Annotated in this window: 40 protein-coding genes, 3 tRNA genes, 3 rRNA genes and 4 pseudogenes (2 of these 50 running past the window's edge); 20 read left to right on the top strand and 30 right to left on the bottom strand. The window is 41.8% G+C overall.

The features are described 5' to 3' along the window. A protein-coding gene (locus AC0L6H_RS10155; RefSeq protein ID WP_473394161.1) for an EAL domain-containing protein crosses the window boundary here: on the bottom strand, positions 1 to 1,304 show its 5' portion. The gene continues 274 nt to the left of window position 1, outside the view; the window shows 1,304 of its 1,578 coding nt (coding positions 1-1,304); it begins with the start codon at positions 1,302 to 1,304; its stop codon lies beyond the left edge, outside the window. A 151-nt stretch (positions 1,305 to 1,455) separates the two neighbouring features. Beyond that, positions 1,456 to 3,558 carry a tetratricopeptide repeat protein gene (locus AC0L6H_RS10160; protein WP_473394163.1) on the bottom strand — a complete coding sequence of 701 codons (2,103 nt, stop codon included), beginning with the start codon at positions 3,556 to 3,558 and terminating at the stop codon, positions 1,456 to 1,458. A gap of 745 nt (positions 3,559 to 4,303) precedes the next feature. Here AC0L6H_RS10160 and AC0L6H_RS10165 point away from each other — a divergent pair. Then, the gene (locus tag AC0L6H_RS10165; protein WP_473394164.1) at positions 4,304 to 4,972 is read left to right on the top strand and encodes a glycosyltransferase family 2 protein; all 669 of its coding nucleotides are present in this window, start codon (positions 4,304 to 4,306) and stop codon (positions 4,970 to 4,972) included. Here the strand turns inward: AC0L6H_RS10165 and AC0L6H_RS10170 are convergent. The 3 genes and pseudogenes from AC0L6H_RS10170 to AC0L6H_RS10180 all read right to left on the bottom strand — a co-directional run bounded on the left by AC0L6H_RS10170 (position 4,965) and on the right by AC0L6H_RS10180 (position 10,217). Beyond that, the gene (locus tag AC0L6H_RS10170; protein ID WP_473394165.1) at positions 4,965 to 5,723 is read right to left on the bottom strand and encodes a glycosyltransferase family 25 protein; all 759 of its coding nucleotides are present in this window, start codon (positions 5,721 to 5,723) and stop codon (positions 4,965 to 4,967) included. The two genes, AC0L6H_RS10165 and AC0L6H_RS10170, sit on opposite strands and share 8 nt — an antisense overlap. 60 nt (positions 5,724 to 5,783) lie before the next feature. After that, entirely contained in the window at positions 5,784 to 8,897 is a 3,114-nt protein-coding gene (locus AC0L6H_RS10175; RefSeq protein WP_473394167.1) for an ATP-binding protein, read from the bottom strand. Positions 8,898 to 9,084: 187 nt separating this feature from the next. After that, positions 9,085 to 10,217 (bottom strand): annotated as a pseudogene (locus AC0L6H_RS10180) (acyl-CoA desaturase). A 112-nt stretch (positions 10,218 to 10,329) separates the two neighbouring features. On the opposite strand from AC0L6H_RS10180, the gene fabR reads away from it, so the two are divergent. Further along, entirely contained in the window at positions 10,330 to 10,935 is a 606-nt protein-coding gene (gene fabR, locus AC0L6H_RS10185; RefSeq protein ID WP_473394168.1) for an HTH-type transcriptional repressor FabR, read from the top strand. A gap of 14 nt (positions 10,936 to 10,949) precedes the next feature. Here the strand turns inward: fabR and trmA are convergent, their stop codons facing one another. Then, positions 10,950 to 12,065, bottom strand: coding sequence for a tRNA (uridine(54)-C5)-methyltransferase TrmA (gene trmA / locus AC0L6H_RS10190; RefSeq protein ID WP_473394169.1), 1,116 nt, complete (start codon positions 12,063 to 12,065; stop codon positions 10,950 to 10,952). Between the two features lie 122 nt (positions 12,066 to 12,187). Between trmA and AC0L6H_RS10195 the strand changes: the two genes are divergently transcribed. Beyond that, complete coding sequence (locus tag AC0L6H_RS10195) at positions 12,188 to 13,360, top strand: DUF5610 domain-containing protein (RefSeq protein WP_473394171.1); 1,173 nt, start codon at positions 12,188 to 12,190, stop codon at positions 13,358 to 13,360. Between the two features lie 69 nt (positions 13,361 to 13,429). Here AC0L6H_RS10195 and AC0L6H_RS10200 read toward each other — a convergent pair whose 3' ends face one another. Then, positions 13,430 to 13,915: an RNA recognition motif domain-containing protein gene (locus AC0L6H_RS10200; RefSeq protein ID WP_473394172.1), complete on the bottom strand. Its 486-nt coding sequence runs from the start codon at positions 13,913 to 13,915 to the stop codon at positions 13,430 to 13,432. A 539-nt stretch (positions 13,916 to 14,454) separates the two neighbouring features. On the opposite strand from AC0L6H_RS10200, the gene AC0L6H_RS10205 reads away from it, so the two are divergent. The 5 genes from AC0L6H_RS10205 (at position 14,455) to rrf (ending at position 20,167) form a co-directional block, all read left to right on the top strand. After that, positions 14,455 to 15,987, top strand: a 16S ribosomal RNA gene (locus AC0L6H_RS10205). Positions 15,988 to 16,099: 112 nt separating this feature from the next. Beyond that, positions 16,100 to 16,175, top strand: a tRNA-Ala gene (locus tag AC0L6H_RS10210). A 19-nt stretch (positions 16,176 to 16,194) separates the two neighbouring features. Continuing rightward, positions 16,195 to 16,271: transfer RNA gene (locus AC0L6H_RS10215), tRNA-Ile, on the top strand. Between the two features lie 445 nt (positions 16,272 to 16,716). Then, positions 16,717 to 19,604: ribosomal RNA gene (locus AC0L6H_RS10220) — 23S ribosomal RNA — on the top strand. 447 nt (positions 19,605 to 20,051) lie between these two features. Next, a 5S ribosomal RNA gene (gene rrf, locus AC0L6H_RS10225) occupies positions 20,052 to 20,167 on the top strand. The 16S, 23S and 5S rRNA genes sit together here with 2 tRNA genes alongside, the layout of an rRNA operon. Before the next feature lie 354 nt (positions 20,168 to 20,521). Here the strand turns inward: rrf and AC0L6H_RS10230 are convergent. The 5 genes from AC0L6H_RS10230 to AC0L6H_RS10250 all read right to left on the bottom strand — a co-directional run bounded on the left by AC0L6H_RS10230 (position 20,522) and on the right by AC0L6H_RS10250 (position 24,460). Beyond that, positions 20,522 to 20,887: a hypothetical protein gene (locus tag AC0L6H_RS10230; protein WP_473394173.1), complete on the bottom strand. Its 366-nt coding sequence runs from the start codon at positions 20,885 to 20,887 to the stop codon at positions 20,522 to 20,524. A 222-nt stretch (positions 20,888 to 21,109) separates the two neighbouring features. After that, on the bottom strand, positions 21,110 to 21,625 hold the full coding sequence (locus AC0L6H_RS10235) for a hypothetical protein (RefSeq protein WP_473394174.1): 516 nt from the start codon (positions 21,623 to 21,625) through the stop codon (positions 21,110 to 21,112). A gap of 120 nt (positions 21,626 to 21,745) precedes the next feature. Further along, positions 21,746 to 22,192, bottom strand: a complete 447-nt coding sequence (locus tag AC0L6H_RS10240) for a DUF3010 family protein (protein ID WP_473394175.1) — start codon at positions 22,190 to 22,192, stop codon at positions 21,746 to 21,748. Positions 22,193 to 22,272: 80 nt separating this feature from the next. Next, positions 22,273 to 24,150, bottom strand: coding sequence for a tetratricopeptide repeat-containing diguanylate cyclase (locus AC0L6H_RS10245; RefSeq protein WP_473394176.1), 1,878 nt, complete (start codon positions 24,148 to 24,150; stop codon positions 22,273 to 22,275). Positions 24,151 to 24,256: 106 nt separating this feature from the next. Further along, positions 24,257 to 24,460: a hypothetical protein gene (locus AC0L6H_RS10250; RefSeq protein WP_473394177.1), complete on the bottom strand. Its 204-nt coding sequence runs from the start codon at positions 24,458 to 24,460 to the stop codon at positions 24,257 to 24,259. Between the two features lie 214 nt (positions 24,461 to 24,674). On the opposite strand from AC0L6H_RS10250, the pseudogene AC0L6H_RS10255 reads away from it, so the two are divergent. Continuing rightward, a pseudogene (locus AC0L6H_RS10255) lies at positions 24,675 to 25,513 on the top strand (DUF2797 domain-containing protein). A 12-nt stretch (positions 25,514 to 25,525) separates the two neighbouring features. Further along, positions 25,526 to 26,754: pseudogene (locus tag AC0L6H_RS10260) on the top strand (NADH:flavin oxidoreductase/NADH oxidase family protein). Here the strand turns inward: AC0L6H_RS10260 and AC0L6H_RS10265 are convergent. Further along, positions 26,755 to 27,828, bottom strand: coding sequence for a mechanosensitive ion channel family protein (locus tag AC0L6H_RS10265; protein WP_473394178.1), 1,074 nt, complete (start codon positions 27,826 to 27,828; stop codon positions 26,755 to 26,757). A gap of 306 nt (positions 27,829 to 28,134) precedes the next feature. Between AC0L6H_RS10265 and AC0L6H_RS10270 the strand changes: the two genes are divergently transcribed. Then, positions 28,135 to 28,383 carry a DUF3297 family protein gene (locus tag AC0L6H_RS10270; protein WP_473394179.1) on the top strand — a complete coding sequence of 83 codons (249 nt, stop codon included), beginning with the start codon at positions 28,135 to 28,137 and terminating at the stop codon, positions 28,381 to 28,383. A gap of 111 nt (positions 28,384 to 28,494) precedes the next feature. Here the strand turns inward: AC0L6H_RS10270 and yfbR are convergent, their stop codons facing one another. Then, on the bottom strand, positions 28,495 to 29,103 hold the full coding sequence (yfbR, locus tag AC0L6H_RS10275; RefSeq protein WP_473394181.1) for a 5'-deoxynucleotidase: 609 nt from the start codon (positions 29,101 to 29,103) through the stop codon (positions 28,495 to 28,497). 388 nt (positions 29,104 to 29,491) lie between these two features. Here yfbR and AC0L6H_RS10280 point away from each other — a divergent pair, with 388 nt between their 5' ends. The 3 genes from AC0L6H_RS10280 to AC0L6H_RS10290 all read left to right on the top strand — a co-directional run bounded on the left by AC0L6H_RS10280 (position 29,492) and on the right by AC0L6H_RS10290 (position 37,482). After that, the gene (locus tag AC0L6H_RS10280; RefSeq protein WP_473394182.1) at positions 29,492 to 32,473 is read left to right on the top strand and encodes a TonB-dependent receptor; all 2,982 of its coding nucleotides are present in this window, start codon (positions 29,492 to 29,494) and stop codon (positions 32,471 to 32,473) included. A gap of 381 nt (positions 32,474 to 32,854) precedes the next feature. Further along, on the top strand, positions 32,855 to 35,308 hold the full coding sequence (locus AC0L6H_RS10285; RefSeq protein ID WP_473394183.1) for a LamG domain-containing protein: 2,454 nt from the start codon (positions 32,855 to 32,857) through the stop codon (positions 35,306 to 35,308). Positions 35,309 to 35,313: 5 nt separating this feature from the next. Continuing rightward, a complete protein-coding gene (locus AC0L6H_RS10290; RefSeq protein WP_473394184.1) occupies positions 35,314 to 37,482 on the top strand; it encodes a DUF6701 domain-containing protein in 2,169 nt (722 codons plus the stop codon). 35 nt (positions 37,483 to 37,517) lie between these two features. On the opposite strand, the gene AC0L6H_RS10295 is transcribed toward AC0L6H_RS10290, so the two are convergent. Then, positions 37,518 to 37,604, bottom strand: a tRNA-Leu gene (locus AC0L6H_RS10295). Positions 37,605 to 37,801: 197 nt separating this feature from the next. Between AC0L6H_RS10295 and AC0L6H_RS10300 the strand changes: the two genes are divergently transcribed. Further along, positions 37,802 to 38,299, top strand: coding sequence for an RDD family protein (locus AC0L6H_RS10300; RefSeq protein WP_473394185.1), 498 nt, complete (start codon positions 37,802 to 37,804; stop codon positions 38,297 to 38,299). A 10-nt stretch (positions 38,300 to 38,309) separates the two neighbouring features. On the opposite strand, the gene lptG is transcribed toward AC0L6H_RS10300, so the two are convergent. Together lptG and lptF are read right to left on the bottom strand one after the other, a co-directional pair. Continuing rightward, positions 38,310 to 39,371, bottom strand: coding sequence for an LPS export ABC transporter permease LptG (gene lptG / locus AC0L6H_RS10305; RefSeq protein ID WP_473394186.1), 1,062 nt, complete (start codon positions 39,369 to 39,371; stop codon positions 38,310 to 38,312). Position 39,372: 1 nt separating this feature from the next. Continuing rightward, positions 39,373 to 40,485, bottom strand: coding sequence for an LPS export ABC transporter permease LptF (gene lptF / locus AC0L6H_RS10310; protein WP_473394187.1), 1,113 nt, complete (start codon positions 40,483 to 40,485; stop codon positions 39,373 to 39,375). Positions 40,486 to 40,756: 271 nt separating this feature from the next. On the opposite strand from lptF, the gene pepA reads away from it, so the two are divergent. From pepA to AC0L6H_RS10325, 3 genes are read left to right on the top strand one after another with little or no spacing between them, the layout of a single operon-like run. After that, a complete protein-coding gene (pepA, locus tag AC0L6H_RS10315) occupies positions 40,757 to 42,262 on the top strand; it encodes a leucyl aminopeptidase (RefSeq protein WP_473394189.1) in 1,506 nt (501 codons plus the stop codon). 54 nt (positions 42,263 to 42,316) lie between these two features. After that, positions 42,317 to 42,778 (top strand): DNA polymerase III subunit chi, encoded by a 462-nt coding sequence (locus AC0L6H_RS10320; RefSeq protein WP_473394190.1) that lies wholly within the window; start codon positions 42,317 to 42,319, stop codon positions 42,776 to 42,778. A gap of 48 nt (positions 42,779 to 42,826) precedes the next feature. Continuing rightward, positions 42,827 to 45,598 carry a valine--tRNA ligase gene (locus AC0L6H_RS10325; protein ID WP_473394191.1) on the top strand — a complete coding sequence of 924 codons (2,772 nt, stop codon included), beginning with the start codon at positions 42,827 to 42,829 and terminating at the stop codon, positions 45,596 to 45,598. A gap of 35 nt (positions 45,599 to 45,633) precedes the next feature. On the opposite strand, the gene AC0L6H_RS10330 is transcribed toward AC0L6H_RS10325, so the two are convergent. From AC0L6H_RS10330 to AC0L6H_RS10340, 3 genes are read right to left on the bottom strand one after another with little or no spacing between them, the layout of a single operon-like run. Then, positions 45,634 to 46,428, bottom strand: a complete 795-nt coding sequence (locus AC0L6H_RS10330) for a hypothetical protein (RefSeq protein WP_473394192.1) — start codon at positions 46,426 to 46,428, stop codon at positions 45,634 to 45,636. A gap of 38 nt (positions 46,429 to 46,466) precedes the next feature. Next, positions 46,467 to 46,874, bottom strand: coding sequence for a ribonuclease E inhibitor RraB (gene rraB, locus AC0L6H_RS10335; RefSeq protein ID WP_473394193.1), 408 nt, complete (start codon positions 46,872 to 46,874; stop codon positions 46,467 to 46,469). Positions 46,875 to 46,931: 57 nt separating this feature from the next. Further along, positions 46,932 to 47,663 carry a 1-acylglycerol-3-phosphate O-acyltransferase gene (locus AC0L6H_RS10340; protein ID WP_473394194.1) on the bottom strand — a complete coding sequence of 244 codons (732 nt, stop codon included), beginning with the start codon at positions 47,661 to 47,663 and terminating at the stop codon, positions 46,932 to 46,934. 75 nt (positions 47,664 to 47,738) lie between these two features. On the opposite strand from AC0L6H_RS10340, the pseudogene AC0L6H_RS10345 reads away from it, so the two are divergent. Then, positions 47,739 to 47,903 (top strand): annotated as a pseudogene (locus AC0L6H_RS10345) (metal-dependent phosphohydrolase); the annotation flags it as partial. 26 nt (positions 47,904 to 47,929) lie between these two features. Here AC0L6H_RS10345 and AC0L6H_RS10350 read toward each other — a convergent pair. Next, a complete protein-coding gene (locus AC0L6H_RS10350; RefSeq protein WP_473394196.1) occupies positions 47,930 to 48,868 on the bottom strand; it encodes a D-2-hydroxyacid dehydrogenase in 939 nt (312 codons plus the stop codon). 133 nt (positions 48,869 to 49,001) lie between these two features. Between AC0L6H_RS10350 and AC0L6H_RS10355 the strand changes: the two genes are divergently transcribed. Beyond that, positions 49,002 to 49,454 carry an SRPBCC family protein gene (locus AC0L6H_RS10355; RefSeq protein WP_473394197.1) on the top strand — a complete coding sequence of 151 codons (453 nt, stop codon included), beginning with the start codon at positions 49,002 to 49,004 and terminating at the stop codon, positions 49,452 to 49,454. Positions 49,455 to 49,511: 57 nt separating this feature from the next. On the opposite strand, the gene AC0L6H_RS10360 is transcribed toward AC0L6H_RS10355, so the two are convergent. The 9 genes from AC0L6H_RS10360 to gltB form a co-directional block, all read right to left on the bottom strand. Then, positions 49,512 to 50,807 (bottom strand): OapA family protein, encoded by a 1,296-nt coding sequence (locus AC0L6H_RS10360; protein ID WP_473394198.1) that lies wholly within the window; start codon positions 50,805 to 50,807, stop codon positions 49,512 to 49,514. 118 nt (positions 50,808 to 50,925) lie between these two features. Beyond that, complete coding sequence (locus AC0L6H_RS10365; RefSeq protein ID WP_473394200.1) at positions 50,926 to 51,759, bottom strand: helical backbone metal receptor; 834 nt, start codon at positions 51,757 to 51,759, stop codon at positions 50,926 to 50,928. Then, positions 51,756 to 52,757: a cobalamin biosynthesis protein gene (locus tag AC0L6H_RS10370; protein ID WP_473394201.1), complete on the bottom strand. Its 1,002-nt coding sequence runs from the start codon at positions 52,755 to 52,757 to the stop codon at positions 51,756 to 51,758. The genes AC0L6H_RS10365 and AC0L6H_RS10370 overlap by 4 nt, the downstream gene beginning before the upstream one ends. Positions 52,758 to 52,774: 17 nt before the next feature. Then, positions 52,775 to 53,470, bottom strand: a complete 696-nt coding sequence (locus AC0L6H_RS10375) for a 5'-methylthioadenosine/adenosylhomocysteine nucleosidase (RefSeq protein WP_473394202.1) — start codon at positions 53,468 to 53,470, stop codon at positions 52,775 to 52,777. 83 nt (positions 53,471 to 53,553) lie between these two features. Further along, on the bottom strand, positions 53,554 to 54,150 hold the full coding sequence (locus AC0L6H_RS10380) for a DUF2726 domain-containing protein (protein WP_473394203.1): 597 nt from the start codon (positions 54,148 to 54,150) through the stop codon (positions 53,554 to 53,556). A gap of 120 nt (positions 54,151 to 54,270) precedes the next feature. After that, a complete protein-coding gene (locus AC0L6H_RS10385) occupies positions 54,271 to 54,816 on the bottom strand; it encodes a hypothetical protein (RefSeq protein ID WP_473394205.1) in 546 nt (181 codons plus the stop codon). Between the two features lie 208 nt (positions 54,817 to 55,024). After that, complete coding sequence (locus AC0L6H_RS10390; protein WP_473394206.1) at positions 55,025 to 55,921, bottom strand: hypothetical protein; 897 nt, start codon at positions 55,919 to 55,921, stop codon at positions 55,025 to 55,027. A 37-nt stretch (positions 55,922 to 55,958) separates the two neighbouring features. Continuing rightward, a complete protein-coding gene (locus tag AC0L6H_RS10395) occupies positions 55,959 to 57,374 on the bottom strand; it encodes an FAD-dependent oxidoreductase (RefSeq protein WP_473394207.1) in 1,416 nt (471 codons plus the stop codon). Between the two features lie 31 nt (positions 57,375 to 57,405). After that, positions 57,406 to 57,671 carry the 3' portion of a glutamate synthase large subunit gene (gene gltB / locus AC0L6H_RS10400; protein WP_473394209.1) on the bottom strand. The gene runs 4,201 nt beyond the window's last position, so the window shows 266 of its 4,467 coding nt (coding positions 4,202-4,467); the start codon falls outside the window, past its right edge; its stop codon occupies positions 57,406 to 57,408.

A 57,671-nucleotide genomic window follows, 5' to 3' on the forward strand; every position in this document is an offset into this window, starting at 1 on the left:
TTACCTATTTCAACAATACTTGAAATAAGAGACGACTTTACACTAACTTTATCGATGGCCATGACAAATTGTCGATCAATTTTCAAATAGTCAAATTCAAAATTGTTTAATTGTCCAAGATTCGCATAACCCGTGCCAAAGTCATCGATGGCAATGGTGAAACCAGCTTTTTTCAAGCGTTTTACATTAGCAACGGCTTGGGGAGAGTCGAAGGTTTCATCTTCGGTAATCTCAAAACAAATTTCAAATGCAGTGGTATCTTCAAATAACGCGATTAATTCACTAACATTTTCATCATTTAAATCCCGCGGGCACAAATTAAAGTTAAGCTTTTTAATATCGCAATTGCTTTGGCGCTTTATTTGCGCCAAAGCATCTTTAATGATTATTTTGGTGAACCAAAAAGTTAGGTCAAGCGATGTTAATATCTGGATAAATTGATCGGGATAGACTGCACCATGCCTGTCTTTAAATCTAGCGAGTACTTCGCAGCCAATAACATGACCACTTTTTAAACATATTATTGGTTGGAACAGGGGATAAAAAGCACTTTGCTTTAAACCCGTTTTTAGGCGTTTTTCGGTCGATGAAAAATGTGCCAACATGCGACTGACTAATAGGAAGTTTAGCCCCACAATAGCAATGGTTATTATCACGAAAAGCGCAAAGATTTGCGTTGTGATAAATTTATTGAAGTTAACTTCAGATACAACGCAAAAGGATATTGCCGGCAAACATGTTTTTGAATGACCAAGAAGTGTGGTAAGTAATGTAAAGTCTGTATTAGGGACTCTATTAACAAGCTCTGGGTCGCCTAATAAATAGATAGATTCGTCGTTTTTGGCAAAACCTATTTCCCAAGTGAAATCGTCGCCTGTATCGATGATGATTTCTTTTAATTCGTTCACCACAGAGAAACGCTCGTTACGAATGCGTAAAGCAGAGTAGTCATAGTCAAATAACTCTAAGGGGCTTGAAATGATAATGTCTTTGCCTGATGTCAATTGAATATCGGCTTTGGGTAGAGCATAGCTTTGATTCAAAGTGCCTTTGCTAATACTACACACAACTTGGTCCTGTTTAATCACTCCTATATCTTTAATATATTTGCTTTGAAACATCATTTGCTTGAGAAATAATACATAGTCAGCATCACACTTGATGTCTGGGGTGCGATCGAGTAAATCAAGCGTCATTTCTGACTCAACAATTAGTACTTCTATTTGCTTTAAAATTCGCAAGGCATGTTGTTGCTGCTGTGACAACACAAACTGTTGCCAGGCAAGCAATACTAGACCACACATTATAAGAGTCAGAAAAAGAGTTGAGCTGACTAAGAGTAGACGATTTTTAGGATGCGCAATATTCATTACCTAAGTATCGGAATCACGCAATATAGCTTTAGAACTAAACTAACGGTTTTTTTCAAGAAGTAGACCACGTTAATCTATGATACTAGTAGCCTTTTTTCGTAAACCATTCAAAATCAGCTCTATTGTTCATTTTACGGGCCATGTACTGACCAAGTTCAACCAGTGACGAATTGTTAGGATAGTCATCGATAAATCGCTTAAGTTCTTTGATCGCGAATTGAGTTTGTTGATTTCCATCTAATGCTAGGGCGTAGGTATAAGCTAATTGAACGTTTTGTGGTGCTAAGTCCATGGCATTTTTAAAATAAGGGATGGCATCATTCACTTTTTTCATTCTAACTAAGTGCAAACCATAGGCATAGGCAACATCGGCTGAGCTTGGCACTGCCGTTAAGCCGCCTGTTAAGACTTCTGCTACCAAATCTTCTCGTTGCTTCGTTCTATATAAATCCGCTAAATTCATGTAGGCAACAGGAAAGTATGGGTCAATCTCGATGCTGCCTTTGTAGGCTGTTTCTGCGGCAATAAGTTTACCTTCTATAAGCGCAATATTGCCTTGATTAATTCTACCTTCACCGCGCCAAGCGCTTACTTCATTAGCGATTGTCAATTCATTAAATGCGCGTGTAAATACCTTGATGTTTTGTTCACCAACTTCTTGTCCAATTAATATTTGGGCTGCCGCTGCTCTTACCGACTTTAATGGATCATCTAACAGTGGCGCAATAACATTGACTCGCTGGACTATCCCAACCAAATTACCAACACGTGCCGCCGCTAAGCGAATCAAATCTTCAGATGAGCGTACAAAGGGACCTAATTGACTAGCTGAAAGTACGTCGGTGCTTCTTGCGATCATTTCAAGCGCGCTGGCTCTGCTGATCGTATCAATGCTAGTGTCTTTCACAATGGCTAAATGTTCTGCAAGAGAAATTCCTTGGCCATGACGTAAGCGTAATAAGTTTTGTCTGTTGCTAGAAAGTGGTTTTGGCCCACCATACCATTTTGTTATTACGTCTGATGCCCACTTGTTGTCTTTATCATCGTGGCAATCGGTGCACGCGTTTGGTGTGTCATAATCACTCGATAAATGTGGAGATGGAATTTTAAAACTATGATCTCGTCGATTATCAACGCCCATAAAGACAGTGTCGGGCATATGGCAGTTCACGCACTGTGCGCCAGCGGTGAACGCGGTATGTTTATGATGCTCTGGCGTATCAAATTCGCTGGCTTTATGGCATTGAAGACACAAACCATTGCCTTCTATTTTGACTTTCATGGTGTGAGGATCATGGCAATCGAGACAATTCACACCGTTGTTAAACATCTTGCTTTGTAAAAAAGACCCGTAAACGTAAACTTCTTCTTTTATTTGTCCGTCGGCGTAATACAAAGGTGGTGTTATTAGATTCGGTGAGAACTGATCTAAGAACTTCTCGTCTGCACTAAAGCCATCACTCAATGGCGAACGCAATGAATGGCAGGCAAAGCACGTTTGCATAAATTCGTTGTCTCGGGTCTCACCTTTGTATGTTGCGGTGACAGAACCTTCTTCTAGTACCCATTGTCCAAGTGCATGACTTGTTGCATTCGCTAGTGGCGTTGGTTTCTGCGTTTCGATTTGCTCAAGGTGATTGTCCATAACGCCATGACAAGATACACACCCAACGTTAATACCGGTAAATTGTGTGTTAAAGGAGTTTGCTACAGGATCATAGTTACGTTCGAGTTCGTCAGAATGGCAGTCAGCGCACATGCCATTCCAGTTTTGAAGCGGTTGACGCCAATGTAAGCGATCGTTTGCATTTATTTCTTCTTGGCTATAATTATGATACCAACGCTGACCACCTTCGTTTGCCGGTCTTGAATCCCATGCAAAAGGTAATACTTGATAGGTGCCAGGCTTTGTCGCCACCAAATATTGCTGAAGAGGGTAATGGCCAAATGTATATTTGACGGTAAAGGTTTCGCTGCTGTTCTTGTTAGTGTCACCAATGGTGGCCTTATATTCACCTTCTTCTGTAAAAAATAACGCGGTTTGTGAATAATGCTTAGCACTTTGCTGATTAAAGTTTCCAAGCACACTTTTGCTTGTAGGTAAGGCCATCGCCATCGCGTGATCAGACTTTTTCCATGAAGCGCTTTGTTCTTGGTGACAGCCCATACAATCTGCAGATGTCATTCGTGATTCTTTTGCTACCGTATAGGTGCTGAAGATTCCATTAAACAAAGCACAAATTATGAAGAGTTGAATTGATGTTGTCAGAATGTGCTTCAATGAAATTTCCTTGTGGCTTAAGCTAGGCGTCACACGCTAAAGCTTAAAGTAGTTCGACTAAGTATTGTAAAGTAAGATGGCTTTTCTCTGCATCATTAATTTTTTTGCTAGATCACCAATTTGAATGCGACAAATCACACTTGTTGAACATTAATTTTTAATAATTCGATGGTGATTATATAGGTAAATGGCGCCTGAACAACACTTTTACCTGCAATTTACTTTCTAATGATTTCCATTCCATTGATTTATATATCAAACAGCGTATTAAAAAGCAGCTAACAATCACTACAATTTTCATCGATTTACTTAAGGATTATATTCTTCATGCAATAAGACATTTAAAAAAACCGTAAACGCGCCTAAACTCAATACTTTGTGATAACATCTAATTTTGGCCTTGATTCTTGAAAATGAAAAATACCCAGACTTATCCGCATTCAAAATATAATAAGTTTTTTACGCACTTTTTTCGTTTGATAACGAAAAATATAGTGCCTGCTTCATGGTATCGCAGGCCGATTCCAGCGATTAGTGAAAGACATTGTAAGAAGGGCTTTTTGACCTTGGAAATGGTCAGTCACTGTTATAAGTATTCTAATATGCTGGTTTACCAGTTGAGTTCTTTGTTAATTTTCCGCCCAAAGATATGAGTGTCACGGTCACTGTCTTTTATACTCCAGAAGATAAAGAAACGCAGAAGACACTTACTTTTTTTGGTGCGATTGAGGTCGAAAACGTGACGTGGAATTGGCAGCCGATTGAGTTGGGCAAATTAGTTCGTCGCACTATTGGGCGCAATCAAGCAGCGCTTTCAACCCAAGCGGATTGGGTGTGGTTTACAGACTGCGATATTATTTTCCATGAAAACTGCTTAGACTCTTTAGCAAAACAGCTACAAGAAAATACCACTACATTACTTTTCCCGGAAAAGATTCAGGTTACTGCTATTCTTGAAGACAGCGATCCGATGCTCAAAGCAAAGGCAGAACCTCAAGTACTCGACATTGACACCGGCTCATTTGAAACACACTCACGGCGAAAAGCGATAGGTCCCTATCAAATTGTGCATGGAGATGTGGCCAGAGCAATCGGCTATTGCGATAAGGTACGTACCTTTCAAACTGAATCAGACCGCTGGCGTAAGTGTTATGAAGATACTATCTTTAGATGGTTAGTGGGCACCGATGGCGTTCCTATCGACATCAAAGGTGTGTTTCAAATACGACATGTTCAAAAAGGCCGTTACGAGAAAGAGAGTAAGATCTCTGACCTACGTATTGCCACACGTAAAATTCAAAAGAAATGGTTTAGCTGATATAGCTCTGTAGCTTTGGTCTGCGTCGTTTGTTCAAAAAATTTCTTAGTTTAAAATTGATGATATAGCGTGTGCGTCTTACAAACTTACTCGCGGCTTCTCTACCCGTTGCGCTGTCCATAGTCGTAATGTCGCTTTCGAATTTGCTGGTGGTATTGACTAAGCAAGGGCTAAGTCCAATGAGATCTATTTCTTTCTCCCAAAAGTGTTTCAAATCTATATCTATGGGGCGACTAAATTTTTCCGTATTTTTAAGCAAACGTTTAGCACCTTCTTTACTTACCGCTTGTGCTTGAGTGTTAACAGGTATTTGATTGAAATGTAGAATTTCAAAACGCTTATCGAGTGCAGCTCGCGCATCCACTTTGTATTTCTTCCCAAAATTCGCCAAGCGCAAGTAATGCCAAGATTTTAACTTACTCATGATATTGACTAGTTCGGCAAACTCATCATTGATGATAAAATCGTCTTCTAGAATAACGGCAAAATCCAAATCTTGTTCAATGATTTTCGTCCAGGCAAGTCTATGGCTTAGGTAGCAAGCTATTTCGCCTGTGTTCAAATCCTTTTTGTAGAGTTTAATATTGTTAGTGGCGTCATAATGTTGATTGATTGTTTTCTGATCAAGAAGCTTAGCATCAACGGCTTCAATACGCTCAAAGTCAACGCCTAAAGAGCCTAGTTGAGCTTTACAGTGCTGCAACCTATCTTTTGAACGAGCCAAATTTATTAGAAAAATTTTATAGTTCATCAATCCTACATCTACTGTTTTGAGAAGTTTATCTTGTGTTATTGCTGCTTATAAAAACGCCTACACTGACCACTTTACAATGGTATCAATTAATAATTCTGATTTTATAGGCTTGGTTAGATAGTCACTCATGCCTGCATCGAGACATTTTTCTTGGTCTCCTAACATTGCATCCGCAGTTATGGCGATGACAGGTACATCTTTATATATTTCCCCAGCCTCGCCATCTCTAATCCGTTTTACACATTCAAACCCGTCCATAATAGGCATGTTGCAATCGAGCAAAATAATATCAAAAGTAAACTGAGCATTGTGAGACTTATTTAAAATATCGAGGGCTTGTGCGCCATTGGTGGCAGAGAAAATCACGTCGACATGCTCGCTTATCATGCCTTTTATCACTTCAATATTGATCTCGTTATCATCAACGACCAATACGCGTTCTGTAATTACTTTATTTGGTGTCCGTTTGGCTGCTTCAATGCGCTCATTATATAAATGACGACCAACATTGGTTAAGGTATTGAAGCCATCAGAATTACTCATCAAATTAAGAAGTCCGCTGACCGTGAACGGTTTCATTAACTCCCAAGAACCGCTATTGGTAGCGTCTCCATTGGCATAGGTTTGTGGTAACGATAATTCGATAACCCGAGAATATTGGATTTGGCGTTTTTTGTATTTGGCAACTATCTTTGCCTTATTTGCAAAGTTGTTATCGATGAGTAGTATGCTCGAATCTTTATGTATGCTTGAGCTAGCATCAAGCTCTGAAACATGCGCGCCTAAGCTTTCTAAATTTGCCTTTATACTGTCAGCTTCGTTTTTGTTACTGCAGGCTAAGCTTAAGTGCAAGCCATCTAATAAGCTAGCTTGTTCTTCTTTTTGCGGATTTTGTTCAACACGTAAAATATAGTTGAAAGTGCTTCCTTGTCCTTTTTGCGATGCAAATGACACATCTCCATCCATCAATTTACTTAGCTGTTTACAAATAGCCAAGCCTAAACCAGAGCCACCAAATTTACCTGATATGCTCGTGTCTTCTTGATTAAAGGTACCAAACATCTGACTGTGATACTTTTCATCAATACCTATACCTGTATCACTAATTGCACATAGTACAACAACACCGTTGGGTGATTTATGCGATTGCAGTTTAACGCTGATTTCTCCGCTTTCAGTGAACTTCACCGCATTGCTTAGAATGTTATTGGTGATTTGATTAATTCTATTTTTGTCACCAATGACATAGTTCACATGAACTTGTGATACATCAAAAATAAAATGGAGATTTTTTTCGTACGCCTTTAGCGCCAAAGGCAAAATCGTTTTTTCAAATTCATCTACTAAATTGAATGCACGTTTGTCTAAGCGCATTTTGCCGGCTTCTATTTTAGATAAATCGAGAATATCGTTAATCAGCAGAGTAAGACTATTGATACTACTTTCTGTCATTTTTAGATAAGCCTGTTGGGCTTCTGATAAGGGATCCTTGGTGATAAGTTCAAGAGTTCCCAATATACCATTTAAAGGGGTGCGCATTTCATGACTAATATTTGAAATAAATGCGCTTTTAATAACATTGGCTTGTTCTGCTTCGTTCTTGGCTTGTTCTAACTCATTTGTTCTTGTTTGTACCTGCTTTTCAAGCGATTGGTTGATATTTTTAATTTGCTCTTCAGCTTGTTTTTGTAAGGTAACATCTTTGCAAATGACAGAAACGCCAATGAGGCCATCGGTTTGGGTAGCAATTGCAAATATACTTAAGTCAAGTGCTAAGTCGCCTTTGGCACTTGGCAGTGTGGTTTCGCAGTGGATGTTAGGTGTAGTTGCTTGTGTTTTTAGTTTTTCAATTAATGCCATAATATCAAATTCAGAAAGACTGACCACTTCATTAAATTGCTTACCAATTACCTGCTGTGCTTGTAAACCGAACAAGGTTTCACTGGCTTTATTCCAAGTACTAATATCTGCGTTAAGTGATAGGCCAATAATGGCATCTGCAGAACCATCTACGATGGCTTGATATTCTGAACGTGTGCGATTGAGCATAATGTTACGCTTGATATAAGAGTTGAAAAACAACAATAGAACAAGCATAAGAAGGGCAAATATAGCTGTTAGACCAAAGGTGTTAATTCGTCTTTCATATAACATTTTATCTGTTAAGGACTCTGGCATCGCAACAATCAAACTCAACTTTAATTTACTTGTTATTTCGCTGTCGCGAAGGACTGAGTTGAGGGTGATGTCTTCTCTCATATACAAAAAACGCGGAGCACTTTTGTCGTTTACTTGTGCAAACTGAAGTTCGTTTTTACTAAGGGCAAGGTCACCAAACAATGTATACCAGAATGCATCTTCGCCAAATTCATAAGCAAAGGCCATTTTCGGATCAGGATGCACTAAAAAACCTTGTTCCTCATTTAATAAATAGACAGTGAAACGGTCATCAACAGCAGAAACGAGCGAGTCGAGAAGAATTTGAGCATTTATATTTGCGACCAATACGGCAACTTTGCGAGCTTCCTTATCGTTTTTGTGCTTTGCAAAAAGAGGAATGGCTAACCTAATAGTTGGCATAATAGGATATTGAATTTCTCCATTTTCTCGATTTAAATTAATTTGAGAAATATAAATTTGATTGTCGTTTATTAAACTAGCATCACGGAAATAGTCTCTTTCACCTTTATTTTGGAGTTTGTCTGTATCGACATCACCAATAGCATTGTTTCGCCGTTCCATTCGAATCAACTCTTGCCCATCAGAAATGGAGAGGATGCGGAGTTGCTCAATTTCGTGTCTTTGCTGCATCAATGCTAGGAAGGTCTGTTTTACTGCATTTTCAGTTGCTAAGTCATTACCTGCATTATTGAGCGAGGAAGATAGCGGTTCTATGACTTTTACATAGTTAAGAAGCGCTGAAGTGTTTTCTAAAAATCGGATATCTTTTTGGTAGAGTTCAATTGAAGACCCTAGTATCACATCCCCGGTTACGATGGACTGTTTAGCATCTTGTGTAATAGCCTCGTTTACGCTGTCTTCAATGCGTTCTTCCATGATAAGGGTCGAAACAATCATAACCACAAACAGCAAAACGATGCCTAAAGACAATATTGCGCCCTTAGCCCTGTCATTTCGATGCGTGTTTGTTGTCATTTTTTTGCTGTTCATTTATTTCGAATACTTCTAAGTATGCGCGTTGTGTGAAGTTTCTGTTGGGTAACGAAGCAATGCTATGGTACGCGCTATTTCAATGTAACAAAATTACGCCCAGCAATATAGATAAATTCCCGATATTTAGAATGAATTCAATAATACAAAGAGATACAAAAAAAGGATGCTTGCACATCCTTTTTTGTTACGCTGACATTGGCTGTAAATAGTAGGCATACAAGGAATGCCATTTGTCTTTTTGCAACTGAAACGACTGTTTCATTTCTTTATAACGATAATCGAGTTCTAGTTTTTCATATGAAGCTTGCAAGGTTTGCTTCTTCATGGCCACAAGTGACTTTTTGGTGTTGTAGTAGTCAGCCATTTTTTGCAAGAGCACATCGTATTCGTGCTGCACTTTTGCAAGCACTTCATCTGCATTTGGTAAATGGACAAGCGAGGTTTTTGCATTCTTAAGTTGCATTTGCAATTTGGCTTTCTCAATACGTTCTTCAGGAGTTGTCCGCAAGTTACTGGTTAGTTTGCACCATGATAAGCTTTTGATTAACCACTTTGTTGGATCGTATTGCCACCAACGAATGCCATTTCTATAATCGTATTCAAATATATGATGATAATTATGGTAGCCTTCACCAAAGGTAAATAGCGCAATCACGCCGTTATCTCGTGCCGAGTTGGTATCGGTGTAGGGACGTGAACCCCATATGTGAGCTAAAGAGTTGATAAAAAAGGTAACATGATGAACGGCTACCAACCTAGCCACTCCGGCAACTAACATCATGCCGATGACATCGCCATTTAAAAAGCCAAGAAAGGCAGTAATACCAAAGTTCGCAATAAGAACAATGGGCACATAGTAATTGTGTTGCCACATTACAATTTTATCTTTTTGAAGGTCTCGGCAATTAGCATAATCACTATAGCGTTTGGCTTGGTATTCTCGTAGCATCCATCCAATATGTGAAAACCAAAAGCCTTTGTTGGCGGAATAGGGGTCTTGCTCGTTTTCGTCAACATGGCGATGGTGCACCCGATGGTCACTAGACCAGTGCAAAATACTGTTTTGAACTGCCATCGCTCCGCCGACAGCCAGAATTGCTTTTATTACTGGATGCGCTTGATAGGTTTTATGTGACCATAAACGATGGTAACCTGCGGTAATCGACATACCAGTAAAGAAAAAAGTGCTACTGCAACGGCAATTTCAGTCCAACCTATACCGACATAAAATGCCCAAAGAGGGACGCCTAGTAAAGCGATTAAAGTAGTGCCAACAAAGACAGATACGGTTAAGGGTATCAAGGGAGGTTTTTTCAAAATAAAATACTCAAAATATTCAGCGTACAACTGTACGCTAATTTAACTTTTAGTCTGCTTAAGTGCAAGAAAATTATTGCAGAAAACAAAACAATTGTGTAAACCTTTCAATATGAATAGACAACAGCAAAAACAGCAAACTCGACAGCGCATTATTGATGGTGCATTTGTTTTATTAGACGACAATAAAAGCTTTACTACCATTAGTTTACGAGAAGTCGCACGTGAGGCAAACATTGCCCCTACATCTTTTTATCGACACTTTTCAGATATTAATGAATTAGGTCTGACTTTGGTTGATGAGTCTGGCCTTGCCCTTCGCCAATTAATGCGCCAAGCAAGACAACGTATAGCTTCTGGTGGCAGTATCATCAATATTTCCGTTGATACATTCTTAGAATTTATTCTTAGTAATCCTAATGTGTTTCGACTTTTACTACGCGAACACACCGGCACATCAGCGTCTTTTCGTGCTGCGGTAAAAAGAGAGATCCAGCATTTTACAGAAGAGCTTGCCGATTATATTGTTGATAAATTATCCATCCCAATTCCAATAGCCTATTTGCAAGCAGAAGCGATGGTTAAACTCGTTTTTAGCGCTGGCGCTGAGGCGATTGATGCCGATAGCACCGAAACTGAGCAAATCGCCAAGCGTGTAAAAACGCAACTGCGATTTATCGAAAAAGGTGCCTTGTATTATTCAAAATCTCAGCGTTAATTGACATTCGATACTCAGCGTTTTCGTAGAATAACACCCGACTCCATATGGTGAGTAAAAGGAAACTGATCAAACAACGCTGCTTTTTCTACTCTGTGGCTTACATCTAAAACGGCTAAATCTCTTATTAGGGTATTTGGATTACAAGATATATAAATGATAGTGTCGAATTTTGCGACTAGTGCCAGTGTCGTTTCATCGAGTCCCGCTCTAGGAGGGTCCACCAAAACGCTAGAAAACTCATAGCTGTCGAGATCGATGTGGGCTAAGCGGTTGAATTTACGCACCTTTGTGTATGCCTCTACAAACTCCTCACTTGACAGACGTGCGATGACCAAGTTGTCAATGTGGTTAAGTTGTATATTATACTGAGCCGCATTTACCGAGCTCTTCGATATTTCGGTTGCCAATACTTTTTGAAAATGTTTGCTTAAAGGAATAGAGAAATTACCCGCACCACAGTAAAGTTCCAACAAATCGCCTTTCGCAGGGTTAAGGTTAGCAATGACCCATTCAATCATTTTTACGTTTATTGCGGCGTTTGGCTGCGTAAAGCTATTTTCGACCTGTTTGAAGGTGTATTGTGATTCATTTATAACTAAGGTTTCACTAACGAAGTCTTGACCAACTAAGACTTTTTGTTTGCGCGCTCTACCTATGATATTGCTCTTGCAAAATGTGTCGAGTGTTTCTTTAAGCCTGTTCGCTTGTTCAGTCCAAGTGTCGTCTAGGGATTTATGATAGAGCAAACTTACTGCTAATTCATCTGTGGTGGTTGCTAGATAATCTATCTGAAAAAGTTTCTTTCGTAAGTCATTGTTTTTCTTTACAAACTCAATGGTTTTTTGCATGGCCTGATTGATAAGCATACATGCACTCGACAATTGCTCTACTTTGTATTGCTCTTTAGTCGTCTGGTCAAACATAATGTGGTAAGAATCTTCGCCATCATGCCAAATTCTGAACTCTGCGCGCATTCTATAATGCTCTGACGGCGACACAAAAGCATCTACTTGTTCATCAAAATACGGAGATAACAAGGTCGTTAAACATGATCTCTTGGCAATAAATTGTTCTTGATAGCTGAGGGCTTTAATCTGGTCTACAGAAAGCGCCATTAAATTTGTCATTCAAACACCTTAAATTTCAGAGTGTTTGATTTTAATGATAAATAAAAATATACCAACTGTTTATTAAAGAAATAAGGCCTCAATGCCGATAAATAAGGCTGAGGATAGTGAGGTATCTTTTTATGAATACAATTCAAGCACAAACAAATGTGTCACCGGCTAATGGCAGTGGCGCACAAGATGTATTGAAAAATACAACTAAGATTTCAGTGTTACCTGTCGTTAATGCGCAGGCTAATGTTGACCATTACAGTGCTACTGGGGCGAATGATAACGTTGTTGCTCGAGTGCTAACAAGTTCTATAAGTAAAAGTTTTAGTACTTCTGCCGGCAATGATCTTTCAGCGCAAGCTGCCAGCAAGCTCCAAGAACGCTTCAGTGCAAGTGCCCAGAATGATGAGGTGTTGCCTAGTATCCAAACAGTGACTAGCAATGTTGTTGGCTTTGTAGAAAATGCGCTCGCCAATTTAGCCAAGCGAGGCTTTGATGAAGAACAACTCAATTTTTTCAGAAATGAAGCCGTAAAAGGTGTTGAAGTTGGTATCGATCAAGCCAAATTAGATTTAATTGGTCTAGCTGATGATGATACCTTTCAACTCATTAGTGAGACGAAAGATTCGATTGTGAACGGTATATTAAAATTAGCAATTGACCCCTTAGACTATGCACAGCAGATAAAAAATATTGAACAGGTTGAAAGCGGGGCACAACGAGCTTTGTCGGCAATTGCCATTAAAACCTTCGCAAACGAGCCGGTGAAGATCGACTTTGAAACTAGAGCTTTTAACTCAGCGCAAGTAGACGATAACAAGAGTATGCATACGACGAGCTCGTCGAATATTTCGTTCGCAATAGAAGGGATGGTCTCGGACGCTGAGCATCTTTCCGTTGCAAACCTTTTGAATAAAGTTGATGGTCTTGCAAATTCTTTTTATCGAGGCGAAATTGAAAGTGCTTATAATAAGTCTATTGCCTTAGGCTATACTGATAATGAGATCTCTGGGCTTGCGAAGCAATTAAACAAGTCTGATAAATTTCAACAAATGAAAATGTATGAAGATATTGAGCATTTGACAGGGGTGACAAACAATGCTGACTTTGCCGCACCTAAAGCCGTCGCTGAATATGTGAACAAGTACTTGGATGTAATGGAATCGAGTCAATCAGCCTTACATTCTGAAACAGATTTTAACCAGGTAATTAATGGTTTAGTAAATCAAATGAAAGATGTGCAGGTGCCTGATTTGTTGCAGGCAATAAATAGATTTCACGCCTTCAATAATAAGTTTTCTTAGCCTGATTAAATATTATTGAATACAAAAAAACCGCTATTAAAAGCGGTTTTTTTGATCCTGTAATTTTATCTAATGCTGTTTTTCATTTGCAGGACGGACAATGATATTGCGTTCCATAAATTCGCTTTCATTGAGCTTAGTAATAAATTTTTCTTCATCACCGCTTTCTATTTCTATAAACCCGAAGCCTTTTCGTCTGCCAGTACGTTTATCTTTTACTAAACGAACTGACTTTACCGCGCCTACTGATTCGAAATACTCTTGCACGGTTTGTTCATTCGCTTTGTACGCCAAATTACCTACATATAAGGTAGCAATTTCACCTGGGCTGGACTCAGTGGGTTGAGCCGTTGTATTTTGTTCGGTACTTGCTGATGCACTTGCGTTGTTCTGTAAGGAAGAGACAAGCAATAATGACACCGTAGTCAATACAATAAACACGCTCGCTATTACAGCGCTGAAACCTGATGCAAATTCTGCTGAGGAAATAAAATAAGCTACGATTGCCAACACGAATGTGATAACAAAAGCTAAAGAAGTTTTTACTGAAATCATGGTAATCCACCAATTTGTTTTAATTGTTTTTGGTATTGTGCGAGTGACATATACTAAAGTGTTATCAAAATATAGCCAGTAATAATCATTAAGTCACTAACTTTTGTAACACAATAAATACACATTTTACCTAGTTTGAACACTTTTTATGCAAACAGACTTAAAAGCGACTATTTTTATAAAAAACACTTGATTTGAATCCTACCCTCTGTAAAATGCGCGCTCGCTTCAAGGACACATCGTTAGGCTTTGATTACAAAGGCTAACAAACGTATTTGAAGTGTCAATATTTATGCGTCATTGCGATGACGTTTTCGTAAAATGACTTGCAAAATTATTTGCAAAAAAGTTTACAAAAAGTGTTGACAAAATTTGCGAGTGACGTAGTATTCGCATCCCGCTTGAGGAGAGGCATAGTCCACCTCACAGCGAGTTAGCCGTCAGGCTAACAATGTTCTTTAACAATTAGTAGCAAGACAATCTGTGTAGGCACTCGTCAAGAGTGTCTGCGACAAAAATTTATTTGTAATTTCAGTATTTAATTGAAGAGTTTGATCATGGCTCAGATTGAACGCTGGCGGCAGGCCTAACACATGCAAGTCGAACGGTAACATTTCTAGCTTGCTAGAAGATGACGAGTGGCGGACGGGTGAGTAATACTTAGGGATCTGCCCTTTGGAGGGGGATAACCATTGGAAACGATGGCTAATACCGCATATTACCTACGGGTAAAAGGGGGCTTCGGCTCCCGCCAAAGGAGGAACCTAAGCGAGATTAGCTAGTTGGTGAGGTAAAGGCTCACCAAGGCGACGATCTCTAGCTGTTCTGAGAGGAAGATCAGCCACACTGGGACTGAGACACGGCCCAGACTCCTACGGGAGGCAGCAGTGGGGAATATTGCACAATGGGGGAAACCCTGATGCAGCCATGCCGCGTGTGTGAAGAAGGCCTTCGGGTTGTAAAGCACTTTCAGTTGTGAGGAAAGGTGTGTGGTTAATACCCATATACTGTGACGTTAACAACAGAAGAAGCACCGGCTAACTCCGTGCCAGCAGCCGCGGTAATACGGAGGGTGCAAGCGTTAATCGGAATTACTGGGCGTAAAGCGCACGCAGGTGGTCATTTAAGCCAGAAGTGAAAGCCCCGCGCTCAACGTGGGAAGGCCTTTTGGAACTGAATGACTAGAGTCTTGGAGAGGGGAGTGGAATTCCAGGTGTAGCGGTGAAATGCGTAGATATCTGGAGGAACATCAGTGGCGAAGGCGACTCTCTGGCCAAAGACTGACACTCATGTGCGAAAGTGTGGGTAGCGAACAGGATTAGATACCCTGGTAGTCCACACCGTAAACGCTGTCTATTAGCTGTTTGTGGATTTAATCCGTGAGTAGCGAAGCTAACGCGATAAATAGACCGCCTGGGGAGTACGGCCGCAAGGTTAAAACTCAAATGAATTGACGGGGGCCCGCACAAGCGGTGGAGCATGTGGTTTAATTCGATGCAACGCGAAGAACCTTACCTACTCTTGACATACAGTGAACTTTCCAGAGATGGATTGGTGCCTTCGGGAACACTGATACAGGTGCTGCATGGCTGTCGTCAGCTCGTGTCGTGAGATGTTGGGTTAAGTCCCGCAACGAGCGCAACCCTTGTCCTTAGTTGCCAGCATTCAGTTGGGCACTTTAAGGAGACTGCCGGTGACAAACCGGAGGAAGGTGGGGACGACGTCAAGTCATCATGGCCCTTACGAGTAGGGCTACACACGTGCTACAATGGCGAGTACAAAGGGAAGCGAACCTGCGAGGGTAAGCGGACCCCTTAAAGCTCGTCGTAGTCCGGATTGGAGTCTGCAACTCGACTCCATGAAGTCGGAATCGCTAGTAATCGTAGGTCAGCATACTACGGTGAATACGTTCCCGGGCCTTGTACACACCGCCCGTCACACCATGGGAGTGGGTTGCAAAAGAAGTAGCTAGTCTAACCTTCGGGAGGACGGTTACCACTTTGTGATTCATGACTGGGGTGAAGTCGTAACAAGGTAACCCTAGGGGAACCTGGGGTTGGATCACCTCCTTACCAAAAGTCAACGATGTTTTTGACTGAGTGCTTACACAGATTATTTTGCTACTAAGAAAAGAAGAGAAACCATACCTTACCGGTTTGTTATCGAGTAATTGATAGACAAGACGGGGCTATAGCTCAGCTGGGAGAGCGCCTGCCTTGCACGCAGGAGGTCAGCAGTTCGATCCTGCTTAGCTCCACCATCTACTACAGACGAACAGCAGGCTTGTAGCTCAGCTGGTTAGAGCGCACCCCTGATAAGGGTGAGGTCGGCAGTTCAAGTCTGCCCAAGCCTACCAGTTTGGTAGCGTGTATTTGGTATGGTAAGTAAACCTTAATGAATAAGGTCATGTTTGTAAAAACGAGAGATTATTCATTAGGGTTTTTTAAACTCTCAAAAGCAAAAAAGGGGTCAGTGTTACTTATTGACGTCGATTTTGTGAATAAGATGGCGAAGTGTAATTAACACTGACCCCATTTTAGCTCTTTAACAATTTGGAAAAGCTGATAAAAAAAGTAATCTATATTTAAAAGTAAGAGAAGTGATGAAAATTGCTTGTATGTACATGAAAGTGTGACATACGAAACGATTTTCTCAAGAGCTACTCTATCTGACATATATACCTCTATTTTTTCCACCGAAAAAATAGAGCGATTAGCAAAACTTGTCACCATACGATTTAACGCGCTTTGAATTACAAAAGCGAAGCGTTAAATAAAGCATGCGCTTTATAAGGGTTGTATGATTAAGTGACTAAGCGTATACGGTGGATGCCTAGGCAGTTAGAGGCGATGAAGGACGTGTAAGTCTGCGATAAGCGTTGGGAAGCTGACAAAACGCGTTATACCCAACGATTTCCGAATGGGGAAACCCAGGTCTTAGGACCTATCGTTAAGTGAATTCATAGCTTAACGAAGCAAACGAGGGGAACTGAAACATCTAAGTACCCTTAGGAAGAGAAATCAAACGAGATTCCCCTAGTAGCGGCGAGCGAACGGGGAGCAGCCGAATCAGTATGATGTAGCAGAATGTGTTGGGAAGCACAACGATACAGGGTGATAGTCCCGTATGTGAAGCATCATATTGGTCATATTAAGTAGGTCGGGACACGTGTTATCCTGATTGAAGATGGGGGGACCATCCTCCAAGGCTAAATACTCCTAACTGACCGATAGTGAACCAGTACCGTGAGGGAAAGGCGAAAAGAACCCCTGTGAGGGGAGTGAAATAGAACCTGAAACCGTATACGTACAAGCAGTGGGAGCACCTTCGTGGTGTGACTGCGTACCTTTTGTATAATGGGTCAGCGACTTATATTTAGTAGCAAGATTAACCGTATAGGGGAGTCGTAGCGAAAGCGAGTGTTAACTGCGCGTTTAGTTGCTAGGTATAGACCCGAAACCCGGTGATCTAGCCATGGGCAGGTTGAAGGTTGAGTAACATCAACTGGAGGACCGAACTCACTGATGTTGAAAAATCAGGAGATGACTTGTGGCTGGGGGTGAAAGGCCAATCAAACCGGGAGATAGCTGGTTCTCCCCGAAATCTATTTAGGTAGAGCCTCGGACGAACACCATTGGGGGTAGAGCACTGTTAAGGCTAGGGGGTCATCCCGACTTACCAACCCTTTGCAAACTCCGAATACCGATGAGTGCTATCCGGGAGACACACGGCGGGTGCTAACGTCCGTCGTGAAGAGGGAAACAACCCAGACCGCCAGCTAAGGTCCCAAAATATTGCTAAGTGGGAAACGATGTGGGAAGGCTAAGACAGCTAGGAGGTTGGCTTAGAAGCAGCCACCCTTTAAAGAAAGCGTAATAGCTCACTAGTCGAGTCGGCCTGCGCGGAAGATGTAACGGGGCTAAGCAATATACCGAAGCTGCGGATTTGTCTTAGGACAAGTGGTAGGGGAGCGTTGTGTAAGTGGATGAAGGTGAGCTGTAAGGCTTGCTGGACATATCACAAGTGCGAATGCTGACATGAGTAACGATAATGGGGGTGAAAAACCCCCACGCCGGAAGACCAAGGTTTCCTGTCCCATGCTAATCAGGGCAGGGTAAGTCGGCCCCTAAGGCGAGGCAGAAATGCGTAGTCGATGGGAAACAGATTAATATTTCTGTACTTATATAGTGAGTGAAGGAGAGACGGAGAAGGCTAGGCAAGCATGGCGTTGGTTGTCCATGTGAAAGTGCGTAGGGCGTTTGATTAGGCAAATCCGGTCAAACATTAAACCTGAGACACGAGACGAGTGACTACGGTCGCGAAGTTGTTGATGCCCTGCTTCCAGGAAAATCTTCTAAGCGTATTGCTATATGAACCGTACCCCAAACCGACACAGGTGGTCAGGTAGAGAATACTAAGGCGCTTGAGAGAACTCGGGTGAAGGAACTCGGCAAAATAGTACCGTAACTTCGGGAGAAGGTACGCCCCTGTTTGTGATGAGCTTTACGCTCTAAGCGAATGGGGGCCGCAGTGACCAGGAGGCTGGGACTGTTTATTAAAAACACAGCACTGTGCTAAATCGAAAGATGACGTATACGGTGTGACACCTGCCCGGTGCCGGAAGGTTAATTGATGGGGTTAGATAGCACTTGTGTTGTCGAAGCTCTTGATCGAAGCCCCGGTAAACGGCGGCCGTAACTATAACGGTCCTAAGGTAGCGAAATTCCTTGTCGGGTAAGTTCCGACCTGCACGAATGGTGTAACCATGGCCTCGCTGTCTCCACCCGAGACTCAGTGAAATTGAAATTGCAGTGAAGATGCTGTGTACCCGCACCTAGACGGAAAGACCCCGTGAACCTTTACTACAGCTTGGCACTGAACATTGACCCTACATGTGTAGGATAGGTGGGAGACTATGAAACGTTGTCGCTAGATGACGTGGAGTCAACCTTGAAATACCACCCTTGTACGTTTGATGTTCTAACACTGGTCCCTTATCGGGATTGTGGACAGTGTCTGGTGGGTAGTTTGACTGGGGCGGTCTCCTCCCAAAGTGTAACGGAGGAGCACGAAGGTTGGCTAATCCTGGTCGGACATCAGGAGGTTAGTGCAATGGCATAAGCCAGCTTAACTGCGAGACAGACACGTCGAGCAGGTACGAAAGTAGGTCATAGTGATCCGGTGGTTCTGTATGGAAGGGCCATCGCTCAACGGATAAAAGGTACTCCGGGGATAACAGGCTGATACCGCCCAAGAGTTCATATCGACGGCGGTGTTTGGCACCTCGATGTCGGCTCATCACATCCTGGGGCTGAAGTCGGTCCCAAGGGTATGGCTGTTCGCCATTTAAAGTGGTACGCGAGCTGGGTTTAGAACGTCGTGAGACAGTTCGGTCCCTATCTGGTGTGGGCGTTGGATGATTGATGGGAGCTGCTCCTAGTACGAGAGGACCGGAGTGGACGAACCGCTGGTGTTCGGGTTGTGATGCCAATTGCATTGCCCGGTAGCTACGTTCGGAATCGATAACCGCTGAAAGCATCTAAGCGGGAAGCGAGCCCAAAGATGAGTCATCCCTAGCGATTTAATCGCTTTGAAGGGTTGTTGTAGACTACAACGTTGATAGGCAGGGTGTGGAAGCGTAGTAATGCGTTAAGCTAACCTGTACTAATTGCCCGTAAGGCTTAATCATACAACACCTTATAAAGTGCAAATATTTATTCACTGCTTTTGTGAATCAATATCTTGCGCAACCGATGTGTGCATGTTCCATGGGAACGGTAGGACATCATCGGTAGCTAATGTGTTGTTGTGACAAGTGACTAATCAAGATGTGAAATAGAGTAGCGTCTCTTACTTACTAAAATAGTAGATGTTAAGCACATGGTGACGATAACAAGTCGTCATTCCTGCGCAGGCAGGAACCTCCTTGGGCAACCGTGGAGTGTCAAACATCTATCCCATTACTTTTTTTATATTCCTCACTGTTGAGGAGGTTCCCGCCTTCGCGGGAACGACGGTACTTCGTCGTAAATATGAAGTGTCGTATCAGCTTTTTCAAATGAAAGCGCGTTGTTTTGATAACGGCGTGCTAAGTCGGAGCCCCTCAATCAAGTTGAGGGCGCTTCGCGCTTTTTTGTCTGGCGACAATAGCGATACGGTACCACCTGATCCCATCTCGAACTCAGAAGTGAAACGTATTAGCGGCGATGGTAGTGTGGGGTTTCCCCATGTGAGAGTAGCACATCGCCAGACTCCCAATTAGAAAAACCCGCATAGCAAACGCTAGCGGGTTTTTTTACGTCTGCTGTTTGTGCCCCCTTGCACATTCAACGCAAATACCCTCGTATTCAACACAAAACCCCGCGCTATCAACGAAGAAAGGTCATTCCTGCGCAGGCAGGAACGCCCAACATTACACGGCAAAAGCCAATCATCTATGGGGTTAGCTAGGCTGTTGGGGAGATCTCCGCCTGCGCGAAGATGACGAGGGTGGCGCGAAGATGACGGGGGTGGCAGCGATGATGACATCCGAGAAAGGTCCTTGCCTGAGCAAGGACGACACGGGCATGCTAGAACGAAAGTGGCGAGACATAGTCAATATCGTCGTTAAGACAATTTTTTTACAGCCCTATTTACTTTTTTAGACAGAGTCTTATAAATGTCTTCTAGCCTGTCAGATTCGTTCTTGTTTACAAGTGTTAACTCAGCTTGTGCTTCCAGTGCTTTTTTGTTTGCTAACAATAATCCTGCTTTTCTTAGTCTAGCCCAGTTTAAAGAGGGCAAACCATCAATATTTACTGTTGCTTTTTTGTGAAGTTCTATATATTTTTCTAAATGCGCTATACCTTTGTCATATTCTAATTCACCAATGAGGGCGATCCTACCAATCTGATAATGCGCGTTATACAAGATGTAAGTATCTTCATCAAAAGTCGGTTTTGTTCCTTCAACAGGTGCCTCAGAATCTTTCATCGGTATTGTTGCGTTTATTATGTTTTCAGAAAGCTCTACTGCCTCTAGGTATGTTGCAAGAGCTTGCTTATAGCTATCTTCACGTACATAGAGACTAGCTAACTGCTCGTATAATATGATCTCTTGTGGAAACGCTTTAATCGCATCATTTAATGTAGTGAAGGCTTTGTCTGTTTCATCTATAGCACTATAGTAATTTGCGGTTGCTGCATAACCTTTGATTTAGTCTATTTGTGCAATGGCTTTTGAAAGTGCCAGTGCTTCATCTTTATCACCACCCGCTATCGAAGGAGCCATCAAATGAAAAGACATTAACCCTTCTAAATATTTAGGGTCATCGGGTCTTAATTCTGCCGCTCTAGTTAAGCTCTCTAGTGCTTTTTTTGCGTAGCTTAACATACTAAAAATACTGTTTGATGCTTGTTCGCCCATAATTCCAGCATGCAATAAATACATGTCTGGATTATCACTAAAGGCCTCAATTGCTCGCTCAGCAGCCTCCTCGGCATCATCTAAATCTATCCTTGATAAACTTGATACATACAACTCATAATGGGTTGGCGTAAAATTCTCGAATTTATATTTTGTGAGATCATCAATGACGGTTTGATAATCACCATTTTGGTAATTGCTTCGTTGAGTAGCTAAATCGCCATTGGCAAATGCAGCGCTACTGATGCATAGCGAAACAGCTAAGCAGCAATATTTTAATTTGGTTCGGTAGTTAGTTGAGAGCATGGGTGATCCTTGTAAAGCGCTATATAGTCAATACTAGATACAATTGTGCTCTATTGGTTCCAAAAAGCGATGCGAATGCACTGATTTAAATGTAACAAGCAATGTCAATACAACCTGGGCCTATTGTTCTTCAAGGCCATAAACATTGTTCATATGGGCAGCGTAGGCAACTTCAAATGCAGACTGTTGAAATATTTTAAGACCTGTTTCACCAAATGAAACAGTAACAGGATTTCTCTTGAGCGAAGCTTTAAGAAGTGTAGATGACATCAATTCAACATCTAGGCTTTCTATTAACTGAATGGCTGCTTCCATTTTAAAGCCCAATGCACCACCTGCAAATTTGCCTTTTAATGGCCGCTCTTTAATGACGACTTTGTTTATTTTGTAATCTTCAGCTAATTTTGCAAATGTGCTTTGAAAATAACGAATATCAGTCGTTTTATTTTGCTTATTGAAGTCAATTTTACGCACTCGGCATTCGGGTATTGCAAATAATCCATCTTGATAGCTGAGTAGACAGATAACCGCTTCTGTGCCTTTAAGTTCTACGCCACAAATTCTCATAAATTCTCTATTTTTAGTTGGTGATGACCGAGAAGTATACTCGACTAATCAACATTCTCAACCATAGTTCAGGATGCTTTTTAATTGTCGTCGTTTTCATCAATAACTATAGCATCACGACCTATGTTTTTAGCTCTATACATAGCTCTATCAGCAATTGTGATAGCGTCTTGTTCACTTGTGCATTTTGCCGCGTCGGTAATACCAACTGAGCAAGTGAGTGCTTCATCTATTATTGTCGTTATTGAGTCATCACATCTTAGCTTATCAGTAAATTCAATAATTAACTCTTGAGCTTGCGTCGTATCAGTATAAGGAAATATAAACAAAAACTCTTCACCACCTATCCGAGCAATAGTATCCGATGTTCTAAACATATCGCTCGCTAGATTTGCAAATCCCACTAGTATTTTGTCACCAGTAGGGTGGCCATATTTATCATTTATTTGTTTGAAGAAATCTAAGTCGACTAAGGCTATTGAGAGTGGAAAGCTTTCTCTTTTAGCAAGTTTAAGTTTGACCGCTAAACTGTTAAAAGCAGTTCGTCTATTCGATAATTTCGTTAAAGGGTCAGTATTCGCCAAAGAAGCCAACTTCTTCTGCACCCGATTAGATTGTATATATGCAAAGACAGCTAGAAAGGTAATGGTGATCAGGAACATTACCACAACAATTAAAAAGTAGGATTGTTGTTGTTTAGCTTCTAGCTGCGCGTTAACGTTTTGATTAGCAAGTTCGAGCAGCCTATTTTTATCTGCTGTTGTTGTTAGATTAAATTCAGCACGCAAGCGTTCAAAGTTTTCTTCGTTGTTTTGCTTAGCATATTCTTTATATTCTAGAAATGCAGTACGACTGGCTTCAAATGCTAATTTGTATTCATCGGTTAATGCCAACAATTCACTTTTCAAGGCGAGTAACTCAATGTAATGTGGTTTTAAAGAATCGCCATCTGCATACTCTAGTGCGATGTTTGTTAAATGGATTGCCTGTTTAACCGACTCTTGATCTTTGGCAAACTCGGCTAATTGTTTATGAACTTCAGCCAACATGTATGGATTATTTGATAGCGTGAAGTTCTTAAGAGCTTCTATTAAGCTCAAATGTGCTTTGTTCAAATCGCCATTGCGAATATGAATCCCTGAGAGTTCTTTGTAGGTGTAAGCTTGGCCTTGTGTATCTCCTAGTTGCAACGAAATTTCCATAGATTGCATGAATAATTTAAGTGCTTGAGCGTAATCTCCCGACGTTTTATATGCCCTAGCCAAGCCATAAAGGGCATCACTGTAATCGAGGATTAGATCCGTTTCTTTATAATAGCGTGAGGCTTCCTCAAAATATTTTATTGCCTCGCTGTTACTGCCCGAATATTCGTGCGCCAACGCAATGTAATAAGCTACGTTCCCCGCAGGTAATGTGCCCTCATGCTGAGAACTCAAATAATAAGCTTCAGAAAAGCTATTTAGAGCTAGGTCGTATTTTCCTAGTGTGAGTTCGTTTAGTCCTTTTGCTATATAGCCCTTTTGCAGAAGTGAAAAATCTTTCTTAACTTTTGCCCACGCAACAGCTCGTTCGGCATATTTTACAGCAGTTGTTGCTTGGCCTGTTAACTCATAAGCCATTGATAGTTCGACTAAGATGTTGTTATGCCACCATGTATCAGGCTCATCTTTTACCAGATTGTACGCGTTAAGCGCTTGCTCAAGGGCGTCTTCAGGCATTAATTGAGAGTAATACGCTTGGTTAAGCAAATAATATATTTCTAGTGGGCTAAATACGGACTGCTCAGGAGAAGCTTTTGTCGTTTGTTCTAGGTAGGTGTCGATAATAAGCTGCGGCTTATCTTTGAGTACATCAAGCTCGGCTTGTAATGCAGGGCTAATGCTATCGTCTGCTAAAGCAAAGCTTGCTAAGCAGAGTAAATGAAACGCTATGATAATTCTAAAAAAATAGCTTCGCAAACGAGTTAACCCAGTTATATTTTAATTATGATAGCATTTTTTGTGCTACTGATGTAGTGACCATCATCCTAATATTCTAAAAGTGAAATAGTGCTGGTTGTCTCAACTAGTGTTTCTTTTCGCTTTTCAACATGGTGCTAGGAAAATTGCTTAGTGTTTTACCTAGAAATGTATCATGAGTTACTTCAAGCAGTGATGCAACCTCAAGCAACAATTGATAGGTTTCGTCATCACCTATGGCGCGACACTGAATTGCCAATTGCTCGGCGTCTTGCTTCATACTGTGTAGTTTGTTGTCGATGTCTTTCATAATTACCTCGTTACCCTTATCAAGGCTAAACTAGCTTGGCGCTCAAAGCAATCAAAGAAAACGGCGAATTAGAAGAGGAAGATTCGAAAAATTCTGATTAAACCATGGTTGCTAGGTTTCCCAATTAGGCCAAGATGCTATATTCTTGCGCGCTAGTCTCTGAATAAGAAATACAGCTTATTTACGAGTTCATCAATATAATAAAGGAGCTGTCATGTCGAACGAATGGTCTGGAAAAATCGCTAAGATGCACGTATCGGTTAATGGAGATCATCTAGCCCAATATCATTTGCCTATCGGTGACGATTTGGTAAATATGAATAACTTGATTGGCCAGCAAATAAAGATGCAATATACAGGTAGCATTCACTGTATTCATTGTAATAGAAAAACGAAGAAAAGTTTTAACCAAGGCTATTGCTACCCATGCCTTACCCGTTTGGCACAATGCGATACCTGCATCATTAAGCCTGAACTTTGCCATTATGCCCAAGGCACATGTCGTGAGCCAGAATGGGGGAGCAAAATTGTTTGCAAGATCATTTCGTGTACTTAGCTAACACGGGGCAAATTAAAGTCGGCATAACGCGACATGTAAAAGACGGTGTTTCTTCTCGATGGATAGATCAGGGCGCGTCGCAAGCTATGGCTATTTTTAGAGTAAAAGAGCGATTGTTAAGCGGATTGGTTGAAATCGAGATAGCTAAACACATTGGGGACAAAACGAATTGGCGAACGATGCTTAAAGGCAAGCCAGATAAGCTTGATTTAGTAGCAATGCAAAGTAAAGTTATGGATTTGGTGAAGGAGCCTTTGGCGGCTATTCAACATAAATATGGCATCCAAGCTGTACAAGCATTAGCGCCAAATCCTATTGAAATAGCATACCCTGTAACGCAGTACCCGACAAAAATAAAGTCGATTAATTTAGATAAAGAACCTGTGTTTGAAGGCACCTTAATGGGTATAAAAGGCCAATACTTGTTACTGGACCAAGACCGCGTTATTAACATGCGTAAATACACCGCTTACTCGTTGAGTTTACAAAGCTAGAAAGGATACTTCATGGATGCATTTGAACCCATTACCTTAGCGTCGGGCTTGACGCTTAACAACCGAATTGTTAAGGCCGCGATGGAAGAGAACATGGCCAATAAGTATCAGCAACCTAGTCAAGAAATTTTCAATTTGTACGCATCATGGGCAAGAGGAGAAATGGGGGCTATTATTACCGGCAATGTCATGGTTGATCCCCAAGCAATGACAGGTCCTGGTGGCATAAGCTTGCATGCTAAAAGCGACTTAAGGCCTTTTATAAAATGGGCGCAATTGGCAAAAGCACAAGGCGTAAAGGTGATTATGCAAATAAACCATCCTGGACGCCAAACATATAAAAATATGGGCGGTAAAACACTTGCTCCTTCTAGCATTTCATTGGACCTTGGCAAACACTCTTCATTATTTGCACAGCCCAAAGCAATGACCGAAGCGGATATTCAGGATGTAATAAGCCGTTTTACATCTACCGCAGTGTTGGCCCAAAAAGCAGGCTTTGACGGTGTTCAATTGCATGCTGCTCATGGTTATCTTTTATCGCAATTTTTATCACCATTGGTCAATAAACGACGCGACCAATGGGGTGGTGAAATAAGCCAGCGTGCTCGTTTATTACTCCAAATTGTCGAAAGTGTTAAAAAGGCAGTTGAGCCAAGCTTTTCGATATCTGTAAAACTCAATTCTGCTGATTTTCAGCGTGGGGGTTTTGATGTTGATGACGCCATTTTTGTTGTCCAACAACTTGAAAAATACCAAATAGATTTTGTAGAGCTTTCAGGCGGCAGTTATGAAGCACCCGCAATGCAAGGTCGTAGCAGCGATGAGAAAACCCTCGCAAGAGAAGCGTATTTTTGGAATTTGCTAAATCTATTGCCGCTAAAACGACGCTAAAGCTAATGACAACTGGCGGCGTTAGACGCTTAGCGGTTGCAAATCAAATACTTAATGAACATATTGACCTAGTGGGCATTGCAAGTGCAATGGCTTATCAAGGTGATATCGTTAAAATTTGGAAAACCCAAGCTGATTTTGTTGGCTTTATTCCACAGGTAACTTGGAAAAATAAAACCTTCGCAGCCTTAGCGACAATGGCCTTAGTGCGGCGCCAATTGCAACGATTGGGGAAGTTGAAGTGTCCAAAGCAGAGTGCCTCGCCTATTTTCAGTTTACTTAACGATAGGTTTCGTCTTGCTAGGCTAACAAAACGTTACAAACGTTTTCTTAGCCAAAATTGCTAACTATTTCTCAGACGGCAGTTCTTTAATATATAGGTCGTGTTTCGAATAAGGTATTTCAATATTATTCGCTTTAAACTGCTTAAAGATTGCGGTATTCAATAAATCCAAAATACGACCTTTAATTTCTGGTTTGTCGATCCAAACTAGCAGTTCAAAATCTAAGGCAGAGCCACTAAAGCGGCGAAATCTAACTCTTGGTTCAGGGTCAGTACAGATGGTAGCCTCGTTTCGAGCGACTTCCATTAATACCGACTTTACTAAGTCGATATCTGAATTATAAGAAACACCTACCGGTACTCTGCAGCGTGACTTTTCGTGCGGACCACCTGATTCATTTATGATTTTGGTATTTCCCATTACCGAATTGGGAATGGTAATTTCAACGTCGTCTCGGGTAAGCATACGCGTGCTGCGTATGCCTATATGTGTTATTTGTCCCCGTTCTCCTGAATCTAATACAACGTAATCACCCACTTTATAGGGGGCATCTGCCATAATAAATACGCCAGAGAAAAGATTGGCCAATGTGTCTTTAGCTGCAAAACCAACCGCAATACCGACTATGCCAGCTGAGGCTAACCAAGCCGTCATATCAACATTCCAGACCGAAAATATAAGATACACTGCAAGTACGATGATAATGATATTTATAATATTTTGGAAAAGCGGTAATGTTTTGTAGTTGATACTCTTAAAATTTGTAGGATGCAGCGCCAGCCCAGACAATAATACTTTGTTGGCCTTTAGCATAAAAACAGTCCATACAAGCATGCCAATTGACATTAATATCGACAAGGCAATAAACAAATAGCTTGGATTTAATAAGGATATAGCGCTCGCTAACCCGATTAGCAAAACCGTATAATAAATGGGGGAATGTAATAAATCTAAAAGCCCACTGACCGCTTTAATCGGCGATTTTTCAAATACTTTTTTCAACGCAACAATGATTAAATATTTAAATACCGACGCGATTACAAACGAAATAAGTATTACGGCTGCAGCCTGCATCATTGGTGTTTCACCAAAGGTTGTCAGAAGTGGTGAAATGTAAGATTGAAATTGCTCAAGCATAAGGTAGTTGCCATTGGTGTTGTGAGATAGTTAAAAAACACATCTTTGTTTTTCATATATGGGCCAAGTTACTATGTAGATAATACATAACTCTCTAAGCGCAATGTAGTTCTAATATAACCTTTCGTTACTCCCATACAAAGAAATTAAATACGATGAGCATTTACTTTTTAAACGATAGGCATGCTAAACGAAGACTAAATATGGGCTTACAGTCTAACTCTGGAAACTTGTGAAAGAATAATCTTGAGCCATGGACGCATACTGTTTACACTTTGCACCTTTACTTATTCTCAGGTTACCAAAATGAATGACAATCAGTCTTTACCAGACTTACCCGACCGCCTTTCTAGCAACCCCCGAAGTTCACACTTCGTTGAAGACATTTTCAAAAATGATATTGGTATTAAGTTGAATGGAAAGGAGCGTTTTAACGTTGAAGAATATTGCATTAGCGAAGGATGGGTAAAAATTCCTTCACCAAAAGCTTTAGACCGCCGAGGGCAGCCATTACTAATGACCTTAAAAGGCACGGTTGAGGCTTTTTACAAGTAATGAATTTTCGCTATCGTCGCGGTGCTGTATTGGCCGCGACAAGCGTAGCAAGCGGTTAACTATGCGCATTCCCTTGCTTTTAAAGTTTAAATTTTTGTATTTGTATTTGTATTAACCGGCACCTTGCATAAGTTTATCAATCGTTTTGGCGTAACCCTCATTAAAGTTATCTAAAAACCATTGTACTGCTGGTAAGTTATCTGCATGACTCTTCACTTTTTTCTCAAGGTGCTTTTTGGCGTCAGTAAAGTCGACATTACTGGCATTTAACACCTCTTCTTTTGCTTTAGATAAAGCCACAATATCATCTGCTGCTTTAACCAGTTGCTTTGAGGCCTCGTCGATATCTTTTTGAATAATAAAACTAGCAAACTTTTCCTGTAAGACTTCAGGCAATGAAATAACACACATACGTTCAGTGGCATCTTCAAGCTTTTTGATTTCTTTGGTGATGGCGGGGCTTGCATACTTGATTGGGGAGGCTAAATCCCCTGTGACTGATTCAGCTAATTCATGATACATACCCAACAGGGCGATGCGTTCACAATTGTGCGTTTGCTCAAAAAGCGTGTTGTCGATCTCAGCGAGTAAATGCGCCACCACCGACACGTTTAAGCAGTGAGAATGCAAATCTACGTCAGTATCTATGCGATTATCCATACGATTCCAGCGCTTAATAAAGCGCATACGATAAATCCATCCCAAAAAGTTACTTCTCATGTTCTTCTTTGTACTCGCGTTTGGCGTCAATATGGCCCAATATTATACAAGTCCAATGAGCGAATGAATAGGCGCTTAATACGCTTATTTTCAGGCCCTTATTAGCGAAGATTATTTGAACGTTTCTTCCAAATATTTTTTACATAGCATTCGATTTTAATTGTGCTAGTATTTAAAACAGTATACTTAAGGCTATACTGTATAGAATGGTTTACATCCAAGCATCATCAGAATGCTATCGTAAATTATTCGATTTGAAATCCATGTTACGCACACAAGCCAGATAACCACGCATTAATCTGGAGTAAAAACAACCCAGGCGGCCACGCAGTAGTCTGGAATAATAAAAATATTTAGCTTACACATCCTTAATATAATAGGGGAAATTATGAAAACATGTTTACGATCCTTTTTACTGTTTGTATTCCTTCTCTCTGGAATGAATGCATATGCAGCGCAAGTGGGTGAGATAGTTGGTAAAGTCACTGGGTCTGATGGCTTACCATTAGAAGGTGTAACAATCGAGGCCAAAGGTGATGTATTACCTAGAGCCCGTATAGTAACATCGAATGCCAATGGTTCTTACCGACTACAACTGTTACCTCCAGGCAAGTACGAAATTACCTTTACCGCGCCAAGTGGTGAAACACAAACGGTAAGTTCAACTGTACTCCTTGAGCAAAAAAAGACACTTGATTTACAACTCGGTGCTGTGGTGCCAGAACGCATCGTCGTTTATGGGCAAACCCTCACTACATCAACGAATGCTTCACTAGGTAACTCCCTTAGCGCTGAAACTTTAGACGTGTTACCAACAGCAGTTGAATACAGCTCATTACTTCGTTTAATACCGGGTGTTCAGGTCACTTCTGACAGTGTTCGTGGCCCAAGTGCTGGCTCAAGCGGCCAAGATAACGGTTATAAATTTGATGGTGCAAACCTTTCTGTTCCCTTATTTGGTATTTTAGCATCTTCTCCTTCAACCCATGATGTTGCCCACGTTTCTGTTGAGCGCGGTGGTGCAAGAGCGGTTGGCTTTAACCGAAATGCAGGTGTAACGCTTAACACTGAGAGTAAATCAGGTACTGATGAATTTAAAGGTAGCCTACAGTACCGCTTGCAAAAAGGCTCTTGGCAAGCAGACGACGAAGACGGACTTAGCACAGAAGATGATATTGCTTATATCACTGTTGGTGTAGGCGGTCCGCTTATTGAAGATCAGCTTTATTTTTATGGTTCATACTATACGCGTGACGATTCAAAAGAGAGTGGCGCAAACAGTCGTGGTTCTTTACCCGATATTACCAACGAGCGCGAAGAGTACTTTGGTAAATTTACTTGGACGCCAATCGACGATATTTTAATTAATGCAAGTTACCGCAGTTCTGAAGTAACAGCGACAAACCAAAGCATTGGTATAAATGATACTGTATCTACTGCGCTTGATGCTGTTGATGACTTTGAAGTATTGGTGGTTGACGGTTCTTGGATAATCAATGATTCAACCACACTTAACATATCATATGCCGACACAAAGCAAGCTGCTGGTTCATTCCCAATTACTAATCTAGGCTTCAGAGGCCAGCCGGGCGAATCATTAAATATTGCAGATTTAGCTTCACAGGGTTTCTTTTCGGTACCAGACCTAGAAACCAGAACCGGTGCTAATGCGACCGAGCAAGCCTTAATCGATGCCTATAATGCCGGCGCCGCGCCTCTTATTGCTGCTTATGGCGTTGGCGGTGAAGGACTTGGCGGTGTAGGAGCTGCATCGACTGTTAACGACAACGCGTACTTAGGTGAAACCTTTGAGATTTCGCTTGATCATGTGATGGACATTGGTAATACAACCCATGAATTCCACGTTGGTTTTCAACAAGAAGAAGGTTCAGAAGAGCTGTATCGTGTGTCAAATGGTTGGGGTTCTATTGAGTATTGGGGCGGCTTGGACTTCGATGATGGCGGCCTTGTTGCTCCCGACGGTGACCCGATTCCACTAGACACTATGTATCGAGCGACGGTTCAAACGCGTGGTTTTGATGGTGGCGGCATAAGTGGCCCTCTCGTCTCAGCCTCTAAGTCAATGAACATCGCGGTAAATGACACCATTTCTTGGGAAGACTGGATCTTCGATGTCGGCTTTTTGATTAGCCAAGACGAAATCATTGGTCAGGGTTTACGTAGTGCAAATACTAGCTCTGGTTACGAAGAAGCACGCGGTGAATCTTATGTGATGAAAAAAGTTGGCTTCAGCGATACTTTCCAGCCTCGCTTAACAGCGACGTGGGAATACAGCCCAACTGCATCTGCTTTTGCTAGTTTCGCAAGATATAACCCGGCAGTAAGTTCACTTGCTCGTGCGGCCTCTTGGGACCGTAACACTGGTGGTAGTACAACGCGAGTGTACTTTGATGGAAACGGCAATTTCTTAGACTCAGCTACCAATGTGTCGTCTACAGGTAAATTATTTGCAGACGGCTTAAAGCCAAGAACGGTACAAGAATTTATTTTAGGTCATGAAATGGCATGGCGCGATAATTGGACTGTACGTAATCACGTGCGCTATCGTCGTACATGGAACTATTGGGAAGATACAAACAATAACTCTCGCATAGTTTATGATTGTGAAGACTACCAGGGCCGTGTCGCGGGATTTGCTGATTTGTATCCTGACTTAGTTGCCGCCGCTGCAGCCTGTGAATTTGACTCACCAGATCCCAAAGAACTATATATACCAGTTAACAACCTGATTGGCGAAGGCACTTACGTTATTGCTCAATTAGATGGTGCTTACACTAAGTATTTAGAAGCGAGCATGGAAGTTGATTACAAATCTGAGAACTTCTTCACAACGACATCATTAGTATGGAGTGACTACTATGGTAACTTTGACCAAGATGGAACGACTCGTTTTAATAACGATCAGGGTACATTTATTGGTTCTTCGAATATCGCAGATAGCTGGTATGGTCAATTGTGGGGTAGCTTTACTGATGGCAAGCTACGTGCAAATCGTACTTGGCAGTTTAAAAGCTACGGTGCTTATGAGTTCTCATGGGATGCGAGCCTTGGTTACTTAGCATACTGGCAATCAGGTCATACTTGGGCACATCAATGGGCAAGTACTTTCTACTTAGAGCCTCGTGGTAGCCGCGAAACACCAAGCCACTGGCAGTTAGATATAAACTATACGCAAAGATTTACTTTCTCAAATAATTACGCCTTCCAAGTACGTGTAGACGTTTTCAACTTGTTTGACAAGCAAACAGGCTATAACCCACAGCCACGCTATAGCGACGCTGCGCTAGGTGAATACCGTAGCCATGAAAATCCACGCCGTGTTCAGCTTACTGCTTCATTTACTTTCTAAAAGCTAAACACATTAGTTAATTAGGCCTCGCTCTGCGGGGCGCTTTTTTTGGGGGCGATTAAGTCCACTACTTTTTGTCAGGAGGCAATAATCTGGTAAATCAAACATAGACTTTTATCTAAAGCTGTCAAGAAAGCGCCTGAACAGAACGAAGTGATGTCACAGGGTAATTCACGCTCATATTGCAAGGTAAACAAGGCGAACTTGGTAAAAACAATTTGCTAGTTTCGATTAACGTAATAATGGCGCATATCTTGCTTTTGATTTACCAAACAACATTAGTACTAAAAGTGACGTTTTGCAGACGTTTTTTACTTGGGCTCATTATGCACTACTTTAAAATTTGGCGTAGGAATTGGTTTTAGTGAGTTTTATCGCCTTATGAAAATAAATATCTTATTAGCAATAGTCATTTTCATAATGACTTTTATTTTTCATCCCATTGCAAAGTCGGCGTCTAGCTTGGCCGGTAACCTTTCTGTGGATGATTCTTTTGAGGTTTACATCTCAACAGACGACGCTGTACAAGGCACATTAATCGCCACGGGAAATAACTATCAGACCGTATATAGTATAGCGAGTGCATTAACGCCGGGACAAAACTATTATTTACATATTAAAGCCGCAGACTCCGATGGCATTGCCGGTTTTATTGGTGAATTTGATATAAGCGGAAGCGACCACCTATTTTCTAATGGCAACACTAATTTAAAGACTAATACGAGCGACTGGTTTGTGAGTACAACGGGTTGGGTTAACTACGTAGCAGCTTCATCATACGGGACCAACGACGCAGGCCCAAGGGCGTATAGAAGTGGTATAAGCGATAGTGCTGAATGGATTTGGTCATCTGACGATGAAGCAGACAATCTGACTTACTTTTCTACGAGAATTATAGCCGCAAACCCAACGCCATTAGTGCACTTTAGCTTCGAAGAAGAAAGTTGGCCGGGTACTAGTGATGAAATTCTCGATAGCTCAGGTAATGATTATCATGGGCGTGTACACAGAAATTCAAGCCCATCAATTCTTTCGCCTGCTATTTCCGGTAATCCTGGCACCTGTGGTTATGCGAGTCAAAATGATGGCGGTATACAAGTAACAGGTTTACCACTGGATACCACTACTGTTGGCGCAAAAACGACAATTACATTTTGGATGTACTGGAACGGTGTAGATGGAATGATGCCCATCGGTTGGGAGAAATATGACATCTATTTTTCAGGTGGTGGAATGGGATTTAACACCAGCAATAGCGATCTGTATGGGATTTCAAGTGCCGGTTTAGCCAATAGTTGGCATCATGTTGCCGTTGAATTTACTAACGGTGACGTATTAAGCAATCGAATATACATTGATGGTGTTGAGCAGGTGTTAACACAGCGTATGGGCACACCTGTTAATAGCTTTGCATATGTTGATAGTGAACTGCGAATAGGCGGTTGGTCACTAGATGATGGCTATGGCTTTAATGGTTTTATAGACGAAGTTCAGGTGCATGAGGAAGCGCTAACGGCGGCGCAGGTCAACTCGATTATGACTCAAGATCATCGGTGTCCACTTCGCCCGTTTGCCGACTACCGCTTTGATGAAAACCTTTGGGATGGCACGGCAAATGAAGTTGCCGATGAGTCTGGGAACGGGCATCATGGCATCTCAATTGGTATGAGCACAACGGAAAATGGTAAAATTTGTGGTGCGGGCGATTTTACAGCAACAGGCACAAGTGATTACCTAAGTTTGGCAAATACGGCAATAAGTGGCCTAACTGATTTTACAATCTCGGTGTGGGCTTTAAGCGACGAAATAAACAGTGCCGCAATACTCTCAGGAGCGAATGTTAATTCAAGTGGCGGCAATGAAGTCCTTCTCTTTTATTCCAACGACAATACCTTTAATCCTTTTATAATGGGTTCTAATGCAAGTATGAGCAGTGGCGGGATAAGCGATGAATCTTGGCACCATATCGTTTGGACGCGATCTGGCACTAATCAGTGTTATTACGTAGACGGCGTTTTGGTTGATTGTAAAGTAATCTCTAAAAGCGGCCCCATAGTAGTTGACCCCGGTGGATTAATCATAGGACAAGAACAAGACCAAGTAGGAGGCGGCTTTTCGAGTGTTCAAGCTTGGGATGGTTTGCTTGATGAACTCATTATTTTTGACTCAGCGATACAAGACTCCGAAATAGCCGATTTATACCTTAATCAAAATACAGGAAAAAACTACGATGGTAGCACAAGAGTATGTCCAGGCTCTGCTTTGCCATTACTAGAATATCGATTTGAAGAAGCTTCATGGAATGGCAGCGCTGATGAAATTATTGATCATTCAGGAAATGGTTACCATGGTAAGGTATTAAGTAATTCAAGCCCGCTAACAGTCTCGCCGGCGCTGTCAGGCAGTCCTGGCACTTGTGGTTACGCTAGTCAAAATAGTGGCGCGATTCAAGTAACAGGATTGCCATTAGATACAACTACCCTTGGCGTAAAGACTACCGTAACATTTTGGATGTATTGGGACGGTACCGAATATATTATGCCCATAGGCTGGAATCTACATGATATTTACATTACCAATAATGCTCTTGGATTTAACACGGGTGGCGGTGACCTTTATGGTATTTCTAACGAAGGCTTAGCCAATAGTTGGCATCATGTTGCTGTTGAATTTACTAACGGAAACCTCACTAATAATCGTATTTATATTGATGGAGAAGAAAAAGTATTGAGCCAGCGCTTGGGCTCGCCAAACGATAGTCGCTCTTATGTTAAAAGTGAAATGCGAATAGGGGGTGGACTAACAGTAGTAGCTATAATTTCCATGGATTCATAGATGAGTTGCGTATTTACGAGGGAGCCTTAACGACGGCACAAGTCAATTATATTATGGCAGAGCGACATACTTGCCCAGTGATAATCCCACATCATTATGAGATTGAACATGACGGTAATGCGTTAACATGTGAAGCTGAAAGCGTCACTATTAAAGCCTGCGAAGATGAAAATTGTACAAGTTTAAGTACACAAGCCGTTAGCCTTGATTTACTTGGCGATGGTACGCTTATTAGCTCTGAAACGTTTACCGGTAGCACGACGCTAAGCTTTAATAACACTGAGGCTGAAACCGTAACTCTCTCAATCGCCAATGAATCGATTGCTGCGATATCTCCTTTTGAGTGTGACGATAGTAGCTCAAGCTCCTGTGACATTTTATTTTCCGATGCTGGTTTTAAATTTCTTTATGGCACAAACAATAACAGTACTATCGCTAATCAAACTGCAGGTACTGAGTTTGCAGACAGCTTACAAATTCAAGCGGTGAAATCAAACAACGGTGTTTGTGAAGGCTTGTTCAGTGGTAGTACAACTATCGCTATGTCGCAAGAGAATATAGACCCTAGCGGAGTAAGCGGCCTGAGTTTTAGCGCCAATGGAAATAATATTGCCAAACATCCTTCAGCTAGTAATATCAGCCTGACTTTTGATGCTGAGAGTATCGCTACAATAACAGCCCCTGTATATCGAGATGCTGGGAAAATACGTTTACATGCCAGTTACAATTCAGGTGGTATTGCAGTAGTGGGCAACAGTAATGCATTTTGGGTCAGCCCAGCTCAACTCACACTTAGTGCAACAAGCGGTGCAACGACTTTAAATGGTGATACGGCGGTATCAGCAATTACTCATGAAGCGGGCGAGAACTTTACACTAAGCGTAAGTGCGCTAAACAGTCTGGGTGACATTACGCCAAATTATTCACCAGGCCAATTACAATTGGCTTTGAAGCGCACCGGACCCTTGCTAGCAGACAGTGTTGATGGAACCTTCCGTTATGCGAACGGCTTGAGTCTATTGTCTAATAGCAATCCAAGCTTTGAGAGCGTTACGCTAAGTGATTTTAGTGGAGGTGTATCTACGTTCGATTCGGCTTATTATTCAGAAGTAGGTTTACTAAATTTAGATATTCAAGACAATGATTATGGAAATCAAGGCATAATTGTGTCCGCTGCAGCCCAAAATATTGGCCGTTTCATTCCGCATCATTTTGAACAAAGCATTGCGCAAGACGGTTTATTTCAAGCAACATGTGGCAGTGCAATATCCTTCTTAGCCTACAGTGGTCAAAAAGATCAGGAAACAAATAGTAAAGGTGCGATTTCGTACCTGAGCAACCCTGTGCTTGAAATAAGCGCATTCAATAAACAGGGAGACATTACCCAAAATTATTATGAAGATAGTCAGGGAAGTGCTAACGACTTCATGAAACTCAGTGCCAATACTGTTAGCATAATCACGCCTAGTTTCGATGAAGTCGCAACGGGGGTTAATGGTGCTAAACTACCGATTGTCGCAGAGATGAATTTGGGTACGCTTAGTCAAAACGATTTAACTGCACTCCCCAGTGTAGTCGCTTTACCTAAGGGCGTGTTACATTATGAATTGTCTAGTAATGATAACTTTTATTATGTTCGCTCTCCTAATGCGCTTGTGCAGCCTTTTACCTCAGATATTGATTTTTCGGTTTCGTCAATAATGGATTCTGACAACGTAAGTGCAACGATAACGAATAGCGCATCGCCCACAGGTTTAGATATTTATTTTGGGCGTTTATTTCTTAACAATAGCTTTGGTCCAGAAACTGAAGATCTCGCTCAAAAATTCCAAGTAGAATATTTTAATGGCACAGGTTTTGGGCTTTCTTCCAACGATAATTGCCTCGCATACGATGCAAATGATATGTCACTTACCAATATCAGCCTAGATCCCTCCTATAGTGCGATCGTGGGTGGAACAGGGCGTTTCAATGCAGGGAGATCTGAGGCTATACTTTTACAAGCCCCAGGTACTGGAAACCAAGGAGAAATTGGGGTCTTTTACGAGGCTTACGACTGGTTAAAATATGATTGGGACAACGATGGAGCATACGATGATTCGCCCTCAGCGACAGCGTCGTTTGGTAATTACCGAGGTGATGATAAGTTATTACATTGGCGTGAAAATCTCTAAACTTACGTAGTTAGCGCGAATCAGTGAGTTAGAGATGGTACCAGAGGCCGGACTTGAACCGGCACAGTATTACTACCGGCGGATTTTGAATCCGCTGCGTCTACCAATTTCGCCACTCTGGCATTGAGGATATTGCTTGTATTGGTATTTCCTCTTACGAGGAGGAGTTGAATTATAGCGGTATCATTAAGGGTATCAAGTCTTATTTACAAGATTCAGTATAAAAATAGAGCACTTAACGATAATTTCATCCTATGATGGCATAAGGATGATAATATATTGAAATTAATCGCTAATTAGTTTCATTATATTTCTTCCTATGAAAACATCAGAATTACAACGTGCCGGTTTTTTCAGGCGTTTAGCTGCCATGGTTTATGACACGCTTATTGCGATCGCTGTTGGCTTACTTGCGGCTTTAGTCATTACTGGGATTATTACCGCACTACTTGAAAATGGCTTTCTCTCAAAACAGGGCTACGAACATGTTAGCGAGCTTATTCAATCATCCTTTTGGTATGCGCTTGCTATTCAAATATGGGTAGCCTTGTGGATCGCGGGCTTCTTTCTTTGGTTTTGGAAAAATGGCGGGCAAACCCTTGGTATGCGGGCATGGCGTTTGCGTATTTTTAGTTTGCATGAAGACGTATCGATTGGTTATGGTCGCCTGCTATTAAGGTTGCTTTGTTCGCTTGGTGGTTTAGGCACCTTGCTTGTGCTGTTAGACTTTAAATCAAAGCAATCCTTACAAGACCGCGTGGCAGGAACGCAAATGCTGGTGCTCACCAGTGAGCAAAATCACCACAAAAATTGGTAAATCAGTGCAGTCATCGCCGCAAAAGCATTATTGCCACGAGTGTAAAGAGCAAGCTTGGTAACAAAGCACCAATTACGGGTGGGAACTGAAAGACCAAGGCCACTTGTCCAAACATTTCATTGCTCACAAAGAAGCCAAATCCTGCCAATATACCCATGCCGGTGCGCGCACCCATGGTAACTGAACGCAACGGGCCAAATATAAATGACATGGCCATTAACAACATCACTGCTACCGACACCGGTTGCAATATTTTACGCCATAGCGCAAGTTCGTAACGCGCAGAATCTTGGCCATTGTTTCGTAAGTATTCGATATAGTCACCTAAGCCGCGTATCGATAAAGCCTCAGGCTTTACTGCAACTATCCCGAGTTTGTCAGGGGTAATGGTACTTTCCCATTCATAGCTTCGCATTTGGCTATTTTGAATACGCTGCGGTGTAAATACCACTTGTTTGACATCGCTTAGTAGCCAGCTATCACGATTAAAACTCGCTTGCTGGGCACTTATTACTTGTACCAGTGCCAAGCTATCATTAAATTGATAGATGTTGACATTTTGTAGCGTATTTTGATTTAGCACCTGGCCAATACTCACAAAGTCATTGCCATCTTTTGCCCATGTAAGCGAATCTGAAGACAATAAACTTCCTCCAGACAACGCTTGCGTGCGTATTTGTTTTGCCTTTGATTCACTCACTGGCGTTACGTATTCACCTAAGGCCATTACCGCGACAATAATTAACACGACCGATTTCATCGCGCTGATGGTTATTTTTGTGCGCGACAAGCCCGCAGCTTGCATTACCACTAACTCGCTGCTTTGGGCCAATAAACCCATCCCAATTAGCGCGCCTAGCAAGGTTGCCATTGGCAAAAATAGTTCTACCTCTCGAGGAAGGCTAAGCAGCACATATAGACCTGCGATGGTCATGTCGTAGTCACCTTGACCAACGCGGCGCAATTGTTCTACAAATTTAATTAGTGCACTTAAGCCAATAAGGACCGAAAGCGTTACTGCGATAGAGCTAAACAGGGTACGGGCAATATATAAATCGATGAGCTTAAACATTTTATTGGCTCACCTCTTTTTTGGAACCAAGAAACAAGCGCCTTATAAATGCACCTGTTTTCCGTTCGCGCGCAATTAGACCGGTTCCAACGGTCAACATCACCAAATGCACCCACCAAAGGCCAACAAAACTGGGTAATTTTCCGTCTTCCATAATGCGTCTACTGGCCAGCAATAATAAAAAGTAGCCCAAATATAACAATAGCGCAGGTAACATTTTGCCAAAACGTCCTTGGCGTGGATCAACAGCACTTAAAGGTACCGCAATTAACACCAAAAAAGGCAACGATAAAGGAATTGCCAAGCGCCATTGAAATTCGGCTTTTGCTTCAATAGTGTCCATACCCCATAAGGTCAACGTTGGGATTGCGACCATTTTTCGTCGTTCTTCTTGGGTATCGGGTTCGTCAATCGTTACTGCGTATTCGTCAAACTGTACTATCTGGTAATCGTTAGCAATGGTGCTTCCTTCGTACTGAATACCTTTCTCAAGCACCAATTGCTGTCCGCCAGCAGGGCCTTGTTGGATGCGCCCGCTTTGGGAATAGATTAGGTGTATATCGTCTTCTTTTACACTGGGCTGAGCTAAAAACACTTTCAAAAGACTTTCGTTTTCAGTATCAACGTCATGCACGAAAATAACGGAGTTGTCTTCACCTGTTTGTTGGAAACGCCCCGGAATAACAGCGGCAAGCCCCGATTTGGCTGCGGCTTCTTCTTGTAGTTGATATTCTTTTTCCATGGCTAAAGGGGCTAAATACAGCGTGACTATAGCTGTGGCTATGGCAACTAAAAAAGCGACAAATAAGGTTACACGTACAATGTACCACTCACTCACCCCGCAAGCGCGAAGCACAGTCATTTCGCTGTCTACGTACAAACGTCCATGCGCAAGCATAACACCTAAAAATAGACTAATAGGAAGTACTAGTGACGCAAGTACTGGGCTATATAAGGTAATAAAGCCAACGACTAAATCCGCCGGTACGTTTCCGTCGGTAGCGTCACCTAAAATACGTACAAACCTTAGGGTTATAAATATCGACATGAGTATGAAAAACACAGCCAATTGTGATTTAAAGGTTTCGCGCAGCAAATATCGGAAAATTAACATGTATGATAGAAGTCTTTTTCACTAAAATAGCGTTTTTTGATGAAAATCTGGCGTTATTTGAGTAAACTTTGCGTTTATAGAAGTTTAGTACAACACACCAACTATTTTTGCCAGTTTAACACAAACCTTTTTCGCAAAAACAAAAAAATAGTTTTTCTTGTACACTTATGCCATTTGCTTGTTTTTAAACAAGTTTATGCTTTGCATAAAAAATACAATAAACATGCTAAAACAATATTTGGCATAACAATAATAATACCAAGGGGACAGTATGGAATTTGGCGTAAAAAGCGGCAGCCCAGAAAAGCAAAGAAGTGCGTGTATCGTTGTAGGCGTGTTTGAACCAAGACGACTTACTACTGTGGCTGAACAACTTGACCAAATAAGTGACGGATATATTAGCAATCTTATTCGCCGCGGTGATTTAGAAGGTAAAGCCGGGCAAATGTTATTGCTTCATCATGTACCCAATGTGCTTAGCGAGCGCGTATTGTTGGTCGGTTGCGGTAAAGAGCGTGAACTTAATGAACGCCAGTATAAACAAATCGTCGCGAAAACAATTCAAACCTTAAACGAAACCGGCTCGATGGAAGCGGTGAGTTTTTTGACTGAGTTACATGTTAAAGGGCGTGATACTTACTGGAAAGTTCGCCAAGCCGTTGAGGCCGCAAATGACTCGGTATACAGCTTTTTGCAATTAAAGACCAAAAAAGGCGAGCCTCGTCGTCCTCTACGCAAAATGGTGTTTAACGTCTCTACCCGCAAAGAACTACATTTAGGTGAACGTGCGATTGAGCATGCTGCTGCGGTAAGTAAAGGCGTTAAAGTGGCAAAAGATGTTAGCAACATGCCACCAAACATATGTAACCCTAAATACTTAAATGAGCAATGTGCAGAATTGGTCAGTCAGTTTGATACCTTATCGCTAGAAACGATTGATGAAGCAGAAATGGAAAAGCTTGGCATGCAAACTTACTTAGCGGTAGGGCGAGGTTCTGTAAACGAATCAATTATGTCAGTGGTACACCATAAAGGCGGCGCTGAAGGTGATAAACCCTATGTCTTAGTCGGTAAAGGCTTAACCTTTGACAGCGGCGGAATATCGTTAAAACCGGGCGATGCAATGGACGAAATGAAATACGACATGTGCGGAGCGTCATCTGTCCTTGGTGTTATGCATACGGTTGCTGAACTTAATCTGCCAATCAATATTATTGGCGTGATCGCCGGTTGCGAAAATATGCCTGATGCAAACGCGTATCGCCCTGGCGATATTTTAACAACAATGTCAGGGCAAACTGTTGAAGTGCTAAACACTGATGCTGAAGGGCGTTTGGTCTTATGTGATGCGCTTACTTTTGTCGAACGCTACGAGCCAGAACTTGTCATCGATATTGCAACCTTAACGGGTGCATGCGTAGTGGCCTTGGGTAAACATGCTAGCGCTGTATTTACTTCACACAACCCTTTAGCGCATGAAATGCTAAATGCCTCGGAGCAAAGCAGTGACAAAGCTTGGCGTTTACCCTTGTGGGATGAATATCAAGAGCAAATAGAAAGTCCATTCGCTGACATGTCTAACTTAGGTGGCCGGCCAGCAGGTGCGATTACCGCCGCTTGTTTCTTATCACGCTTTGCGCGCAAATACACTTGGGCACATCTTGATATCGCGGGCACAGCATGGCTTGGCGGAGCACGAAAAGGTGCAACTGGTCGACCCGTTCCTATGCTGTCACAGTTTTTAATGAACAAAGCGAATATCGCAATTGATGAGTAGTCTAGAGACTGCTCAGCACTCGCGGCGTAACCTATATAAGCGAATTTAAATATCATGCCTTTAGTCACCTTCTATGCACTTAATGAAGCTATCAAAAGTGCTGAAAGTAAAGAGATTGCTAGCGAATTAGTTAAGGCCTCTGAATTGCTCATTGAGTGTGTCTCAAAACGCAAAAAGGTGAGCGTAATATGTACCACGCAAACGCAAGCAGAGGACTTTGATGACCTCATATGGCAGTTTCCAGCGAGCAGCTTTATTCCTCATAATCTTTATGGTGAAGGCCCAGAGATGGGCACGCCGGTAGAGATTATTTGGCATTCAGCTTATTTAAGTATGACGAAATTGCGAAATACCGCCGTGGTGATTAATTTGTCACAACATTATCTGGAGAATGTAAGTAACATCCAGCATATTATCGATTTTGTGCCAATAAGCGAAAGTGAAAAGGCACAAGCGCGTGAGCGCTATAAACAATACAAGCAAGCGGGTTGCCAGCTTGAATATAAAACCGCTTAATACACCTTAAGCCCCATTTGATTAAATATATTTTGAAAGAGTACATTAATGGAAAAAACATTTAACCCGCATAAGATAGAACAAGCCTGTTACAAGCATTGGGAATCCCAAGGTTTGTTCGCACCTAGCGGCAAAGGTGATCCCTACTGTATTTTGCTACCGCCACCTAATGTTACCGGCAATTTGCATATGGGCCATGCTTTTCAGCACACCATAATGGATGCCTTAACCCGCTACCATAGAATGAAGGGTGACAATACCCTTTGGCAAGTAGGCACTGATCACGCAGGCATTGCCACGCAAATGGTTGTTGAACGACAACTTAATGCTGATGGTAAAACCCGTCATGATTTAGGCCGTGAAAAATTTGTTGAACGAGTGTGGGATTGGAAAGCACAATCAGGTGGCAATATCACGCAGCAAATGCGCCGCTTAGGTACATCACCTGACTGGACACGTGAAGTGTTCACCATGGACGATAATTTATCTGCAGCCGTGCAAGAAGTGTTTATAAAGCTCTATGACGAAGGCTTGATTTACCGAGGTAAACGACTCGTAAATTGGGACCCGGCACTACTGACTGCAGTATCAGACCTTGAAGTTATCAGTGAAGAAGAAGATGGCTTTATGTGGCATATGCGTTACCCGCTTAGTGACGGTAGCGGCCATATCGTTGTCGCCACCACGCGTCCCGAAACGATGTTGGGAGATTCAGCGGTTGCAGTACATCCTGACGACGAGCGCTATCAAGCACTCATCGGTAAAACGCTCACCTTACCTATTACCGGTAGAGAAATACCCATTATCGCGGATGACTATGTTGACCAAGACTTTGGAACCGGTTGCGTAAAAATAACGCCTGCCCATGATTTTAACGATTATGAAATGGGCAAGCGCCATAACTTAGCGCTTATCAATATCCTCACCGATGATGCAAAAATTAATGATCAAGCACCTATTGAGTATCAAGGTTTAGACCGTTTTGATGCGCGTAAAAAGATTGTTGATGCGCTTAAGGAACAGGACTTACTGGTTGAAATTAAGCCGCATAAATTAAAGGTCCCACGTGGCGATCGTTCTGGTGTGGTGATTGAACCATTCCTCACCGACCAATGGTATGTTGCAGTTGAGTCTTTAGCAAAGCCCGCTATTGAAGCGGTTGAGTCGGGTGAAATTAAATTCATCCCAGAGAACTGGAATAAAACCTACTATCAATGGATGAATAATATTCAAGATTGGTGTATTTCACGTCAGTTGTGGTGGGGTCATCGCATACCTGCATGGTTTGACGAAAACGGTAAAATTTACGTAGGTAAAAACGAACAAGATGTTAGAGCAAAACATCAGCTCGACGATGCTGTTAGTTTGAGACAAGACGATGATGTACTCGATACTTGGTTCTCATCGGCATTGTGGCCATTTGCGACCATGGGCTGGCCAGAAGAGACTCCTGAACTTGAGACGTTTTTGCCAAGCTCAGTACTGGTGACCGGTTTTGACATCATCTTTTTCTGGGTCGCCAGAATGGTCATGATGACCAAAAAGTTCACAGGTAAAATACCTTTTAAAGAGATTTATATCACCGGTCTAATCCGTGACGAAAACGGCGATAAAATGTCTAAATCAAAAGGAAACGTGCTCGATCCTATTGATTTAATTGACGGTATTGAATTAGAACCACTGGTGGCTAAACGCACCAGCGGTATGATGAATCCAAAAGATGCCAAGAAAATAGAAAAAGCGACGCGCAAACAATTTGAGAATGGCATTGCCGCTTATGGAACAGATGCTTTGCGTTTTACCTTTACGGCCATGGCTTCTACTAGTCGTGATATTAATTTTGATATGGGCAGGGTTGAGGGCTACCGCAATTTCTGTAATAAAATTTGGAATGCGACGCGCTTTGTATTGATGAATACCGAAGAGTTTGACACTGGTAATCAAGGTGGCGAGCTTCAATTGAGCGTATTTGATAAGTGGATTTGGTCTAGCTTCCAAACGACCTTACAAAATGTTGAGACTGCCATTGCTCAATACCGCTTTGATATTGCGTCTCAAAATTTGTATGAATTTACTTGGAATCAATTCTGCGATTGGTATTTAGAATTGTCTAAGGCGGTTTTAAATTCTAGCACCAGCACTGATGCAGAGAAGCGCGGGACTAGGCATACACTGATTAATGTACTTGAGCATTTGATGCGCGTTTTACACCCAATCATGCCTTTCATTAGCGATGAAATTTGGCAAAAAATTAAGCCGCTTTCAGCAAACCCTACTCAGGTTGAAAGTATTATGGCAGATGTGTTCCCGAGTGTGGATGCAGCGCGAAAAGATACCCAAGCTGAAGCCGATATTGAATGGGTAAAAGCCTTCGTTGTTGGTATTCGTAACATACGCGGCGAAATGGACATTGCGCCTTCTAAAAAGTTACCTGTGCTGCTAAACAATACCAGTGAAAGCGATAAAAACCGTTTGGCGAGTAGTTACGAGTATTTATCTTTGTTAGCTAAGCTTGAATCAATTGATATCTTGGCCAGTGGTGAGACACCACCAGCCTCTGCAACGGCACTCGTTGGCGAAATGGAGATTATGATACCCATGGCTGGCTTGATTGACAAAGATGCTGAACTCGCGCGATTGGCTAAGGCTGCGGACAAATTACAAGGTGACGTAAAACGTACGCAAGGTAAACTGAGTAATGAAAACTTTGTGAGCAAAGCGCCTGCAGCAGTTATCGATAAAGAAAAGGCCAAACTGGCCGACGCTGAAATGCAATTGAAGAAGATTCAAGAGCAGGTAGAAGCGATAAAAGCACTTTAAGTGAATGACCTTAGCGCACCTTGTGAGCTAAGGTCTTATTTTTTTGAAAGTTGCCGAAATAACAAACGGTAGCCAACAAACATGAACAATACTGGGATAAGAATAAACACCAGTACAAACTCCGCCAAGATATAAACAGCAGCACTGACTGCTTCGTTGGCTTTATTTTCCATGGAAGAAAATATCTCATCAAGCTTGAAAGTATTGCTGATGCTTTCAAACCATCCGCTCTCTTCTTTTTCACTAGCAGTTTTATTTAGGTTTTCAATGTCATCTTGCGCTACAACCAAGGTTGATACCGATGCTTGGCGGTCTTGTTCAAGCCACGATTGCATTAAGCTAGAAGTCAATACCATTACAGGCACCATAAGGCGCAAAATAGTGAGCAATACAACCAGGCGAATCAAAGTCTGTTGACGCAGAACGGAAATACGTTGGCTAGCCACCAAAATACCAATAATGACTACCGCAGCCAATAAACTCCAGCGTAAAAATGCGATATCAGTGAGGTTTAGGATTATTTTTTGAACGCCAATGGACGCCGAGGCAAAAAGTAAAACAGTGGATACTTGCTCGACTAGATCATTGAGCGGGTCAAGTATTTCGCCGGGAGTTAGGGTAACGCCTACGCCCATTGGTTCAATCGATACTTCTGTTCCCTGAGCGGTAGATATTACGGCATTTAAACCACGCAGTATCGCATAAACCGACAAGGTTACTCCGAGCATTTTAGTTAACTGAGCACCAACATTGTCACCCAAAGGAACACATAACAAAACACCACACACAAAGAGTAAAAAGAGTGATAAATGGTGTTTGTTTATTGTCATAATTGCCCTTACACGTAAAGCGCTTTTACTTTGTTGGCTTAGTCTATATCGCCGTTGTACATTTCGTCATCAAACACGTCTTCATCATCGATGGCGTCATCGCCCACGTAATATGTGCCCCAGCCATCATAATGTACTCTGTGTTTTTCTGCGATTTTGAGCAAGATGTCTACGTCTTTATTAAATACATCTAGGTCAAGACGCTTTTCAACAATGGCATCAAAACAAAAAACTGTTCCACCATCGTCTAACATTAGCTCTTCTGCGTCAGTGACTTCAAAGCCGGCTTTAAAAGAATCGACTGCGGCTTTTTCAAGCAAATCAAAGTCTTTGCTTGCCATATGGTGTTCAATAATATGATTTTGAGATGTATCAGTACCATCGTCGGTCAATGCTTGAATCGTTTCTTCATTAAATTCATACCATTGCTGGGCTTCGTTACTCATTTTTACTTCCTAATCGTGTTGAAGGCTGTAGTGAGCTAGTGGCAACCTTATGTTGCGCTAGCTTTGCGGCTTACTCATTTGGGCCGCTTCTTCTGTTACCCTGTTATATGCTTCAAGCATTATTGTGTGAAATTCGCTGGCAAGTTGCTTGGCAGTTTTGCTCTTATCAAAGGTGACAGGGTCGAGAGATTCAACAATCACAACACCATTGTCCCAGCGATTAAGTTTAATTTTATTATTATTTATATCACTACATACCACGGGTACAATAGCTTTGTTCTCAGAAATCGCCAACCTAAATGCTCCAGTTTTAAATGGCAGCAAACCTTTACCGCGGCTACGTGTCCCTTCAGGAAACATCCAAATAGACAAGTTTCTTTCTCGCATCTTGTCACCAGTCAAACTCAGCGTATCACGTGCTTTTCCAGAGTTTTTGCGATCAATCATGATGTTGCCAGAAAGCCAATAAATCTGACCAAAAATGGGGATCCATTTAAGGCTTTTTTTACCTACGGTTACAACACCCGGGCGAGCCCCATGACTTACCGTAGCCAAGTCATAACTATTTTGATGATTGGCAATAAACACATATGATTGATTATAATCTACTTTATCCGATTCTCTATATACCAGAGTAACGCCCAAAATCTTGGCCATCATCGAGTAATATTGACCTGCTACGTATACATTGTTGCGATGCATGGGCCGGAAGATGAAAAATATCATCAGTCCAAAATTCATAACAATAAAATAGACAAGTAACAAAATACATCGAACTATCGCAAGCACTAGCTTTCCTTATTAATTTTTAGGCCTCCAATTATACTTACTCTTGGAAAGATAAACACCTTAGGTTTAAATAATCGCGAATTGTTTCGTTCAATTAATACCATAAAAGGGGATTTGGGTTTAGTTAGCTTTAGCCCCATGATTGAAGTACTGCAATATCTTGAGGATATCTTAGATTTGCTCAGAAAGGGGGAAGTGAGCTACACAAGTGTGTTTGATGTATTAGTGCTTGCTTTTATGCCAGAAGAGCCGCTGAAAAAAATGCCTTAATAGGCTTTGTCAAAGCTATGCCGATAGAACAAACTCTTACCTTCAATAAACCGCTTCGCATTCATTTCGAAAAGATCGAAAACCTTCTGTGGGTCTGAAATTGCGGCAGTATGACAACTAATATATATATTTGCTTGATTATAATATGGATGTTCAGGGGGTAATGGCTCTTGGTCAAACACATCAAGTACCGCCGCGCTCAAATGCCCATTATTCAATGCCTGTATAACGCTATTTGGGGAGTCAATCACACTGCCGCGACCGGCATTAATAAATACACTTGAAGCTTTCATCTGAGAGAAAAACTCTGCGTCACACAAGCCAATCGTCTTTTGTGTCTCAGGAAGTAAGTTTAAAACAAAATCACAATTTTCCAAAAATTTTGGCAAGTCCTTAAGGGTATATTCATTGATACCGCTTAGGTGTTTGATTTGTGTAGCAAGGCCATTGACACGCATGCCAAAGCTTTGAAGTTTTTGTGCTACTTCGGTGCCAATGCTACCCAAGCCCATAATGCCAATTTGATAGTCAGATAGAGACGGGCAGGACAGTTGGCGCCAGGTTTTATCTTCTTTCAGTTGCGAAAAATCGTTTATACGACGAGAAAAGTAGAGTAAATAGCTTAATACATACTCTAACATTTGCTGACCGAATACGCCTTTGACGCCAGTTAATATATAGTTTTGCTTTGCGATACTTTGCAGTTTATTGTTGCCAGCCCACGTTGATTGAAACCATTGTAAATGAGTACATGTCTGTATATAGGCGGCGCCTAAATCGGGTGCGCCTAGAACGACTTCGGCCTTTTTCAATACGTCGGTAGCAGGACTTGTTGTTGCGCTTAGTAACGTAAAATGTGACTGCAAATAATTGTTTTGCTCAAACTGAGCTTGCAAGAATTTCCAATCCTTACTTAAAATTACGAGGTTTTTCATAGAGTTCCATTGTGCTTTTTTGAGGCAAAAAAGATAAATAAATAAGATCTAAAACTAGGCCTAGCGAAGCGCATTTTTGTGCCGATAGTATTAATTCAAGACATTAAAATTCGTTATTAGAGGTGCTTTTTAAATGTATGACTTTACGCTAACAGGTTTATTCAATTCAAACGTAGATACCGTTTACAATGCGTTTAATGATCCAGAAATTATTGTAAAGTGGTTCGCTCCCAGCAACCTCATCGTGTCGCAATTTATATCTCATTTTACTGAGGGTGGCAACTACCGTGCAGTTCTCCAAAGCCCTGACGGATTTCAACAAACGATCGTCGGCACCTATCAAAAAATACAACATAACAAACATATCAGTTTTACTTGGAGATGGGATGACACTAACGATGTGACTAAAGTGAATGTTGTGTTTAGTTCAATGCCTAATTTAAGTACACAAATCAAACTAACCCAGTCGGGTTTTCATCAAGAAAACGAAATGCGGTATCAGCAACAGGGTTGGCTAACCTGCCTAGAGAAACTGTCGTTGGCTACGTGGCAAGATAATATAATGCGTCACTCCCTAGTTGCATAATTAGGGTCACAACTTGCTAGTGCTTTTTTGGGCTAGCACACAAGTAACACCTTCCTTTTAGTTCATTGCCAACATAATTCGTTTGTGATTATCAAGTAGGTCAACTTGGCGTTTGGCAATTTGCATAAACTTCGCTTTTTGCGATGCATCAATGGGCTGCGCTTTAGGCAAACTCACGGTGCGAGGATTTCTGTGCACGCCATCGACTAAAAATTCGTAATGCAAGTGCGCACCGGTCACCATGCCAGTAGCACCTAAATATCCAATAACTTGTCCTTGCTTAACCGTTTGGCCGACTTTCACCGCCCGTTTAGTAAAGTGCAAATATTTGGTTTGATAGCGTTCGCCATGCTGAATGAATACATGATGGCCATTATATTTGTTATAGCTTGAGCGCACTACTTTACCATCGCCAGCAGCTAACACAGGTGTTCCCACACGCGCCACATAGTCAACGCCTCTGTGTGGCTTTATCCGTTTTTGAACAGGGTGAAAGCGACGAGGGTTAAAGCTTGAACTGACATATTTGAAATTAATTGGTGCGCGTAGAAAGCTTTTACGCATGCTGCGACCTTCGGGCGTGTAATAGCGATTATCGGTGTATCTAACCGCGGTAAACTTTTCGCCTTGATTCACAAATTCCGCAGCAACTATATTTCCAAAACCGATAAATTCACCGTCGACATATAGCGATTCATAAACCATATTAAAGGTATCACCAGCGCGAATTTCTTGCGCGAAATCGATGTCCCAACCAAAGATGCCAGCTAACTCCATAATTTGCATGTCAGTTAGTCCAGCATCGGTGCCTGCGTTCCAAAAGCTGCTGCTAATAGTGCCTTGGGAAAAGTTTAATACCTTTTCGATTTGTTTAGTTTCAATAGCACTTTCAAAGTTGTTGTTATTGGCTTGGATTAGCAAGGTCTCAGTATTGTTTAGTGGATGCTTTAAACTCAACAACTGACCGGCTTCATTTATACGCAAAAATAATAAATCGCCAGGCTTTAAACTGGTCAATTTTTTCGCTTCATCACCGGCTTTACTTACCTTATATGTGGTTTGAGGACTTAAATCAAACTTGCTAAAAATTTTAGCAAGGGTGTCACCACTTTTAACTTTGTGAGTCAGGAAATCCGCGGCTTCTTCTTCGACAGGTTCAACAACCCCCTCGAATACGAACTCAGGTATTGGGGCAGGATATTTTACCCCTAATTCGAGCATGACTGCAGGGCCGCTGCGGGATGCTGCCACGTCATCAACGGGCCAAAACAAAATCACGACAAGCACAGCAAGCAAGCTAGCTAGGCTAACTCTATGTGCTCTCGGTAGTTTTTTAATCGTTTTTTGAATCATACACTCGACAATTGCTTGGTATTGAAGGCTTATATATCTTTAAGAATATACCGATTTTAGTCACTATTCCAGTGAAAAGGTTCAAGTTTATATATAACTTTAGTATCGGCAGTCAGACCTATTGCTGCACTATGCTTGGGTAGGTCTTGGCGCACAATATTTCCATTTCCCCTATGGCTCTATTGGTGAAACGGTGCAGAGCGTCGGGGTTTGCTTGTATGATTTGGCTTTGTAACAATCCAGAATGTGGCGACCAAAATGCTTCGATGCTCGTCAAAGGCGCGTTGCTGCCAGCAATAATTACATTTGGTTGTTTACGAACAATGTCTGCCATTTGAAGTTGCGGATAAGCGCTCATGCTGTCAAGGTAGATATTTTCAATTCCGCATAAACTAAGTAAACTGTTGAGCCATTTGTCGTTACCTAGTCCCATAAATGGTTGAACGCTTAAGTAATATATTGCTGTTTTTGAGTGGCCTTGGTAGCGCTCACTAATACTAGCGATAGTACTATTAATAGATGAAAGTAGTTTGTTTGCTTCTGTGTTAGCGCTAAGGAATTGACCAATATTGTTGATGTCACTTAATAAGCTATCAACAGAATCAATGCTTGATTCATATAGCTTCACATCCATGTTTTTCAACTTTTCAATATCCGCATCTTTGTTTCCGCCTCGCCAAGCTAAGATATGTGTGGGTTGCAGGCGGATAATGTCGGCTAGTTTGGCGCCTTCATAACTGGCGACACGAGGCAAGTCTACTGCAGACGCTGGATAATCACTATAGTCGCTAACGCCAACAAGACGATCGCCTTTACCTAAAGCAAAAACAATTTCAGTTAAATGAGGACTTAAGGTAATTATACGTACTTCTTTTGTACTTGCTTGGGCGTTTAAGTGTAAAGCAAAAACTAGAATTGCATATTTAAATAAGCGCAGGACATGTTTTATCAATGAATTGAAAACCAAAATACGAGCCAAGTAGTGACAACAAGGCCTACGATTAAATGACGATTGAGCAAACTAATCAAGGTTTTTAGTGTCCTTGGGGTCGGTTCATTTGCATTATTTGATACAAATCTAGGACGCTGATACTTTTTCGTATGGTACATAAGGGGCCCGCCTGTATTGCAGTCAAGGCCTTTGGCTAACGAGTATAGCAAGAGGCTATGAATATTCTGGCTAAGCATTGTTTGTTTCAAGCGTAACCAGAATTGCTTTGATTTTAGTTCGCTGACAAATGTTTTTGGGGAACTTGTTAACATAAAGGTGAAACTAAAAACGATGGCAGGCACAAACTGAATTAATCGAGTTAAGACATTGGCGCTTCGACCAAATACACTAAAGTGACTTAGTTTACTATTCCAAGTCTGATGCGCCTCATAACAAAGTCTATAGCTAAGCACCGCAATAGGGCCAAACAATAGGTAGCATGCAACACAGACAAATAACTGATGGTGATAGCGTAAGAATGCAGATTCAATGCTCGCTTTTGCTAAACCCATGGACGAAAGGGCCTGCGTGTTTCTCAATACTTTTTGTTGGATTAAATCCTTAGCTAGTTGATTCTTGTTCTTTGCTAAAGCTTCGTTGCCTTGATTAAGTAGTTTATGATCTTGTGTATACTGTATTAGTACCCATAGCAATAAAGTGTCAAGTAGCCATTGGTAGCTGGCGAAGGCATGAAGTAAGTATGCGATTACCACGATTGGAATAATTAATACCAATAGTGCTAGGGTTCCAGAAATCGCCAATTGCTGAGCAGAATATGCTTGCTTATGTACTTTGTTTGCCATTTGCTGGCAAATAAAGCGAAAGAAGCTAAGAGGGTCGATGCTACTTGATACTACAAGCCACTTTTCAAGAGATAAGGCAAGCCAAACCACCAGCACAGGATACATTGTTTCTGAAAGCGCGAGCTTGCTTAAATCTTCTAAAAATAGTGTATTCAATCGACTGTATTACGTATTTAAGCGCACTTGTGAATAATGTCTAGTACAAGCCTAGCTGAGTTCTTTGCCGCGGTTTCAAGATAGCTTTCAAAAGAAACTGTCGACGTTTTCCCTGCGATATCAGAGAGGCTGCGAATAACCACAAAAGGTGTGTGCATTAGATGGCATACTTGCGCTATTGCCGCGCCTTCCATCTCTACCGCTGCCATAGTCGGAAAATTTTGCTTTATTTTATTTGCCGCATCGTCGCTGCCAACGAAACTATCGCCGCTGCAAACAAGGCCAGTTTTTACCTTAATATCTGATAGTCCGCCAATAGCTTGTTCAGCCAAAACAACCAGTTTGGCATCACTCTCATAATATTTAGGCATTTGTGGGACTTGGCCTAATTCGTAGCCAAAATGCGTCACGTCTACATCGTGATGTAAAAGTTGGGTCGCAATGACCACGTCGCCAATAGAAAGTTGGGGATCAAAACCACCTGCTGAACCGGTATTGATAACAGCGTCGGGTGCAAAAGCTTGAATTAATATTGCGGTCGCGGCCGCTGAGGCAACTTTGCCAATGCCGCATTGTACTAAACAAACCCAGTTTTCACCTATATCGCCTGTATACACTGTGAGGTGAGCTACTTGCTGCGTTTCGCAGTTTACGATCTGCTCTTTTAGTAGCGTTATTTCTTGTTCCATAGCGCCAATAATAACAATTTTCATAACAAAGCCTTTGCTTGAGGTGTAAAAGCTTGCGTATTTTTGGGCGCAAGCATATCAGGCGGGGTAGTGTATTCGATTACGCCTTAAGCTGCCACATTACGAGAGGTGTTTAATGGTCTAGTTGGACGTTGATGAGCTTTTATTAAGCTTGGTTTTTCATGTGCACCAAAAGGAAGTTTACCTTGGCGTCTGCGCAATGAAACTAGTTTAGCTTCAATACACTCTTTAATTTCTATCACGGTATAGCCAGCTTTCGCTTTTATGCGGACATGTGGGATAGAAGCTGTTTCGAGTGCGCCATTTACAAAAAAATCTTTTTGGGTGTTGTGGCCGTTTGGTCCAGTACCATAGACTAAGTCAATCACCATAATCGGCGTCATGTCAGTTTTGTCGCACAATACGAAATCAACTTGCTTGGAACCGGCTCTTTGCAATGCACTTTTCGCTATCTTGTCGCTAGTATCTTTGCGCAGACTCAGGAGGTCAGAAAGGCGGACTCTTGAGATGACTCTGAACTCACCTGCCACCGCATTTTCGATAAGGCTTAAAAACTGGCGCTCAGCAGCGGTAAATAATTGACGCTTGACGGCGAAGGGATACTCAATTTGATCGTTGCTGTATTTGATTGCGACAACTGAGATACAAATTAACAAGGCCATTAATATGATTGCGATTTCCATACAAACTCCACTTCAAAAAATACTGACTAGATTCTATGGTGAAGTTTTAGCAAGGCTTGTGCCAATAAGCTTGCTTTTCAGTTGGCGCTTGTAAGTTTTTCGCTTAAGTTTATGATAAGACTAAGAATTTGATGTTTTTACAAGAATGTCGACTTGCGTTCCTTTTCCGTCACTTGAAATAATAAGTGTCGTGTTTTTATCACTCGTTTGCAGCATATAGCGGTCTTTCACCTGCTTTGTAATAGCAAAAGCCTCTGGATCTTGGGAGTAAAAGCGAATAACTTCACTGGGTGACTTAGGCACGAAAAAAATCATTGATGCAGGCAACTCTGCGGCAAAGACCTGACAAAGTTTGCCGTCACTTGGTAACTGCACCTGATAAAACTGTTGTGGGCAAGTGTGTGTTTCAAGCGCAACGACTTCAGGTTCAGTTATTTCAAGACTAGCTGCTTCTGTTACTTCAAGACTAGCTGCTTCTGTTTCTTCAACAGTGGCTTCGGTATTATCTATAGCCTCAAGCTGTATCTCATCAGCGACAGTGACTTCTTCACTTACATTTGCTTCTTGCTCGTTAACTCGCAATTCGACAGGAACTGCACACGCAGAAATTAAGCTTATGAATAAAGTAGCGCCCAACACTTTGTTAACCGCAGATAAAGAATACATACTCGCCTCCAGTGAATTGATAAATAAGTCACAACGCACTGTTTACTGTTGAATGTGGCTGCTATTAGCTTATCGGCAATATTTCAGACCTCGTTAGTCTGAATCAAGAATAGTTTCCAAGGACTTTTCATGCAAGCAGCAGTAGGCTTGCTAAGGTGTGTATGTAGGGTGCGTGGTATTGTTTAATATACCGGCTTCGTATTAATCGCTAGGGATTGACTTGCTCTAAGGGCGGTAGTTCGAGAACCTTACCTTTTGCCATGTATATATCATCGTACCTAAGGCCACCATTGCCATAGGGCTGTTTAGTTGGCCCAGTGTTAGCGATGCTGATAAAAAACCCTAAGTCTTTTTCTCGAGCCATTCTAAAGCGCGCGCCACTATATACTTTTTGTTGTGTTGTGAATTCACCTCCGCGAACATACACATCGTATGTTTGACCACCTTCACTGAGTTTATTGTTGTTCACAACAAACCATATGTTATACCACTGGTCTGGCACAAGCGCTTGGGCGCTGGTTGTGGTATTTTGATTGATAACATTACTATACTGCGCCTTTCCTTTACTTGAGTGGCCGCTGATAACCATTAGTGCGCCGCTGTTCTTATCACCATTTGATTCTGTTTTATCGGTAACTCTGAGCATAGGTTCGAAGGCGTCGTAACTATATTTATTTATATCTGCAATGGTCATATTACTAAGGCCAAAAGAATGATTGTTTGGGAATGACTGTACGTTTATCCGCGTAAACACCGTGTAAATATCACCAAGCTTAATGGCCTGTGGGAGTTGCTTGTAGGAAAGCGCTTTTCTATTCCCGATTATACCTTCGTCAGCGGGCTTTTTTAAATAATAGTGATTTGTTGAAGCGGCTTCACGCACGATTAGCGCGATTTGCGGATCTTTTACAAAAGGCTCGGTATCATTTTGTACGTCAGCAACAATCCATTCACTTAATGGGGTAGGGCTCGTTGACGGTGCTTCATCCTTACTTCTTTCAAAGTCATCTACCAATAACCATGTACTACTATGGCTAAAGGCATTGGCGCAACAAAAAAGGTAACTCGATAAAGCAAAGCTAAATAAATTTAGTCGTATTTGCATAATCTTGTCACCTTTTTCTGTCTGTTTTGTAGCTTCGCTATATTTCTAAATAATCTAAAATACCTTCAGCTGCTCGTCTACCTTCATCTATCGCTGTCACCACTAAATCAGAACCTCTGACCATATCACCACCTGAGAATACCTTAGGATTGCTGGTTTGGAAAGGGAACTTACCTTGTGATGGCGCGCGTACGCGGCCTTTTTCATCAAGCATAATACCGAACTCACCAAACCAAGGTGCCGGACTAGGCTGAAAGCCGAAGGCGATAATTACAGCGTCTGCTTCCATGATAAATGCTGAGCCTGGGATCTCAACAGGACTGCGTCTGCCTGCTGTATCAGGTGCGCCCATTTCAGTGCGAACCATTCTCACGCCAATAGTGTTGCCATTTTCATCCACTGCGATATCGATAGGTAGTACGTTAAACTCAAAGTTTACGCCTTCCTCTCTTGCATTGACTACTTCACGACGCGAACCGGGCATGCTCTCTTCATCACGACGATAAGCACAGGTAACCGAGCTTGCGCCTTGGCGAATAGAGGTACGAACGCAATCCATGGTGGTGTCGCCGCCGCCTAGAACAACGACTTTTTTCGCTTTCATGTCGATATAATCAGCAGCCGCTTTTTCTAGACCCATTACGCGGTTTGCCGTTGCAATTAAGAAGGGCAGGGCTTCATAAACACCAGGCGCGCTTTCGTTAGCGAAACCGCCTTGCATTGCCTTGTATGTCCCCATACCTAAAAACACAGTTTCGTATTCGTCTAGCAGGCTTTGAAAGCTTACGTCGGTGCCGACTTCAGTATTTAGTTTAAACTCTATACCCATTTCGGTAAATATTTGGCGACGCAAAGTAATAACGTCTTTTTCCAATTTAAATGATGGAATACCAAAGGTGAGTAAGCCACCAATCTCTTCGTATTTGTCAAACACGACAGGTTTAACACCGTTTCTAACAAGTACGTCAGCACAGGCTAGGCCGGCAGGACCGGCACCAATAATGGCGACTTTTTTGTCTGTCCATGTAACTTGTGACATATCTGGGCGCCAACCCATTTTAAATGCGGTGTCGGTAATATATTTCTCAATACTACCAATTGTCACTGCACCAAAGTCATCGTTTAGCGTACATGCACCTTCACAAAGTCTATCTTGAGGACAAACGCGTCCACAAACTTCAGGCAAGCTATTGGTTTTGTGTGACAGCTCTGCCGCCTCAATGATTTTACCTTCATTGGCCAAATCTAACCATTGCGGAATGAAATTGTGCACTGGGCATTTCCATTCACAATAGGGGTTACCGCAATCTAAGCAGCGATCAGCTTGACCTGCCGCTTGTGAAGAGGTCATTGGATGATATATTTCACCAAACTCTTCTGTGCGCATGATGATGGGCTTTTTCGGTGGATCAATACGTTCCACATCTACAAATTGATATACGTTCTTTGCCATATACTATTTCTCTCCTAATCTCTTGTGCATCTTATTGAGCCTGCACACGCAATTCTGCGCTTGAGCGACTTATATGGCCTAATAAATTCTTAACATCACTGGTTTTTGGTTTAACTAAGTGGAAGTTTGCTAGTTCATCAGCAAAATTCGTTAGTAGATTCAGTGAATGTAAACTGCCAGTAGATTCATAGTGTGAGTTAATTAAACCACGTAAATGCTCCGACAAAATGACTTTGTCATTTATCGACATTACTTCTACTAAGTCGTGGTTTACTCGTCTTTCGATATCACCAAATT

This window comes from Glaciecola sp. G7-5 (assembly GCF_055808975.1).

Excerpts from the sequence above, each read along its gene's own strand:
- AC0L6H_RS10160 (WP_473394163.1), bottom strand. The coding sequence starts at position 3,558 with ATGACATCTGCAGATTGTATGGGCTGTCACCAAGAACAAAGCGCTTCA.
- AC0L6H_RS10165 (WP_473394164.1), top strand. The coding sequence starts at position 4,304 with ATGAGTGTCACGGTCACTGTCTTTTATACTCCAGAAGATAAAGAAACG.
- AC0L6H_RS10170 (WP_473394165.1), bottom strand. The coding sequence starts at position 5,723 with ATGAACTATAAAATTTTTCTAATAAATTTGGCTCGTTCAAAAGATAGG.
- AC0L6H_RS10175 (WP_473394167.1), bottom strand. The coding sequence starts at position 8,897 with ATGAACAGCAAAAAAATGACAACAAACACGCATCGAAATGACAGGGCT.
- fabR (WP_473394168.1), top strand. The coding sequence starts at position 10,330 with ATGAATAGACAACAGCAAAAACAGCAAACTCGACAGCGCATTATTGAT.
- trmA (WP_473394169.1), bottom strand. The coding sequence starts at position 12,065 with ATGACAAATTTAATGGCGCTTTCTGTAGACCAGATTAAAGCCCTCAGC.
- AC0L6H_RS10195 (WP_473394171.1), top strand. The coding sequence starts at position 12,188 with ATGAATACAATTCAAGCACAAACAAATGTGTCACCGGCTAATGGCAGT.
- AC0L6H_RS10200 (WP_473394172.1), bottom strand. The coding sequence starts at position 13,915 with ATGATTTCAGTAAAAACTTCTTTAGCTTTTGTTATCACATTCGTGTTG.
- AC0L6H_RS10230 (WP_473394173.1), bottom strand. The coding sequence starts at position 20,887 with ATGAAAGATTCTGAGGCACCTGTTGAAGGAACAAAACCGACTTTTGAT.
- AC0L6H_RS10235 (WP_473394174.1), bottom strand. The coding sequence starts at position 21,625 with ATGCTCTCAACTAACTACCGAACCAAATTAAAATATTGCTGCTTAGCT.
- AC0L6H_RS10240 (WP_473394175.1), bottom strand. The coding sequence starts at position 22,192 with ATGAGAATTTGTGGCGTAGAACTTAAAGGCACAGAAGCGGTTATCTGT.
- AC0L6H_RS10250 (WP_473394177.1), bottom strand. The coding sequence starts at position 24,460 with ATGAAAGACATCGACAACAAACTACACAGTATGAAGCAAGACGCCGAG.
- AC0L6H_RS10265 (WP_473394178.1), bottom strand. The coding sequence starts at position 27,828 with ATGCTTGAGCAATTTCAATCTTACATTTCACCACTTCTGACAACCTTT.
- AC0L6H_RS10270 (WP_473394179.1), top strand. The coding sequence starts at position 28,135 with ATGAATGACAATCAGTCTTTACCAGACTTACCCGACCGCCTTTCTAGC.
- yfbR (WP_473394181.1), bottom strand. The coding sequence starts at position 29,103 with ATGAGAAGTAACTTTTTGGGATGGATTTATCGTATGCGCTTTATTAAG.
- AC0L6H_RS10280 (WP_473394182.1), top strand. The coding sequence starts at position 29,492 with ATGAAAACATGTTTACGATCCTTTTTACTGTTTGTATTCCTTCTCTCT.
- AC0L6H_RS10285 (WP_473394183.1), top strand. The coding sequence starts at position 32,855 with ATGAAAATAAATATCTTATTAGCAATAGTCATTTTCATAATGACTTTT.
- AC0L6H_RS10300 (WP_473394185.1), top strand. The coding sequence starts at position 37,802 with ATGAAAACATCAGAATTACAACGTGCCGGTTTTTTCAGGCGTTTAGCT.
- lptG (WP_473394186.1), bottom strand. The coding sequence starts at position 39,371 with ATGTTTAAGCTCATCGATTTATATATTGCCCGTACCCTGTTTAGCTCT.
- lptF (WP_473394187.1), bottom strand. The coding sequence starts at position 40,485 with ATGTTAATTTTCCGATATTTGCTGCGCGAAACCTTTAAATCACAATTG.
- pepA (WP_473394189.1), top strand. The coding sequence starts at position 40,757 with ATGGAATTTGGCGTAAAAAGCGGCAGCCCAGAAAAGCAAAGAAGTGCG.
- AC0L6H_RS10320 (WP_473394190.1), top strand. The coding sequence starts at position 42,317 with ATGCCTTTAGTCACCTTCTATGCACTTAATGAAGCTATCAAAAGTGCT.
- AC0L6H_RS10325 (WP_473394191.1), top strand. The coding sequence starts at position 42,827 with ATGGAAAAAACATTTAACCCGCATAAGATAGAACAAGCCTGTTACAAG.
- AC0L6H_RS10330 (WP_473394192.1), bottom strand. The coding sequence starts at position 46,428 with ATGACAATAAACAAACACCATTTATCACTCTTTTTACTCTTTGTGTGT.
- rraB (WP_473394193.1), bottom strand. The coding sequence starts at position 46,874 with ATGAGTAACGAAGCCCAGCAATGGTATGAATTTAATGAAGAAACGATT.
- AC0L6H_RS10350 (WP_473394196.1), bottom strand. The coding sequence starts at position 48,868 with ATGAAAAACCTCGTAATTTTAAGTAAGGATTGGAAATTCTTGCAAGCT.
- AC0L6H_RS10355 (WP_473394197.1), top strand. The coding sequence starts at position 49,002 with ATGTATGACTTTACGCTAACAGGTTTATTCAATTCAAACGTAGATACC.
- AC0L6H_RS10360 (WP_473394198.1), bottom strand. The coding sequence starts at position 50,807 with ATGATTCAAAAAACGATTAAAAAACTACCGAGAGCACATAGAGTTAGC.
- AC0L6H_RS10375 (WP_473394202.1), bottom strand. The coding sequence starts at position 53,470 with ATGAAAATTGTTATTATTGGCGCTATGGAACAAGAAATAACGCTACTA.
- AC0L6H_RS10380 (WP_473394203.1), bottom strand. The coding sequence starts at position 54,150 with ATGGAAATCGCAATCATATTAATGGCCTTGTTAATTTGTATCTCAGTT.
- AC0L6H_RS10385 (WP_473394205.1), bottom strand. The coding sequence starts at position 54,816 with ATGTATTCTTTATCTGCGGTTAACAAAGTGTTGGGCGCTACTTTATTC.
- AC0L6H_RS10390 (WP_473394206.1), bottom strand. The coding sequence starts at position 55,921 with ATGCAAATACGACTAAATTTATTTAGCTTTGCTTTATCGAGTTACCTT.
- AC0L6H_RS10395 (WP_473394207.1), bottom strand. The coding sequence starts at position 57,374 with ATGGCAAAGAACGTATATCAATTTGTAGATGTGGAACGTATTGATCCA.